The organism is Desemzia sp. FAM 23990 (assembly GCF_045528485.1).
In the GTDB taxonomy this organism is placed as follows: Bacteria; Bacillota; Bacilli; order Lactobacillales; family Carnobacteriaceae; genus Desemzia.
This window is the reverse complement of record NZ_JBGQQW010000009.1, coordinates 1-57,671: the sequence shown is the minus strand read 5'-3', so window position 1 is coordinate 57,671 and position 57,671 is coordinate 1. Positions and strand designations below refer to the sequence as shown.

Here is a 57,671-nt window from a genome sequence, read left to right as displayed (position 1 = left end):
ATTAAAGCTTCTTCAATAGCTTCCATAGAGGCGATATCCAGATAGTTCGTCGGCTCGTCTAATACCAGCACATTCGCATCACTCACCAACAGCAATGCTAAAGAAACTTTGTTTTTCTCTCCGCCGCTCAAAACGGATACAGGCTTGAATACTTCAGCCCCTTTAAACAACAATCGCGCCAACAGCATACGGACAAAGGATTCTTCTTTGGTGCTTTTTCTCATCACATTTTCTAAAATCGTTTCTGATTCATCCAACAAGTCCAATGCTTGGCTGAAATACCCGAAGTGGATGTTTTTGGCTAAATGAATTCCTTTGCCTGCTTGAAAAATCATGTTGATCAATGTGGTTTTACCAGAACCATTTGCACCGATCAAAGCCGTTTGGGAATGGTTCAGCAATTGAAAGTCGGTGTTGTCGAATAAGACTCGTGAGTCGAACCTTTTGTGCACTTTCGACCCTGAGATCAAAATCGGATTGTGGATTTCTCTGCCTTTATCCAATTGGATTTTGACTGGCGGAAGATCTACAGGCTTTTCCTTAACAGTCAGATGTTCGATGCGCTTTTCGTAATTTTTCACTGCTTTATCCAACGTTTTGCGTGCCCCTTGACCGCCCATTTTGTGCAAACGAGCTTCAGAAGGCCCCATACGTTTAGGCGCTCTGCGTACATTCTCTGATTTCTGATGAGTACTGGTCATGACCTTTTTCAACCGTTTCTTTTCTTTGACATAAGCTTCATACTCTTGTTGAGCCAAATCTTTTTCCTGATCTTTTTGCTTTCGATAGTCTTGATAATTTCCCGTGTAAAATCGTACTTCACCTTCTTCGATCTCAACGATCCGATTGCAGATACGATTTAAAAAAGCTCGATCATGCGAGATCACTAAGACAGCCCCCATGAACTGTTGCAATTGTTTTTCCAAATATTGACGAGCATTTGAGTCTAAGTGACTAGTAGGTTCATCTGCAAATAAAATCCCAGACTGGATAGACAATGCTCTGTTGATTTGCTCTTTCGTGTGTTCGCCACCGCTTAATGTATCCAACGGCTCCCGGTCTGGCAATTGTTCAATAAATCCTATAGTTCCATTGGTCTGGATACTTCCGGTGTCCGGTGTTTCTTTTTGAGCCAAGACGTTCAGCAAAGTTGTTTTACCAGACCCGTTTCTTCCTACAATACCGATCCGATCGCCTTCATAAACATGCCATTCAGGAATCGTAAATAAATTCTTTTCGCCAATGGACTTTTCAAGTTGTTTTACTTCTATAAGCATAAAAAAACCTCCTTCAATTCTGAAGAAGATTGCCTGCACATAATTAAATAAACCTATTTACAGTATAGGTATAAGCCATTATGTTCCATTCAATCTACGTTCAGTCCTGTCATTTTGTCCATATCAAATAAACTGAAATTTCTTCGTTTTTTCTATGAACAACACACTATTGATCTGAATTAAGATTGAATAATACGCATCGGCCTGCACCTGTACCTTTCTTAGTTTTTCTACGCCTTTATTTTAGCAAGTTCCTTAGAGAGATACAAGTATTTATAGTCAAGTGCTCAATCACCGCATCAACACTGATTGAAAATGTGTTTCCATTCATTTTAAAAGCCTTTCATCCTCATCTGTTTCTTGCAGTGGTGGTTTTTCTTGCATTAAACTGATACAATAATCACTAAAATGATGAATTATTTATCTAACATTAAGGTGGGACATACTTGAATACATTAGCTAGACAAAAAGTTGCTAACAGTAAACGTATTATCATTAAAGTGGGTACGAGCACTTTAATGTATTCGAATGGGAGTGTCAATTTGCAGCGCATTGAACGATTAGCGTTTGTACTGACTGACTTGCAAAACAGAGGAAAAGACATTATTCTGGTTTCATCTGGCGCAATTGGTGTAGGCATGGATCTGCTTAATTTATCTACACGGCCTGCAACGATACCCGAACAACAAGCTGTAGCTGCTATCGGCCAAAGTCAACTCATGAATTTATACAGCAAATTCTTTCTGAGTTACGGTCAAATCATTGGGCAAATTTTAATGACCCGAGATATTGTAGACTTTCCTGAAAGCCGTGTAAATGCCTCAAACACATTTGAACAATTGCTGAAAACTGGTGTCATCCCTATTGTGAACGAGAATGACTCGGTCTCTGTAGAAGAGCTGGATCACTTGACTAAATTTGGCGATAACGACCAATTGTCTGCGATCGTTGCAGAAATAACAAATGCCGATCTATTGATCATGCTGACAGACGTCGCTGGCTTTTACGATAAAAATCCCAATACGCATCAAGATGCTGTCTTATTTTCTGAAATTTATAACATTACAGACGCCCACTACCAACAATCCGGTGGTCAAGGTTCACGATTTGGAACAGGCGGTATGATTACAAAACTAAAAGCTGCAGAACACATGCTCAAGCATCAATCACAAATGGTCTTAACAAACGGAAAAGTACCGGACACGATTTTCGATATTGTGGTCGGTAAAGAAATAGGTACTTTATTCACTCCTAAAGATTAACTAGAAAGGAAGTTTACTATGGAAAGTTTAACTCAGTTAGGCAAACAGGCTAAAAAAGCTTCGCGCAAATTAGCCCAAACTTCTGCTCAAGAGAAAAACCAAGCTCTTAAGATCATGAGTGAAATGATCGTGGAGCATCAACAAGATATTCTGTCAGCGAATCAACAAGATTTAGCGGCTGCCGAAAGCAACGGTATTAAGGGAACGATGCTGGACCGCCTGACATTGAATGAAGAACGCGTCATCGCAATGGCAGAAGGCATCAAACAGGTAGCAATCCTTCCAGATCCAATAGGAACCGTTCACTCTATGCGTACACTGGACAACGGTTTGACTATCGGCCGTCAGAGTGTACCTCTGGGCGTCATTGGAATCATCTATGAATCCCGTCCAAATGTTACAACAGATGCTGGGGTATTGTGTTTTAAATCTGGTAACGCCGTTATTTTGCGCGGTGGTAAAGAAGCTATCCACACCAATAAAGCAATTATCACTGTTTTACAAAAAGCGCTTAGCCAGACGAACTTCCCGCAACAATCGATCCAATTGGTTGAAGATACATCTCGAGCTTCTTCTACAGGATTGATGACACTGACAGATTATTTAGATGTTTTGATTCCTCGAGGCGGAGCCGGTTTGATCAAAGCGGTTGTAGAAAATGCTACCGTACCCGTAATTGAAACAGGTGTCGGCAATTGCCACGTGTACATTGATAAAGATGCGCAACTTGAAATGGCCAAAGACATTATCGTCAATGCTAAATGCTCGCGCCCATCCGTATGCAACGCGGCTGAAACACTTTTGATCCATGAAGATGTGGCTGCTGCTTTCTTACCGGAAATTGAAACAGCTTTGTCTGAGTACAATGTGGAACTGCGTGTTGATGAAAAAGCTGGCGCTATTTTGTCCAAATCGGTTCCTGCAACTGAAGAAGATTGGGAAACAGAATTCTTGGATTACATTTTAGCGGTCAAAGTGGTTTCAAATCTGGAAGAAGCGATTGAACACATCGATCGTTACAGTACGGGACATTCCGAAGCCATCGTGACAGATGATTATGCATCTAGTCAGCAATTCCTTCGTGAAGTCGATTCAGCTGCGGTTTACGTCAATGCTTCTACTCGCTTTACAGATGGATTTGAATTCGGATTCGGAGCAGAAATTGGCATCAGTACTCAAAAAATCCACGCTCGTGGACCAATGGGACTGCCGGAATTAACTTCTTACAAAACCATTGTCTATGGGAATGGTCAAATACGATGAGTGAAAAAGTGAAGATTGCTGTTGTAGGCGGGGGGGTCGTGGGCTCCACAACAGCTTTTTACCTCAGCCAACAATCGCAATATGACGTAACCCTTTATGATAGCGGGACAGGTCAAGCTACATCAGCTGCAGCGGGGATTATTTGCCCGTGGTTGTCACAACGTCGGAATAAACAGTGGTACCAGTTAGCCGCTAGTGGTGCGGCCTTTTACCCTCAATTGATGCAGGATTTAGGCGAAGACCCCGCTCGTTCGGATATTTACCGTCAAGTCGGGACATTGGTGTTCAAAAAAACGCCTAAACTTTTAGCTAAACTAGAAAAGATTGCGGTAAAACGACGCGAAGATGCACCTGCTATTGGAGAGTTAGCCATCTTGTCTCCTGAAGAAATCACAGAAAAGATGCCGCTTCTTGATGTTGAAGAGCATGCTCTGTTTGCATCAGGCGGTGCTAAAGTGGATGGTGCTTTGTTGACCAGTAAATTAAAAGAACAAGCTCAGAAAAACGGTGCTGTCGTTATCAATGATGCTATAGAACTTTCTGTAGCAGATACTGCAGAACAACGGTACTCCCTAAAATCCGAAACTAATGAGCAGACATTTGATAAAGTCGTTTTGACGGTCGGTGCTTGGCTGCCGAAATTGCTTGAACCACTTGGATACTCGGTGGATATACGTCCTCAAAAAGGCCAATTGGTCGAATTGCATTTGGATGCAAAAACAGACGATTGGCCGGTGGTTATGCCGGATGGGGAAAAAGACATCATTCCATTTGCCAACGGAAAAGTGATTGTCGGTGCGACTCATGAAAATGATCAAGGTTATGATTTAGAGCCGACTAAACAACAATTGCGTGTGATGCTGGACGAAGCCATTGAAATGGCTCCTCAGCTAGCTGTTGCAGATATCAAAGGGATTCGTGTGGGTACGCGTGCTTATACTTCCGACTTTGCGCCATTTTTCGGAGAAGTTTTTGATGCTCCTGGATTGTATGCTGCTAGCGGGTTAGGTTCGTCAGGACTGACCAGTGGCCCAATGATTGCGAAAATTTTGGTACAGCTCATTAATGGAGAGGTTACAGATTTGCCTGTGGGAGACTATCCGATTGAAAACTACATTAAAAAATAACAAAATTGGTTATTACCTAAACACCCTAATTAGCGTTCCTCGATGTATCATGAGCGCTAGATAGGGTGTTTTTGTTTTTTATGATTTTCGCTTCGCTTATAAAAAGAAAGTTCCTTTAGAGAGTCTTTTACTTAACATTCTACGTTGTTTTTTTAGTCAAAATATGAGCTAAAGGGGTTCTAGCTCATATTCTACTCAGATTTTTGCTGTCAATCGTTAAGCAGACTGGTTCTAGTTTATAATCTAATCGGTTTTTTGAGGTCTATTGTTAAGTAGACTGGCTATAGCTCACATTTACTCGGATTTTTAAAACCAATTGCGAACTAGACGGCCTCCAGCTCACATTTGCTGTAACTTTTCAGAATGGTTTGTTAGCTAGACAGCCGAGTACACGAGCTACCAAGAGAAAATTTGTAATAAGCTTTTTTTAAAACCCCTTAAATAACTAGATATGAAAAAAGTGCCTATCAAAATTCACAGACACTCTTTTTTCTTCTATTACTATCCTTCACCATTCATGACTTTAAAATTATCATTCACCGTTGCATCAATCACAGGATTCTTTTTGATGTACTCGCCAATCAGTTCGCTCATGTCCGTGGTTACTTCACGCACGATTTTCGAAGCATCAAACATCATGTAATCTCCCCCGCCAACTGCGCGGTATTGATTGGTGACCACTTCTAACGGCTCATCCTCAGAAATGGGTTTGCCATCTTGGGCCAACTCTACAATACGCGAGCCGATGGGTTTACTGACATCAATCGTGTACTCAACCCCTTCATACATATCATAATTGTAATGTTGCGGCTTCGGATCCATGAAATCGGGATTTACTCCGATTGAACCATCGCTTTCCAAAGCAAAATATCCTGCAGATTGCTCCAATGCCGCTTTCAAATCAGCACCAGTAATGGCTAAAACAGCTAGTGTATTGGGGTAAATGTAATTGGTCACAATATCTCGGGTGGTAATCGTGTTGCCAAATCCAGTCCCCAGATTGTTAAACAAAGCTGTCCCCGAAATACTCGTTCCCGTAGCGTGCATTTGTACTTTTTGAATCAGTTCAATATACGGGTGTTCTTTGACGCGGACTTGATGAGGGTCAGTGATGTGCATGTCGCCCTTTACCACTCCGACTGTCTGGTCTAGCCAGTCTTCCACTTCGTTGTGCAGTGGCTCAAAATGTTGTTTCAATTCGGAATCACACTCAACTTCTGCTACTGAAATCAAACTCGGCACCATCGACACAACCACATATCCATCAGCCTTTTGCTCTAATTGCACAACAACCTTTCCCACATAACTGCCTTTATCACTCGGTTGGATAACCGCAACTCCGTTCACGTTTTCTGCAATTACCCGGTGTTGATGCCCGGTCAATAAGACATCAATCCCGTCCACTTCACTGAGCAATTGGTACCCTTCATTCTCACCCGTCAATACTTCTGTCGGCTCGCCCGTTTTTAAATCCCGTTCAAATCCTCCATGATAACTGACTACCACAATATCAGCTTCTTCTCGCAATAAAGGGACGATTTCTTTAGCACACTCTACAGCAGATTGGAAATGCAGTCCTGCGTAGTGATTCGGATGCTCCCATTGCGAAATGTATTGCGTCGTCAATCCTAGAAAGCCGATTTTCACGCCTTCTTTTTCAAATACGCCATATCCTTTGCCAAAAGCTGGTTCATTTTGTACATTCAAAATATTGGCTGACATCACCGGAAAATCAGCTGCTGCGATGCCTTTTTTCAAATACTCCAGCCCATAGTTAAAACTGTGATTGCCCAAGACTCCTACATCATATTTCATCGCGTTCAATGCTTGCATCAATTCTGCAGGAGTTTTTCGCTGTTTAGCCAAGTAGTAACTTAAAGAAGAACCTTGGATGTAATCTCCATTTTCCACTGTAAATACAGGCCCCTTGGCTTTTTTACGTTCTTCTTTAAAGACCGTTGCGGCTTTTAAAATACCAAACGGTTCGTCCATGTTTCTTTTTTGATAAGTAGTCGGAAATAAATAACCGTGCAAGTCACTCGTTTCTAGAATCGTCAATTCCATTTGCGTCATCTCCATCTCTTAATATGATTGATTTTAACACAGAAAACCATTTAGCTGTTATCGCCAAATGGTTTCCTGATGCATTATGGTTAGTCCTGTTCAATTTCACTCGCAGAATAAACTACTCCTTTTTCTGCTAATAAAGAAGGCACTCCTTCTGCAATAAATCTTCGGTGCATTTTTTCTGGTTCAAATGTATGCCAAGGTATTGTGTGTTTGGCGTGCACTTTTTGGGCAATACCGATCAAGTCTCCTTGAGCCGCATGTCCACTGGTGCTAAATGGCAGAAACTCAAACTGATTGGCAGCTAATTTGTCCAATAAAACGGCATAGTTGTTGTCGTAATCACCAAGGGGTTCGCCATTGCTGTGAGCATAAATACCTTTATCAAATGCCGATACTGCCTCTATATTTTTAAAGCTGTTTTGCAACACATACTGTTCCGGATGTTGCTGCACTTCGGCTAAAGAAATCCACTTTGTACCAGACTGTTCTTGAAGATCCGTTGCTGATTCCGTCAAGACTGTCCATGTTTCATTTGGATAGAAAGTGTTCATTAACTGAGCATAAGATTCCTCAAACACAAAGGTGCGACCGCATTCTTCTGTTGCTAGAGAAACATTTCGTAATCGATCCACATTCCGAATATACGGATTGTAAAAGATGATTTGATCGATTGTGGATTGGAGCAATTGCTTCCAGTTTTCTACTAACCCTTTTTCTGAATCGAAACCAGATTCTTTTGAACTTTCAAAACTAAACGTGGTCCCTTCCAGCAACAATACATCAGGATGCCACTCTGCAGCCTCTTGCACCCATTTTTCAACGCGTTCCGGATAATACCCTGTCAAACGCACGTCGCCTGAATGAATTAATTTCAATCCTGGCGCTTCAATAAAAAAGGCGCAAGCTCCTATCGTATCGTGATCGGTCAATTTAGGTTGGACTTGAATATCACCAATCTGAATTTTTTCGTCATCGCTAAAAGTAATGCGTTCCACATGACTCTTATCTTCTTCTCCTACTGCTACTAATGTCTGGTACAATTTGTCTGTTTCTTCTGAAAGATAAACTTTCGTTGTAGCGGGCAAGTATTTCAATAATCCCATGTGATCCAAATGCAAGTGAGAAATAAAAATTGCTGTTTCCAGTGAACTGTCTTCAATTGAAGACAGTTTTATCGTTTGAAATGCTGAAGTATCATATAATTCAGGAATAGCAGGCATAAAACCATGTTTGATCAAATATTCCATTTCACTAAGCCCATCGGTATTTTCAATCCCTTTTCCAATACCCGTTAGTCCAAAATCACAGATAACTCGCGCTGTTTCTGTCTGTATTTCAACAATATTTCCGCCAATTGTATTCAGACCATTCCAAATCTGAAATGTCGTCATTCAATCGCTCCTATTTGTTTTCGTCTAATAGTGCTTGAGTAGATTCTTCTAGTTGAGTCAATGATACTTGAATATCTGTATCATTTACCAATACACCATCTAGCGTTTCCAATAGATTATTGCGGTATTCTCCAGAACCTACAAATGAAGGAGAAGACATCCCATATTCTAATTCTAAGTTAGCTGCTTGTGCACGAGGGTTTTCTTCTAAATATGTTTTGTATTCTTCCACTTCTAATGCTGAACGGCGAATTGGCACATAACCCGTTTCAATTGCCCATGTAGCTGTATTTTCAGGTTCTAATAAGAAAGCCATGAAAGCAATCGCAGCTTGTTGTTCTTCTTCTGTTGCAGATGAGAATACGCCTAAGTCATTTCCTGCAAATAAAGTCAATTGAGTATCGTTGTAAGCAGGAAGTTCAGCTGTGCTCCAGTTGATGCCATTTTCTTCAGCAACAGGAACTACGTGAGCTAAACCAGCACTTGAACCAATGTATAGAGCACTCTCTCCGCGGCCAAATGGACCAGAGAAGAATCCATCTTCACCTGCTGTACGAGCATATCCTTGATCAATCAAGTCCATTAAAAGTGTTAAAGCTTCGACACTTTCTTCGCCGCCGATATCAGTAGTCAACGTTTCGCCATTGATAAATTCTGCATCGTTTTGACGAGCCAATGTTTCGTACTCCATTTCATATGAATTTTCAAGACCAAGAGCTACCGCATCGTCTCCAGCAGCTACCATTTGTTCTCCTAGAGCGGATACTTCTTCCCAAGTTGTTGGGACTTCAACGCCATATTCGTCTAGAATATCTTGATTGAAATACATTACCCGAGTTGATTTGGAGAAAGGCATGGCATATAGTTCTTCATTGTATGTTGAACTGCTTAAGAATCCTTCATAAATATCGTCCATCGCTTCTTGAGTAAAGCCAGTGTCGCTAACAAGTATATCTGTTAAAGGAACCAATAAATTGTTGTCCGCTAAATCTGGAACATCCCCTGGAGTCAATTGAGCCATTGTTGGTAAATCGCCAGAAACGCCAGATGCCATGATTTTTTGTTGCAGTGTATCGTAATCGCCTTGGTTTTGTTCTTCAACCACGTATTGATCTTGTGATTCATTAAACGCATCCGTCAATTTCGTGATGGTTTCTTGGTGAGGTCCATTCATCGCATGCCAAAACGTGATTTCAACAGTTTCGCCTGTTGCATCTGCTGAACTGTTTTCTTCCGTTGTTGCCGTTTCCCCTTCACCAGCTCCACAAGCTCCCAATACAAACGCACTCATTAATGTAACTGCTCCTGCCAACAACTTTTTAGACTTTTTCATTTCTTCTTTCTCTCCCTTATATGTATATTTTTTTGGGCTTTTACCCTTTTAACCCACTCTTAGATATCCCAGCAATAATCTGTTTTTGAAGAAAAACATAAATGATGACCATTGGGATAATAACGATTGTTGAAGCCGCCATTAACAGCTCAAAGCGTGTTCCTGCTTCGGTTGTGAAAGCTTGCAATCCAACAGGTAATGTCCGAAGCTCGGTGTCATTGGTCACAATCAACGGCCACATAAATGAATTCCAGCTGCCGATAATTTTTAAAATCGCAATCGCTACAATTGAAGATTTTCCTAAAGGCACCATGATGGACCATAAAAAACGGAAGTCACTGGAGCCATCCACTTTTGCAGCGTAATACAACTCATTCGGTACGCCTTGAAAAGTCTGACGTAATGCAAACACAGAAAAGATACTTGCCAGCCAAGGAACAATCAGTGCGGCATACGTGTTGATCAAATCAAATCGGGACAAGGTTACAAAGTTCGGAATAATCAACAATTCTCCCGGCACCATCATAGTCGCAATTAAAATCGTAAAGAGGATATTTTTTCCATAAAACTCCATCTTCGCAAAAGCAAAGGCCGCTAAAATCGTCGTGATCAGTTCACCGGCTGTCGAAAGCACCGTCACCAAAACACTGTTTAAGAAATACCGTCCAAAGGGTGCTGCGTTCCAAGCCTCAATATAATTTTCAAATTTAGGCTCATCCGGAATCCATACTGGCGGCATCTGCATCGTTTCGCCGGCAGATTTGATAGACGTTGACAACATCCATACAAAAGGAATCAACATCGTAATGGCACCAAGCGTTAGTAAAATATATAAAATGGATTTTTGTACTTTTTCACTCATTTAGCCAATTCCTTTCTTAATAATGGACAAATTTGCGATTGTAAGCTAACTGCAGAACAGTCACAAGTAAAATAATAACGAATAAGACTACTCCCGCTGCTGCCGCTTCACCGTAATTGTATTCGGTATAAAATTTTTCATATAAATAGTACACCACTGTCAACGCAGAATTCCCTGGACCAGGTCGGCCTTGGAACATCGCATAAACTTCATCAAACACTTTAAAATTATTGATGAACCCCGTAACAGTTACTAAAAACGTTGTCGGACTCAACAATGGAATTGTAATGTTTAAAAATCGTTGCCACGGACTTGCACCGTCAATCTTAGCCGCTGAATAATAACTCTCATCAATATTGTTCAACCCCACTAAAAAGAGGATGATGTTAAAGCCTAATCCTTTCCAAACGGACATAATAATCAATCCCAGTAAAGCATAATCAGGATCCGTCAGCCAATTGACTGGATCAATGCCAAACCAGCCTAAAAAGTAATTCATCAATCCAAAACGCGTATGGTAAATCCAGTTCCAAACCAATGAAATCGCCACTGTACTGGTTACAAAAGGCAAGAAATAGATGGTTCTGAAAAAACTGGACAACAGTTTTATCTTGTTCAGCATCAACGCGATAAATAACGATAATGCGATCGATACAGGAACGACTCCCAATACAAAAATGAAGGTGTTTTTTAGGGCAATATGAAAATTAGGGTCTTGGAAAATCTCCACGAAGTTTCCGATACCATATTCGTTGACGATATCCTGGAAAAAATTGTAATCCGTATAAAAGCTCATCGCCAAAGATTTAAAAATCGGGTAAATATTGAATGTCAGCATAACGATCAACATGGGGGCTAAGTACATATAGGCTTTTAAAGAGCTTTTCCAAGTTGGTTTCTGGATCATTGAGCAACCTCCTCCTCCATCAGCAACGCTTGCCCTGCAGCATCAAAGTAAAGGACATCCTTTGCGTCAATCGTCAGATGAAGGGTCTCACCGATTTGAAATTCCCCTGTTATATTATTGGCAACAATAGCCAGTCCATCTTGGATTAATTTGATCGATGTGTCTTTCCCGATCCGCTCGATATGAGTGACTTCTCCCGTGTAAAAAGCTTTAGTAGGATCTATTGTTTGGACGATGTTTTCAGGGCGAACACCGATTTTCTTCACTTGCTGCTGGATCATTTCAGGAAGTTCCAACGTAGAAAGGTTGATCCGCGAATCATCTGCATCAAATGTATTGATGGCTGGATTCCCTAAAAATTCCGCTACAAATAAATTACTTGGGTGCTCGTAAAGTTTTTGCGGCTCGCTGATTTGTTGAATGTGTCCTTCATTTAATACCATCACATGATCTGAGATGCTCAACGCTTCTTCTTGATCATGAGTCACAAAAATAGTGGTAACATTAGTTTCTTGCTGGATACGGCGAATCTCTTCGCGCATCTCGATTCGCAAACGGGCATCTAAATTGGATAACGGTTCATCCATCAATAAAATATCCGGCTCTTTTGCTAGCGCTCGGGCAATGGCAACTCGCTGCTGCTGTCCACCTGAAAGTTGCTTAGGTTTCTTATGTATGTGGTCTTCGATCTGTACAAGCTTGGCTAATTCCAGTGCACGTTCTTTCCGTTGCTTTTTAGGCATCTTTACCATTTTCAACGGGAACATAATATTTTCTAGAACAGACAAATGAGGGTACAAGGCGTAATTTTGAAAAACCATGCCCACTTTTCTTTTTACAGCATCTTGCTTGGTGACCTCTTTCTCATTGAAAAATATTTTCCCTTTCGTAGGAAAGGTTAATCCTGATATCAACATCAAAGTCGTTGATTTTCCACAGCCGCTTGGTCCTAATATAGAAACCAGCGAATGTTCGGGAATAACAAAATTCAGATCATGCAATACTTCTTTGTCTCCATAATCCATAGCAATTTCTTCAAAATGAACTTGCACACTTTTCACCTCTTATTTTTTCTTTACTGCTTTCCTATCCAAAAACATTGTAACAAACCAGAATGGATTTGGATACATAAATTTAATGTAAAGTTCGTGATTTAACAAGTTCGTTTGTTTTGTTTTTGTAAACATATTGCTTAAAATGTGCATTTGTTGTATATTGTAGTACTGGAGGCTTTATCTATAAAGCAAGTATATAGGTTTAATAACTATAAATCGTTCGTGTTTAACCGAGATGTATTTGGATTACTCACAGAAGATTTCACACAATAGAAAAAGGGCTGCCTCTTTTATGAGACAACCCCTTTTCTATCGTGCCTATTCATTTTATTGAGGATCAACTACCTCGTATTCACCCGTCATCGGGTCCATTTTCTTAACTTGTTCATTAGACATTGTGAACTCGAACATACCGACCATATTGGACAGTTCTACTCCATCTACTTCGTGAGAGTTGCGAATCTCGACTTGATAAGTATCATCATCTAATTTTGAAGTAAAGAATTGATTATTTTCTGGAGAGATTCCAGTTTGTGCAATGACTTGTTCTAAAACAAAAACCTCTTCTTCTTCAGGAGTTAACGCTGTTTCAACACTTTCTGACTCTTCTGTTTCAGTACTCTCACTGCTGCTTTCGGATTGAGTGGCTTCTGGTTGACTTGCTTCTTGTTCTTTACTTGCCAACCAAGTTTTAATTTCTTCATCAGAAGCTTCTAGAATATCATTTCCTGTAGCAGCCGCGTATTCTTGACTGATCAATACAGAATTTCGTTCATCTTTATAAACAGAATTTTCAACTAACTCATAAGTAGGTTCTTCTTTCATCGTTTCAACTTGTGCACTGCTGATTTTATCTCTTAAGTCTTGGGCTTTCGCTTCTAAATCAGCATATTCAGAAAGATCATTTTGCAACAATAAATCAATCGTCCCGCCGGCTTCACTATATTTTCCAGATTCAAACAGAACCACACTGTCATCGTACATATTTTGATAGACTTCTTCTGATTGAGTGACTTCAACACTCGATTGGCTGTCTGCAGAGCTTGCGTTGCTTGCGCTACCTCCCCCATTTCCACATGCTCCAATAACCAGTGTACTTAGAAAAAGAACTGCTGTTGCAACTTTTTTGTTTCTCATGATATAGCCTCCTTGTTTCCATTATTTTAAAGCTAATACATTGGTAAACACAATTCATCAGCTTAGACACTCAGTGTTTATTCCTTTACAGAAGCAAACTCTGAATCCCTTGATTCAATTATATAATAATAAAACTAAATTACTATTAAAATTTGCTATCCCTTTCTATAAACATTCTTCTTGTGAATACAATTCATCTAATACTATAATGAATAAAGCAAGGAGGTGGAACAATATGAAAAATTTTATACAAGAGTTTAAAGAATTTGCTTTTAGAGGGAATGTTCTGGACTTAGCAATTGGGGTCGTTATCGGTTCAGCTTTTACAGGAATCGTGACTTCACTTGTGGACAACATTATCAGCCCCGTGGTTGGTGCTCTTACCGGCGGATCTGATTTATCGAACCTTTCTTTCACGATTGTTGGAGTAGAACTTACTTACGGAGCTTTTATCAGTTCAGTGATCGACTTTTTGATTATTGCATTTGTTATCTTTCTATTTGTGAAAGTCATCAATAATGCCCAAGGCAAATTCATGAAACAGGTTGAGGAAGAAGAGATAGAGGTGGAAGTACCTCCTTCTGAGCAATATTTAAAAGAAATCCGTGACTTGCTGGCCAAGGATAAAGGCACTTCTATCTAATGAACAAAATCAAAAGACACTTCACTCAAAATAGAGAGAAGTGTCTTTTAGCTTAACCTTTATAAGTAGCGTATAAAATTTCTTTCAACTCTGCAATCAATGGTTCTTTTGGATTAGCTGTCGTACATTGATCCTCAAAGGCTAATTCTGCTAATCTGTCTGCCGCTTGATCCAGTTGTTTTTTTGTAACTCCTTGCTCTTTCATACTCATCTGAATATTCAGTTTTTTCCCTAATTCGTAGATTTTTTGAATCAAAGCTTCTACCAATTCAGCTGTCGTTTCTCCTTTTAACCCAAGGTAACGAGCAATTTCAGCATAATCTTCATCTGCTCGGAAATACTCGTACTTCGGAAACAATTGATGTTTTGAAGGAGCTTTAGCATTGTAGCGAATTACATGGGGCATCAAGATTGCATTCGCTCTGCCATGTGGAATCTCAAATTCAGCTCCAATTTTATGTGCTAAAGAATGATTGATCCCTAAGAAGGCATTTGCAAAAGCCATCCCTGCTAAAGTAGAAGCATTGTGCATTTTTTCGCGGGCCTCTTCAGTAGCAAAAGCATAGGATTCTTCCAAATATTCAAAAACCAGTTTGATAGCTTGTAAACTAAGGCCTTTTGTATAATCGCTTGCCATAACAGAAACATAGGATTCTATTGCATGAGTCAATACGTCCATCCCAGTATCTGCCGTAATGGATTTAGGCACTGTCATCACGAATTGAGCATCAATGATGGCCACATCTGGTGTCAACGCATAATCAGCCAGCGGGTACTTCACATTGATCGCGTTATCTGTAATAACGGTAAACGGAGTTACTTCTGAACCAGTTCCTGATGTGGTAGGGATAGCAACAAATTGTGTTTTTTTCAAATCTGGAATCTTGTACGCTCTCTTACGAATGTCTAAGAATTTTTGTTTTGCACCATCAAAATCAGATTCTGGTTGTTCATAGAATAACCACATTCCTTTAGCCGCATCCATAGCCGATCCACCACCTAAGGCAATGATTGTATCCGGTTGGAATTCTCGCATAGCTGCTGTTCCGCGATTGACCGTTTCAATAGACGGATTGGGTTCCACATCTGAGAAGATGCGCACAGCTACTGGATTTGAACGTTTCTTCAATTCATTTTCTACAATATCTGCATATCCAAATTGCACCATACCAGGATCACACACTACAAATACACGATTCACATTCGGCATTTTTTGCAAGTATTGGACCGAATTTTTTTCAAAGAAAATTTTTGGCGGTAATTTGAACCATTGCATGTTGTTTCTTCTTTTTGCTACTGTTTTGACATTCAGCAAATTCACTGCAGAAACGTTTGTTGACACGGAATTTCGCCCATGACTACCGCATCCTAAGGTTAGAGATGGCAGCATGTTGTTGTAAATATCCCCGATGCCCCCTTGCGCAGTAGGTGAATTGACAATCACACGACCGGCCTTCATTTGTTCTCCAAATTCTGCTGCTAGATCCATACGATTGGTATGGATGGCTGCAGAATGCCCAAGTCCGCCAAGTTCCAACATTTGTTGGCTTAATTCAAATCCCTGTGCTGTATCGTTCGCTTTCAGCATAGCTAATACAGGAGATAGTTTTTCTCTTGATAATGGATATTCACTGCCCACTCCATCTAATTCCGCCACCAATATTTTAGTGCCCTTTGGTGCTTTCAGACCAGCAAGTTTTGCGATGGTGTCTGCCGATTGACCAACGATAGCTGGGTTTACCGCTGTTTTGTCTTTATTCATCACGGTATTTTCCAGTAAAGCCAACTCTTTTTTAGGCACAATATATACTTGTAGACGTTCGAATTCTGCTTTTACTTCATCATAGATCTCTTGATCCACGATTACCGCTTGTTCAGAAGCACAAATCATTCCATTATCAAATGTTTTCGACAGAATAATGTCGTTTACAGCCCGCTTGATTTTAGCTGTTTTTTCAATGTAGCTTGGTACGTTTCCAGGACCTACACCAAGTGCCGGTTTTCCTGTAGAATAAGCCGCTTTTACCATTCCTGATCCCCCAGTAGCCAGTACAACCGCAATATCATGGTGATTCATCAGCGTATTCGTGGCTTCTAACGAGGGTGTCTCGATCCATTGAATAATATTCTTTGGTGCCCCTGCTTTTACCGCAGCTTCATACAATACTCTAGCCGCTTCAGCGGATGATTTTTGAGCACTTGGATGAAAAGCAAAAATAATCGGATTCCTTGTTTTTACAGCAATCATGGCTTTAAACATCGTTGTAGAAGTTGGATTAGTTACCGGAGTTACTCCGCACACTACTCCGACCGGACTTGCAATCGTCATTAACCCGGCTTGTTCATCATCCTGAATGACGCCAACTGTTTTATCATTTTTGATATCATGCCAAATGGATTCTGTTGCAAACATATTTTTCACACATTTGTCTTCATAAACGCCACGTTTAGTTTCTTCCACGGCTAATTTAGCCAAGCGCATATGGTCATTCAGTCCAGCCAACGACATTTGATGGACAATGTAATCAATTTTTTCTTGATTAAAGTCTTCCAACTCTGTCAACGCTTTTTTAGCTTTAGTTGTGTACCCTTGAATAACATCCTCAACGGAAACTTCTTTTGTTTTAAATTCTCTTAGCACTTCTTGCATATTCCTATTCCTCCAAACTTTGTTATCTATTTCACATATGATATTACCTCATTTTTTTTAGAAAGTAAATCATTTTATGTGATTAAATTCGCTTATTTTAAACTTCTATTTTCGAACTAAAAAATGTTATAACAGGATCGACGAATAATTAGTACAGTTGTTTTGTTAATAATTGAGCATATATGGTCTGTATTTTTTCTCTAAGTGCTTTTAAAATTAAACAAAAAAATCCATTTAATTAGACAGAAAATTAAATGGATTTTTTGCTCTTCTTTTAATTTATCTCATGATAGTGTGAATAAACTTCCTGCTTTTTCATAGCGCGTATTTTAGCCACTTCTTTAATAGCCTCTTTACTGCGCAGGCGTTGTTCCTCCATGACTTGTGTAACATGCTCTCTGACTGTCCATTTTTGCCAACTCATATCTTCTTCCGGACACAAGGAGCTTTCGCTGTTTCCTTCAACAATCACACAAAATTCTCCACGAATCTCTGTGTTTTGCGCCCATTCCTGAACTTCTTCTATCGTCCCTCGAATAAATTCTTCGTACCGCTTCGTCAACTCACGACATAAAACGATCTTTCTAGTTTCGCCTAATACCGTGCTCATATTCTTCAGCACTTCTTTCAACCGGTGCGGGGATTCATACAAGATGAACGTTTCCGGCCGCAAATTCAATTCTTCTAGCGCTTCTACTTGATCTTTCTTTTTACGCGGCAAAAAACCGTAAAAATAAAATGGTTGTGGACTCAAACCTGAAGCGATCAATGCTGTCAGAGCTGCATTTGCTCCAGGAAGTGGCACGACCGAAATACCTGCTTCAATACAAGCTACTACTAAATCATGTCCAGGGTCGCTAATAGAAGGCATGCCCGCATCACTTACTTGAGCGATATCCTGTCCGTCTTCCAACCGATCGATCAATTGGCCGATCCGTTCTTGGGAATTGTGTTCATGAAAACTGATTTGACTCGTATGGACATCAAAATGATTCAATAATTTTTGCGTATTTCGCGTATCTTCTGATGCAATCAAATCGACTTCTTTTAAAAGACGGATCGCCCGAAACGTCATATCTTCTAAATTCCCTATCGGAGTAGGAACGAGATACAATGTCCCAGTGGATTGCGGCTCAAAACTCTTTTGCTGAAACATCTGCTGTTTCCTCCTTAGTGTTTAACATTTCCATATTCACCACACATGCTGAATCTGCGGAAAGAGGAAATTCAACTCCTTGTTGCATCAAGTACTGTATTTTTCGTTTGCGCGTTTGCTGTTTAAACGCATATTCTGCCTTAGTGGCTTCGCTTCTTGTAGCAAATGCTTCCGCATAGACCATATGCACCGGACGCCTTTTAACAGGTTTGGTGTATTTGGCCCCAGTGCCAGAATTATGTTCCTCTTCACGCCGTTTTAATTCTGTGGTATAGCCGCCATAAAAGGTGCCGTCATTGCAATACAAGACATAGAAATAACTAATGGTGTTCTTTTCCAAATAACATAGCACTCACTTCCGGTAAATAATGGTTCTCTTCATCATAAACAATCAATGGAGGCAGCACGCGGAATCCCGTATCTTTTCCATCTTTGATACCTTCGATCAAAATTGTATTGGCTTCTTTCCCAATTTTTGGATAAACAAACCGCAATTTTTTAGGCGCCAAGCGATGAGCTTTCATTGTTTCTAAAATCTCCAACAATCGGTCTGGGCGATGGACAAAATAAGCTTTTCCATTCATTTTCAATAATCCGCTAGTCACTTTCATCACTTCGTCTAAATTCGTATGTAATTCATGACGCGCAATAGCCAAATGCTGGTTCGGATTACGAGTGCTTTTTTCGGTAGCTGCAAAATAAGGCGGATTACAAGTCACTACGTCTACAGAATCATGTTTGATCCAATTTGCAGCATCTCCTATTGCCCCATTAATAATGGACACCTTTGTTTCCAACTGATTCATCTGAATACTTCTTTCAGCCATGTTTGCTAAACGTTTTTGCAATTCGATTCCAATGATCGGGCTTTTCGTCTTTTGACTTAAGATCAGTCCAATAACTCCATTCCCCGCACATAAATCGACAACTTTTCCTTTATGATGCTTTGGAACTTGAGCAAAATCAGCTAATAAAATAGCATCCAGTGAAAAAGAAAATACAGAAGGACTTTGGATAATATCCAAGTCTTGACTGATAATTCGATCTACTCGTTCGTCACTTTGTAGCAACTGGTCCATGCACGTCACACATCCTTCATTCAGTATACTTTTTTTATTATAGCATAATGCAGCTCTCCGTTTTAAGGAAGTTTAGTCTCTGCTGTCCACTTTTTCCAAAGACAAAATAATTTTCCCTGTGTTTTTATTGTCTTCCATATAGCGATGCGCATCCGCGGCTTCTTCAAATGGAAATACACGATCAACAATCGGATGGATTTTGTCAGCTGTAAACAGCGGCAATGCCTTCTCTGCAAATTCATGCGTTAATTCAGCTTTGTATTCATCTGATCTTGGGGTCAATAATGTCCCTATCAGGGAAACCCGTTTACCTAATAACGCACCTAGATTGACGTTTTCAACCGTTGCGCCACCTAAAACACCAATTAAAATCCAACGGCCGTCTACTTTGATGGACTTCAGATTTTTCTCCCAGTAAGAAGCTCCGATAAAATCTAAAATCAAATCGACCCCTTTACCGTCTGTCATTTCAAGAACACGTTCAGAAAAATCTTCTGTTTTGTAATTGATTGTTTCGTCTGCTCCCAACCTTTTACAAAAATCTAATTTTTCTGCTGAACCAGCTGTTGTGATTACTTTTGCGCCAGTCAGTTGTTTCGCCAATTGGACAGCAGCCGTTCCAACACCACTTCCGCCTGCATGAATCAATACAGTTTCTTCTTGTTTTAATTCACCTAACCAATACAACGTTTGGTAAGCTGTTAAAAATACTTCTGGTATGGCTGTCCCTTCTTCAAAAGTAGTTTCATCCGGCAGTACAATCGCTCGTTCAGCTGGAACCGTTACGTATTCTGCATAACTTCCCTCGTTCACTAAACTAGCTACTCGAGTTCCAGGTGTAAACTCCTTATTCGAGCTGTTATTTTCTTCCACCACTCCCGCCATTTCAACACCTAAAATAGGATATGGCGGTTTCAATTGTTGATTTTCACGCTTCATAATATCTGTTCGATTGATAGCCGTTGCTTTTACTTTTACCAGTAATTCACCTTTTTGAGGCGTTGGTTTAGCGCGCTCTTCCATAATCAATTCTGCTGCACTTCCTGGTTTTTTCATGCTGACTGCTTTCATAGATATCCCTCACTTTTCATCTTATCAAATACATCCACTATAACACGCTAACTTTCTTTTTTCTATTTAGAACTGATTACGCTTATACTTCAGAAAAACAAAAAAATACTCAGCTTTTACTGGGCTCGTTCGACCAGCTTGGACTAAGTACTTTTATCGGATTCTTTTTAACGGCGTTCGCCATAAATCACATTTAAACAAAACGCACAAGATTCATCATCGACTCTTCTTGAGCCATAGAATACGTTGCAGACATGAAAGCCGTCTTCATAGATTTTTTCAAGATTCAAACGAGATTTTGACATTTCCGTCTCGGCTGGTTCTTTACTAGCATCTGGTTTTTCCAAATCTGTCAATCGATCTCTCAGATGTTGATTTTCAATCCGTAATGAAGCATTTTCTTCAACCAATGCACCAATTTCATTTTTTAATTCTGAAATTCGATTCAACGCTTGGCCCGCATCATTCTCTAAACGATTGAAACTATCAAACAAAGTTTTTTTGTCCATCTTTTCACCCACGCTTATCATTGATCCTCCTTCAAAACAGAACGTTTCTTGTTCTATTCATTACTTTTTTACCGCGATTTTGCTGGCAAACGTGATGCGTCATTCATTAAACGAATCGCTAATTGCTCAAATATACCTTGAGCGTTGACGTTGCTTTCTAATTTTTTCTGGCTGGCTAAGATTTCTTCTATTGATGAAATAATGATCTTAGATGATTTATTATCCACGAATTGAGTCAATTCTTCTTGGTAGCGAGGAAAAGCAAGTCGAGAGGCCTCTGCATCGTAAGCTAGTCTTAATGCATCTCGGTAAATGAGCAGTAACAGTTCTAAAGCTAATTGGTACTGACTGCGTTCTTTAAAATGATTCATGATTGTCGTTTGAACAAAGACAAAACTCTGCTTATCTTTTTTAGCAATTTTCAAGAACCATTTCCATATGACTGGATGTGCATCCATGAACCATTCATCTTGACTCATTTCGTGAGCTTTCGCAATGTCATTGGTCAAATGTACCAGCAATGCTGCCTGGTTTTTGGATACCCCTTTATCTTCTAACTCTTGTTGCAAGATGTCTTTTGGAAGCGGAGAAAAGTGAATCAACTGACAACGGGATAAAATGGTCGGCAGGATCCGCTGCTTGGCAGTAGTCAATAAAAAGGCTGTCACATTTCCGCTAGGCTCTTCTAAAAACTTCAATAAGCTGTTCGCTGCACCCACTGTCATTTTTTCCACATCGCTGACAATAAAAACTTTCTGATTTCCTTCTACACCGCTTTTCCCAAATTCAGACTTCAAATAACGAATTTGTTCTACCTTGATCGATAGACCTTCTGGCTCAACTTCCACCACATCCGGGTGGTGCTGCTCAAATACTCTCGTACAATTTTGACACGTCGTACAAGGTATTCCATTTTGTTTATTTGGGCAAAAAAGCCCCGCAGCAATCCATAAGGCCAGCTCTTTCTTTCCCGTACCTTTTGCTCCTTCAAAAAGATAAGCATGAGCCAGCTTGTTGTGCTGCATTTTTTGCTGAAACTGCTGCATGAGTACAGGTTGGAGCCGATTTATTCTATTTTCGATTAGATCACGACCTTACTGTTCACTTTTGCTGTATTTAGGTTTCTTTCCATCCTCATTAGAAACGTTCAAATTGTTCGATCGGCATCACGAACACCGTAGCTCCACCGACTTCTACTTCAACTGGATAAGGAAAACTAGTCTCCATTGAAACATCAAAACTGGTTGGAGGAAGCATGTATTGTTCTCTTGCAGAACAATTTTCGCGAATAATGTCCAATACCTCATCCACTCTTGCTTCTTCTACCCCAACAATAAACGTAGTATTTCCAGCTTTTAAAAAGCCGCCAGTTGTAGACAATTTCGTTGCACGAATCCCTTTATCTACAAATACATTTGATAAACGGTTTCCATCTTTATCTTGAACGATCGCTAAAATAAGTTTCATCAGTAACCCTCTCCTACTCTATCTTAAAATGGTTAGTTATTTTTTCTATAATGGTATTATAGCAAACCTCAACAACTTGGTTTAGTTCTTGATCAGCATCGATCATTGTGATTCTCTCGGGATTTAAGTCGGCAAGCTTCAGATAAGCTTCACGAACTTTTTCGTGAAATTCTAATTTTTCTTGGTCCAAACGGTCAAATTGACGTTCTTCTTTTCCTTTATGGATCCGCTCTAAACCAACCTCAGCTTCAATATCTAAATAAAGGGTAAAGTCAGGCTCAATATCATTTGTCGCAAATCGATTGATTGAAGCAACTTCTTCCATTCCGATTCCACGAGCATAACCTTGATAAGCAAGAGAGCTGTCTACGAAACGATCACACAAAACAATTTCATTTCGTTCCAAGGCTGGAAGAATCTTTTCCGTTAAATGTTGTCTTCTGCCCGCAGCGTATAACAATGCTTCCGTTCGAATATCCATTTCTGTGTGTTCAGGGTCTAAAATAAGCTCTCGAATTTTTTCAGCGATCCGACTGCCGCCTGGTTCTCTTGTAGACAATATGTGCTGCTCCAAAGTTTGTTCTAATCTTGGAAGCAATTCCTTAATGACACTCGTTTTGCCAGCCCCATCCGGACCTTCTATGGTAATAAAGATTCCCTTCAACTTTAAAAACCCCTCAATCTTTTATCTTATTATCATTATACTGTATCTAAGCGTTTCAGTCTAACTGAATTCTTTGACAGAATAAATAGATAGACAATTATTTTTGTCTAGTCCCACAACGCGGTGTTTTTTATCTAAACTCATCTGCAAACTGACAATATCCGCTGACAGAATCCTTTGTCCTTTCAATACTAACGGAATCCCTGGAGGATACGGCGTAATATTTTGAGCAGCAATTTCGCCTTCACTTTCTGCTAAAGGTACTTTTTTTACAGCAGCTTTTTTCTGCTTCGCATACCCCATCTCTAAACTAGTTAACACGGGATAGTCAAAGTTCTGCTCCATTTTTTGCGCCTTTTCGTTAGGCACTCCTCGCGGCAAATGGAGTTCTTGAGTTGTTTTCAAAGAAACTTCGTCAGCTTTCAATAGTGGAAAAGTCAATAAAACAGCTTCAGGATCATTTTTTTCTGGATAAAGCCCTTGTTCTTCCAACAGCTGCGCCAACTGATCCCCGTTATGGTCAGGCCAGTGTACTCTTCCTTTTAGAGGATCATCGCTTTGCCAAAACTCCAATCCGCTTTCTTTGAACAACTCAATCCACCGATTGCGAGAAGCAAATGTCTCTTGCAAATCTTCTGCTGTAAATTGCGACAAGAAATAGCGAGCGTATTCCAGGCTTTGCATCAATAAATAAGAGGGGCTGCTCGACTGCAGCATATGCAAATAATGCTTTATATTTTGGTGTATTTGCTTAGGAAGCTGTTTTCCAATGTGCAAATATCCTGTTTGCGTTAGGGCAGGCAGCATCTTATGAGCAGACTGCACTACCACGTCTGCCTCTTGGTCTAATGCAGAAAGCGGGAATGGTGCACCTAGCGTGAAGTGAGCACCATGCGCTTCATCTACCAATACGATCGCTCCTTGCTGATGAGCGTAATCCATTACCTCTTTCAATTCAGCAGTTTGGCCATTATAAGAAGGATACGTCAAAATAAGTGCTTTTATGGAATCCGCTTTTTCAAATCCTGAGCGAATGTGAAGAAAGTCCCAACCTACAGCTTCCTTTTTCTCCGCTTGATAAGTAGGGGTAATAAAAATAGGTTCAGCCTCTGCCAACTCTAAAGCATGAATAACCGACTGGTGGCAGGAGCGATCGACCAATACCGCATCCCCTCTCGATATTGTTCCTAAAACCATCGCCAAATTTCCTACAGTAGAGCCGTTGATCAAATAGTAGCTTTGCTCGCTGTTATAGAAATCTGTCAGCAAATCCTGACTTTCTTTCAATACGCCCTCTGCTTCGTGCAAATAGTCCAAGCCGGATACTTCGGTTTGATCCATTGCCAATACCTGCTTCATGCAAGATTCCGCAGGCCAATTTACCCCATTCTTGTGTCCAGGAACATGAAAAGAAACTTTTTCCTGTTGGAGATGACTTTGCAATGCACAAAAAAGAGGACGGCGTTGTTGTTGAATACGTTTCTCTTGCTTCACAACTTTCACCCTCCTTATTTTTTCTTATTCTATTTAGTATTTCCCTGTCAAATCGCCTTTGATTTTACGTTCTCTGGCTTCTTTGAACAGGTAAAAATATTTCGCTTCCGCCAATTTAGTTTGCGCGAATAATTGCCCATCTTTCTCAATAGAAGAACGTTCGATTCTTTTAGACATCTCCCAATCTTCTCTCAACTTTTTCATTAGGAGCAATAAAGAATCATCGTATTCTTTGCGTAATCGATATTTTTTCTTCCATCCCATTTTATTTCCAACTTTCTGAACAAATCAAGGGTTGACTCTGCTTTTTAGACGCGTTGCGCAAGGCAGACTCTCTATGATTTCATTTTCTCTTTTTGTTGGGAAAAACCACCCAACTAAAAGAGAAAAGTAAACTCTATGAGAGTCTAAACGCCCAACTCCACGCTCTGCTCTTTAGACGAGCTACGCAGAGCAGGATTCCTATGATTTCGATTTTTTCTTTTTATTGGGAAAAACACCCAATGAAAAGAAAAAAGTCGAACTCTACGGAACCCTAAGCGCTCTGCTCCGCTCTCTTATATTTCGCGGCGTCCTTCTACGGCTTTCATTAACGTGATTTCATCGGCGTATTCGATATCGCTGCCGACAGATAATCCATGAGCCAATCGGGTAACTTTGATACCGGCCGGTTTGATCAAACGCGACAAGTAAGTGGCTGTCGCTTCTCCTTCAGCGGTGGCGTTGGTAGCCAAAATCACTTCCTGTACTTCATCAGACTGCAGTCTCTTCAATAAAGAAGGGATATTGATATCTTCAGGGCCTGTCCCTTCGATAGGAGATAAAATACCATGCAATACATGGTACAAACCATTGTAGTCTCTTACCTTTTCAATTGAGATCACATCTTTTGCATCTTCCACAACTAAAATCATGCTGCGATCACGAGCTTTATCCTGGCAAATCTCACAAGGATCTCCTTGAGTGATATGCCCACAAATAGAACAATAGTGCAAATCACGTTTAGCGCTGATCAAAGCTTTTGCAAAATCAGTGACGTCATCTTCATTCATTGAAAGAGTGTAAAAAGCTAATCGAGCAGCTGTTTTCGCACCAATTCCGGGTAATTTCATAAAACTATCCATTAATTTTGATATCGGTTCAGGATATTGCATGTCCATTTCCTTCCTCATTTACAAACTTTTGTTTCCTTTAAAAAAGGGATCCCGCAACGGCATCCCATTTCCTGCTTCATTTTAATCTTGCTGTTAGAATCCTGGCATACCTTTAGTGTACTTGCCCATAGAAGCTTCTGTTTGAGCTTCGATCTTAGCCAAAGCATCGTTTGTAGCTAATAAGATTAAATCTCCCAAAATTTCGCTGTCTTCAGGATCAATCACTTCTGGGTCAATTGAAATACCCGTCATTTTTTTGTCTCCCGTAAAGGTTACTTTTACTAAGTCCCCATTTGCAGAACCCACAAACTCTGTAGCGTTCAATTCCTCTTGAGCTTGTTGCATTTCTTTTTGCATCTTTTGCATTTTTTTCATCATACCTTGCATATTTCCCATTCCACCGCGCATATTAAAACTTCCTCTCTTATTTTAATCGTTTCGAACTTCGACGATGTCAGCACCGAACATTTGCATCGCTTGGCTGACGATTGGATCCTCTTTTTTTTCTGTTGTTTCTTCCATTTCTTCCTCATCCGTTGGAATCAATTGGTCTAAACTTTCCCAGTCACCATGGTTTCCACTATGAACAGGCGAATTTCCACTCGCTTTTTCTGTGTTTGGACTTGGTTGAGCAGGAGCTGCTTTTTTTGCTTTCATTTTATCTTTGTTCTGTTTGATATAGGTACTTCTTATCGTAGGCCATTGTTCAGCCGGCACGCAGATCATTTGCGGCGAGTGGCCAATCAATCGACGTAAATACTCACTGACAGCTTCAATTAATTCGCTGTCGTCAGTAGCCTTTTGACACAAAATATCATATTCAAATGAAACAATCAAACCATTTGGACTAGCTGCAACTGGTGTAGAAGCTTTCATTACCGCACGTTGCGTTACTGACAACATATTTAACAAATCTGGCCAGACGTCTTTTAGTTGGACCAGATCGCCCTTGGTTGCTACTTCCAGTACTTTATAGATGGCTGTCGAATTGGGTTTGAAAGCTCCTTTGATAGGGGCTTTCGGTTTTTTCTTCGCTTTTTCGACTGGTTGTCCAGAGCCGTTTGCCAGAATGTCCTGCATTTTCTTTTTCATTTGTGCTAATTCGGCTTCTAATTCTGACATTCGCGGACTATCAGCAGCTGTTTCCATATTAGCTGCTGGTGCTTGTCCCAGATTAGGATTTGCGGTTGGCATTGCACGAAGCTGCGTTAATTTGACCGTTGCTACTTCAATGTAGACATCTGCATGACTCGTTAAGCGCATTTCACGTTGTGTTTCATTTAGCGTTGAGATCACTTCATAAAGCACATGCGAATCGATTGTTTTGCTTAACTCCATAAAATGCTCGTCTACATGAGCACTTTCCAAGATATCGGCTTTTTGCGGAGCTTGCTGGTAGACCAGCAAATCTCGACTGAACAGGATAATGTCCTCTACAAAGCGAGCCACATCTTTTCCTTCAGCAAGGATCTCTTGTACTAAGGACAACCCTTTTTCCGTATTGTGCTGAGTAATCGCATTGAAGAATTCAACCAACCGCTCTTGTGTCAAGCTGCCGGTAACAGCCATTGCATTTTCCATAGTGACAACATCGTCGCCAAATGAAATGGCCTGATCAAGAATACTCAATGCGTCACGCATTCCGCCCTCTGCTGCTCGGGCAATGACTTTCAGGGAATCTTCTTCAAAACCGATATTTTCCTGACCCAGAATATATTCCATTCGGTCACAAATATCTCTGACGGAGATTCGTTTAAAGTCAAACCGCTGTGTCCGTGAAATAATCGTTAATGGAATCTTATGCGGTTCGGTTGTTGCTAAAATAAACACTACATTTTTAGGCGGTTCCTCCAAAGTTTTCAGCAAAGCATTGAAGGCACCCGTTGAGAGCATATGCACCTCATCGATAATGTAAACTTTGTATTCTGCTTGTGTCGGTGCGTATTTGGCCTTGTCTCGGATGTCGCGGATTTCTTCGACACCGTTGTTGCTGGCTGCATCGATTTCAATAACATCATTTAATTGCCCCGTCGTGATCGCTTTACAGGTATCACATTCGTTACACGGTTCTCCATCTGATAAATTAGGACAGTTGATCGCTTTTGCAAAAATCTTTGCTGCACTCGTTTTTCCTGTACCACGAGGGCCAGTAAAAAGATAAGCATGACTCGTCTTTTCTTGAATCAAAGCATTTCTAAGTGTTTGAGTGATAGCCTTTTGTCCTGCAATATCTTGAAACCGCTGTGGACGCCACACTCGATAAAGTGCTTGATAACTCATCTTGCTTCTCCCTTCCTTTAACCACTGTACTAGATATTATTATACGGTAAATCGGAGCAAATTTAAACCATTCATGAGACTGTTTTTAAAAGGTTTACGATTTCCCGATACAAACCTATACTCTATAATCATTCAACCTTTTTAACCGTAGCCAAATACACTTCACGTTCCAAATACAGAGGGCAAGTATCACCTTCTTTAGAAATAGTAATCGGTTCTTTTGTTTAGCTTGCATAGTTAACAATCCACTATAAAAATTCGATTTTTTTATGAGATAGGGAACTGATAGTTAACATTACAACTTCGTAATTCTCTCTAATTGCGAGATAGAGGACCGTTAACTCATATTTCAATTCACTTATCCGCTCCAATTGTGAAGTAGAGGCTCATTAGCTCACATTTCAACTCGTTTATCCACTCCAATTGTGAAGTAGAGGCTCGATAACTATAAAACTTTACCACTCGAGGGTATTTTGATAAAGGCAACTATATTGGAACGAAAAAAACCAGCCGCATGAACGACTGGTGTTATGTTATAATATCCAATTTTTTTGAAAATTATTCTATGTACATACAGCACATGGTGAAGCAAACTTAGTGCTGCTTCCTTCCAGACCTGACACGATTCGTAAGTCCACCATTGCTATACGGCCTTTCGGCAATTCCAATTATACTAAATTTCTCCAAAGATATCCAGTCTTTTTCGAAAACAATTCTTTTTTTGTGTCCTTTATGACTCAAAAGCCCGTTAGGATATACTTAGTCCATTTTACGGTGCATCATTTTTTGGAACAGTTGATAGTTTTTATTTCCCCCAGATAAATTATATACCGATTCAAACCCCATATTCAGCAAAATATTTTGAGCAGCATTTCCCGTAACTCCTTTATTGCAATACGTTACTGTGGGAATCGCTTTATCCAGCTCGCCGATTCTGTCACGGAGTTCTGCTAAAGGAATATGCACGGCACCTTTCACCCGCGAAACCTCGTAATCCTTTTTGGAGCGTGTATCGATAATCTGCAAATTATCGCCTTTGTTTTGACACGCTACTAAAAATTCCGGCGTCATCAACGGATTGCGATTCAATGCATTATCCAGTCCCATCCCCGTATACAGCACAGGATCTTTTGTCGTTGCAAACGGAGGCGCATACGCTAAGTCCAAATGGAACAAATCTTCTGCTTTAGCTTTAAACGTGATCGCTGTAGCTAAGACATCGATCCGTTTATCCACGCCGTTCTTCCCTACAATTTGAGCGCCTAGAACTCTTTTTGAAGCTTTATCCGCTAATGCTTTGATCGTCAATTCTGTGCCGCCCAGGTAGTCGGCATGATCTGGTTTGATACTGTAAAGGACCTCTACGTCATATCCTTGTCGAGCTGCTTCTTTATCTGTCAAACCCGTTTGGCCAATGTGCAGATCAAATACGCGATAAATGCCGGTACCGAGTATGCCGCGGTGTTCTAATTGACCGCCTGTTATCGCATCTCCGGCAATACGCCCCATTTTATTCGCTGTCGAACCCAGCGGACGGTAAAGAGGCTGTCCTGTAATAACTGAAAAACTTTCCGCTACATCTCCTACTGCATAGATATCAGGAATAGACGTCTGCATTTTAGGATTCACTTTGATTGCCTTGGACTCGCCTAAATCGATTCCGATTTCTTCTGCCAACTCCGTATTGGGACGCACGCCAGCCGCTAAGATAACCAGGTCTGTTTTTAAAGTCTGTCCTTTTGTGGTCACAAGCTGCTCCACTTTCTCTTCTCCCATAATCTCAGCAACCGTGTCCCCAAGATAAAGTTCTGCTCCATGTTCTGCTAAGTGTTCTTCCACTCGAAAAGCCATATCCGCATCCAAAGAGGGCATCACTTGATCAGAAAACTCCACTACACTGACCTTTATCCCTAGATTGGTCAACTGTTCAGTCATCTCCATACCAATAAATCCGGCTCCGATAATGACTGCTTTTTTGACAGAATGGTTCTCCATATAGTCTTTGATATGGCGCGTATTTTCTATTGTGCGAACTTGAAATGCATTGGAATATGTCCTTTTGTCAAATGGCGACGGAGTATAGGGTCTTGCTCCTGTTGCTAATACGAGTGTGTCGTAATGGTCCAGAAAAGCTTCGCCCGTTCTCAGATTGCGGACTTGGACCGTTTTATGATCTTTATCAATGCGAACCACATTATGTTCTGTTAATACGTCCACATTATAGCGTGTCTTGAACCATTGGGTATCACGCGGAGTCAATTTATCCATACTGCCCACTTCTCCTCCAATAGCATAGGGGATTCCGCAAACGGAATATGAGATATCTTTTCCTTGTTCATAGACAACGATTTCTGCTTCTTCTGTATTTCTTCTGGCTTTAGCCGCTACCGATGTTCCTGCAGCTACCGAGCCGATCACAATGATTCTCATCGCATTTTCCTCCTTAGTTAAGTGACACTGATTTCTTTTAGTGTAACTTACAATTCATAAAATTTGAAGAAACAAATGTACAAAAAAAAGCAACGTGACTAGTAGCTAGTTTTACGTTGCTGTTTTTTTACTTAATGCGTTTCTACATAAACTGACGTGCGTTTTTCCAAGTACTCCTGCAAGAAGCCAAATAAACTGCAGACGACCCAATACACAACGGCTACTAAGATGTACATCGTCATGTAATCAAATTCTCGTCCACCAACGATCTTGGCATTTTGAAACATCTCCGGCACTGTGATCATCGCTGCTAAGGATGTACCTTTGATAATGTCCAGCATCACGTTGCTCAATGGCGGAATCGCAATCCGAGCTGCTTGAGGAATGATGATCTTGCGCATAATAAAGGATTTTTTCAATCCAAGAGCATAAGCTGCTTCCCATTGCCCATGATCTACGGAAGACAGCGCTGAACGAATCGTCTCAGCAATATAGGCAGCAGAATTGATACTGAACCCAATCACAGCCGCTGTCACAGCATCAAATTGAATCCCTATAAAAGGCAATCCGAAGTACAATAAAAAAAGCAGTACCAGAGCCGGCGTTCCTCTCATAAAAGAAATGTAAAAGCGGGCGATCCATTCCAATGGTTTGATCTTCGATATCCGCATAATAGCCACAAAAAAACCAATGATCGTTCCAAAAATGGTGCTGACTAGAGCAATTCCAAGAGTGTAAGGCAATCCTTTCAGTATAAAAGGAATACTTTCTAACGCGAGTTGTGGATCAAAAATGTATTGCCATTGTATTCCAGACATCGTCTTTTTCCAACTCCTTAGTAGGCAGAAACATCAATTTCACGGAAATCATAATCTTTTTCAACGGTTACATCTTCCCCATTGTAAAATTCTTTCGAAATTTCACTTAGCGTGCCATCTTCATGCATCGCTTCTAACTGAGCATTGATTTGATCCGTTAATTCATCGTTTCCTTTTTTGATAGCGTAATTGGTTTCACTTGGATTATAGAAAACATCTTCCAATATTTTTACAGGGATTTCTGGCAACGCTTCTAGTGCCATTGTTTGACCATAGTAGTCATTCAACACTGTGTCTGTACGTCCATTTGCTACATCCCACAAGTATTGATCATTGGTTGCATTATCGTAAACTACTAATTCTGCTCCAAAATGTTCAGCTACTTTCATGTAAGAAGTTGTCGCTGCACCAGCTGCTTTTTTCCCTTTTAAGTCCTCCAGCGTTTCGATTCCAGAGTTGTCTGTTTCTCTAACGACCATAGATCCGAAAGAATATTTATACGGTATAGTATAATTGTATTTATCGGCATTTTCTCCATCACGGTCGATCCCAAGAGCTGCAATATCGATTTGTTCACTGTTTAATGACGTCAACATTCCGTCTACGCCCATTTCAGTAAACTCTACTTCCAATCCTAAACGATTCGCGATTTCGCGTATAATTTCGACTTCAAAACCGGTTAGTTCATTTGTATCCCCATCATGATATGAGTTAGGGAAATAGGTTCCTGATGTAGCGACTTTTAACGTGCCATCTTCTTTAATTTCTTCCCAGCCTCTTGAAACAAGTGCCTCAGCAGCTTCTTCCTCATCATTTTCTTCTCCAGTATCGGCTTGTGACCCACAAGCTGCAACAAAGAACAGTGCACCTGCAAGTAAAGTCGTTAACCACGTGCTTTTTTTCTTCAACTTAAAAACCTCTTTTCTTTTTAATCACCTTACAAATAGTAACAGTGTGATTATCTGTCGTCAAACCATCATGAGAAAAAGCTCGACTTCAAGCACAAAATTGTATTCTTTTTTAGTGAAAGGCTTTAAAATAGCCTACTTTAAAGGAATAATCATAAACAATATTGTTTATATTCCTCCAAAAAACAGCTGATAGAAACTGTATTATTCATCTGTTTAACTTAGTTTAATATCTGCTTTTTGTGCAAAAAACTACAATCTCCTCTGTTTTTCTTAAGCGTTTTCGGTTATTCTTATTAAAAATAGATTGTTATCTGATGCTATTCAAAAAGGAGCAGAACTATGGAACCCATCATCGAAATGAAGCAAGTTAAAAAGGCCTTTGGCGAAAAAGAAGTGTTAACAGGTATCGATTTTAAAGTTTACCCTGGACAAATCATTGGCTACATTGGACCAAACGGAGCTGGGAAAAGCACCACAGTTAAAATCATTATGGGGTTATTGTCTCAAGATAGCGGTGAAATACATATTTTTGGCGAGAAGTTGCAAAACAATCAAGAGGACTATAAAAAGCGCATCGGTTATGTGCCAGAGAATGCAGATCTCTACGAAACGCTAACTGCTGCAGAGTACTTGGTCTTTATGGGGCAGCTGTATGGAGTGGAAGAGAAAGTCGTCCTTCATAAAGCTTATCAAATGATGACGGCTCTAGGCATCGAATCTTCTTTTCATGCACGTCTGGAAACTTTTTCCAAAGGGATGCGTCAGAAAGTATTGATCATCTCCAGCCTGCTGCATGATCCTGATTTACTATTCTGGGATGAGCCGTTAAATGGCTTGGACGCAAACAGTGTTTTAGTCATCAAAGAAATTTTAGTACGTTTGAAAGAACAAGGAAAAACGATTTTTTACTCTTCACACATTATGGATACTGTTGAAAAGTTAAGCGACCGGATCCTCATTTTGAATAACGGGCAAGTTGTGGCAGACGGTAGTTTTAAAGAAATTTCTCAAGAAGCAGATAGTACTCTGGAACATTTATTCAATCAACTGACCGGCTTTAATGAGCAAGGAGAATTAGCCGCCGCCTTTCTGGATGCCATGAAAGGAGAATCGGTCTATGAATGATTTTTTCAATAATCAGGAATCGTTGGAAACAAATCTCTCACCCAAACAGGATTCAGTCATCTTGAAAATAATGGATTTTTTTAAAGTGATTTACCTCAAAAATGATATTGATTACGCAACATTACGTTTGATCATTGAGAACAAATTGATTATGGACGGACGTCAACCTAATTTATTAGGCCAAGATCAACCGGCTAAAAAAGAAGGCAACTCTTTTTTTCGGTCATTGGGAGCTTATCTGCTAATCAGTTGTTTTACAGTGATTTTCTTATTTATAGGAGATTCTTGGATCTGGCAATACACTATTTATTTCAGCTATTTGTTTATCATGTTATTGTCCAACTTGATCGCCAGTTTTTCTGCCATTTTATTGGACACCAGAGACTATGAATTGCTGGGCACGAAACCTATTTCCAAGAAAACATTAAATGCCGTCAAAACTACGCATGTGTTCATTTATTTGCTTTCCTTTACACTGGTTTTAGGTGGTCCGGTGGTGATCGTTACTTACTTCGTGAATGGAATCGTCCCTGGACTTTTAGTGACTATTCTGACGATCGTTTTTTGTTTTTGGACACTATTGTTCACTCTAGGGATTTATTCTTTTGTCTTAAAGAAATTTGATGGGGAAAAATTAAAAAATATCATCTCTTATACTCAAATCGGTTTGTCTATTTTTATGGTGGTCGGCTACCAATTATTAGGCAGAGTATTTGATTTTGTAGATGTTTTTATTGTCTATATACCTCATTTATGGCATGTCTTTTTGTTCCCCATCTGGTTTGCGGCTCCTTTAGGAATGCTGCAAGAAGGTGTCACGATTTATTACGCCCTTTATGTAATTTTGATGATAGTATTGTCTATTGTACTGGCCGTTTTTTACCAAAAAAATGCTGAAAAAATGGAAGAGAGCTTAATGCAGCTGGCTGCCTCTAATAAACAAAGTCCAGAAAAAACCAGTCGCTGGCTGACCATATCGAAGAAGTTGATTTGCCAGCATACAGAAGAGATGCCTTACTATCACTTTACATGGAAAACGATTCAAAATGAAAGAGAGTTCAAAACAAGAATATATCCTTCTTTGTTGACTTCCTTCCTTTTGCCAGTCATTTTGATTTTCACTTCGTTTTCTGATGGCTTTAATTTGGCTGAATTGAGAGAAACGAATCTAGCTTACTACCTTTATTTCACACTTTTATTGGTGCCGGAGATAGTCGCTTCTATGAAATATTCGACTTATTACAAAGGAGCTTGGGCCTTTCAACTAAGTCCCAAATCGCATAAACCCTATTTTGTGATCGCAGCTGGCAAAGCCGTTTGGATCCGTATTTTATGCCCGCTCTTTTTAGCAGCTGGGACTATTCTATTATTTCTATTTGGTTGGGACGCTCTGTCCGTCACTTTGAATGCTTTTCTGGCATTGACATGCAGTTTCTTCGTTTATTTGATAGCAACTATGAAATACTACCCATTCTCACAAGAAAGAAACGCGGCGAACAGTTCTGAAGGCTGTATGACCAGTATCTTATTTGTCATCATGGCCGGAGTCATTGGGCTTATCAATTACGCTTTGGACAGCTACATTCCTTACGGCGGCTGGATATTGACCATCATCTTACTGCTTCTTACTATGAAATTATTATTCTTTTCATTTAAACACGATTAGTTTCTCGAATGATTAAAGGCGCCAGCGATATACTCGCTAACGCCTTTTTCTTTTGCAATGCAAACGAGGCTAATACAGTTTATTAGCCTCGTTTGATACTCTTCTCTACACCCAAATGGATTTTAAACGTCTTCTCTTCGATATTCTCCCTGTTTCCATTCCAGGTGGACTCGACAGCCATTTCCAAGTATTTATCTCACTCCTAACCAAATTTGCCGCTAAAACAACTTAGTTTGAAAAATACTCTTCTTTCAAGATACTGTACATTTTGTCTGTAACAGATTCCTCTTTTACAAACCGATTGTTTCGGAGTGTTCCTTCACAAATCATTCCTAATTTTTCCATCACTCTGCCTGAAGCTGGATTGCGTTCATCATGAACGGCTAAGATTCGCTGCAATTCTAATTCTTGGAATCCCAGCTGCAGCATTAATTTGGCAGCTTCCGTAGTATACTCTTTTCCCCAGTACCCTTTATTCAAGGTATAACCCATTTCTGCTTTTTTGTCCTTTTCATCTACACGCAAATCGATGGTCCCAATCATCTTATGAGTGTCTTTCAGCTCAATAGCAAATTTGCCCAAAGGACTGGCTAAGAAATATTTCGCAATATTTTCTTTCGTGTCTTCCAAACTTTTATGGGTTTCAAAGACGTATTTTGTCGTTTCTGCATCAGATGCATACTCATACATATCTTCCGCATCGCTTAGTCGAATGGGTCTCAACCGAATCCGTTCTCCATCAATCTGATTATGTACAGCAAAAATGTATTCTTTATTCATCACACCAGCCACCTTTTAAAATAGTTTACATCACTTGATTGCGTAAGATATTCGTTGCAGTATCGTAATAATAAAAGTGTTCTTGTTTTGCTGAATCTTTGAAAACCTCTAGTGTAACAGCAAATCCTGGAGAGCAATTTTCTTCTGTTAATTCATTCAAGTCCATCCATTTTAATTTGCCTTCGTCGGTTTCTTCCAGTAGTTCTCCTTGATAATCAGCTGTTTGGTATAAAAAGACGACATAGCGAAAATCTTCTTCCTCTTCATACCAATCTTTTATACCGCACAGTTTCAAATTGGATACCTCAAGTCCTGTTTCTTCTTTCACTTCTCTGATGACAGAATCCAGAATAGACTCTTTCGGCTCTAATTTGCCGCCTGGGAAGGTTAGACCTTGCCAATTTTTTATCCGTTGCTGCACTAAAACCTGGTTGCTCTCGCTATTGGTAATCATACACATATTGGTTAACATCACTTTACTCACTTTTTCCTGCCACCTTTAAAAAGACCAAGTTTTACTGAAATGCTCTTCAGCAGTATCCACAAAGTCATCATTTTCGACATCAATCAATTCATCCGTATCTTCTTGGTTCACTACAATCCGATCATACATAATGTAAGGCGGATTTCGAAAGCCAATCTCAAAAAACGACTCATTCATCAAGTGAAATGTGGTTCCAATCATTACGGTTTCTTCAGCGCTCGTATCAAAAATGACATTGGCGCGCTGCTTAAACAACTCATCATCTTGTTCAAAATAGTAAAAGTTCGCATCTTTTCCCACATAAATGATGGGTTCAGTGACCGTTTCTTCTTGGTACATTTCTAAAGCACGAACACTCTCCGGGTCATGTAATTTGCCAAAATATTGCATCTCATCTTCAGAACGATAGATGTAATCACCGAATGTCTTTTGTCTGTCGCGCACTAGAGGTGTTACGTGATCATTCACTTCTAAAAATTCATTGTATCTCAAATGTCCTGCAACGAGCCAGATACTCAGTCCTAAAATGAGGACCCCACCTCCTGCTGCAATCTTTTTCTTGTGCCGACTTTTTGAATAACCTAAAATCATGCCGGTCAACATCAGCAACACTAGAATAACAACTGCCACTGCAACCATTGTAGTATTGTAAAAAGTTTCTGCTGCTAACCAAAATTCAACTGACACTATTTCTCACTCCCTTATATCTATTTCCTTCCATTTTACCACATAATAAGCACCTTCCCAGTCAAGTTATTGGTATATATGTCTTTCAGATGCAATTTTCCCCGTGAGAAAAATTGCAAGAACCAACTACTCTTGTTTACCAACTTGATTCAGTCGTTTAGTTACGTCGTTATTCTCATTTGGATATAAGTGAAATATATTCCGAATGTCATTTCAATACTTCCAAGACCTAGTCAGTAAAGTCACTCTTTCTCCGAATCGTAAACCTGAATAAAAAAGAAAATGAATCTTAAAAAATATGTACAAAAAAGCCGAATACCTTTTACTAGTATAACGGCTTTTCATACTCATATTACCATACTGACTCAACCTAGATAAATTTATCATAATTATCCAATATATCTTTAGCACCTTTGTAACTATAATATTTATCATTTTGCTCAGTTATATCTTCTTCTGTTACTCCCAATTCTACAATCAAATCTAACTGTAACCTTGTAGAATTACTTGTAAAATATTCATAATTATCTTTTTCAAATGTAATAACTAATAAAACTAGATCCCCATCTAATGTCTTTAAAGGAAAACAATGCCCCCAAGATTCCGAAAAATATTTCTCGCTTTTTTCATTGTATTTAATTCCATAGACCGATAGGCTATTCTCTATTTCTTCTATCGAATACTTACCTTCTGTATATTCATTGATATTGTCTAGCTCTAGACTAAAATATGAACCAAATAGTCGACTGATATCTACACTCTCTAAATCAAACCATTTTTTTAACATGTTTTCTATTTTTTGCATTATGTCACCCACTTAATTCATATACACTAAACTATTAAAGATTGCTGACAAAAAACAATTTTGGCTTTGTTTAAAAAGATTATTTTTCTTCATCTACATCCGGTGCTTTTAAATCATCAAACTTCAGGCTGTTCAAGTAGTCCATATCTTCATCAGAGATTTTAAAATCAAAGACATCCGCATTTTCTACTACCCGTTCAGGATGAGACGACTTGGTCAGCGGAACAAAGTTGTGCTGCAGACTGAAACGCAGTAACAGCTGAGCAACGGATTTTCCGTATTTTTTGGTCATGGCTTGCACTTTATCATCCTCAGACATTTGCTTGATTGGGGACAACGGAGACCAAGCTTCCACAACGATTTGCTCTTTTTTACAAAAAACGACTGTTTCTTCTTGCAGCACACCAGGATGCAATCTGATTTGATTAACCATCGGCTTGATGCGGCAGTTGGCAATCAAATTTTCTAAGTGTTTTACCATAAAATTACTAACACCAATCGCTTTAACTTTCCCCGCTTCATAAGCATCTTCTAAAGCACGCCAGGTTTCAATATTGTCTTCCTTCCAGTTCTCTCCTCGGTCTTCAACGACGGGCCAATGGATTAAGTATAAATCGATATAGTCGAGTCCCAGCTTTTCCAGTGATTCATCAATGGCTTTGCTGGCTGCCTCATACCCGTGATTAGGATTATCCACCTTGCTGGTAATGAACAAGTTCTTGTCAGAAAGATCGACTTGATGAATGGCCTTTCCTACCTGCTCTTCATTCCCATACATTTGTGCGGTGTCAATCAAACGGTAACCTACCTCAACCGCTGCTTTTATCGTATCATTGCAGACTGTCTGATCTTTATTTCCAGAAGTTCCTAGTCCAAAAGCTGGCATTCTCACACCATTATTCAATTCAACAGTATCAAAAATATTCTCCATATTTCTCATCCTTCCCTTCCACTAGCTATTCATCAATTGCCTTGCCTCATTCATCTTCTATTGTATCTTTTTAAGATCTGCCATTCCAAATGAAAGACTCGACGGTAAATAAAATCACTTGAAAAGTCCTGATCATAGTGGGAAAAGATACTTCTAGCGTTCTTTTTCTATAATAGATTAGGATATCATTAGTTGGTAGAAAAGTTAAGATGGTGGCTATCTTTGAAAGGAGTTGGTGCTTGTGTATGTAAGTACTGAAGACTTAGAAAGGAAAAGCCTTTTGCCCGTATCGGAAGTATTGCAACTCATGCGAATGTTTGGAAGTCTATTGATTTCCTTAATCACATTAGTGGTTGCAATCGCTAAAAACGACAAAAAAAAATAACCGTCTTGCTTTAGCCAGCAACGGTTATTTTTTAACTTGTTCAAAGCTACCGTCTTAAACGGTTCTACAAGATGGGGATATGTTCACGCATATCTCCTCTTCAATAAGATTATAATACAAACGTAAAAAACTATCCATTATTTTGAACAAATTCAGCTATTCTACTCGCGACCTTTTCCGCTTCTAGATGCGTATTGTCTATTTTGAGGTAGTTTACCTGTTTAATTTTTTCTGTAACCTCATTTGGCAAAGAATTTAACCGATGCTTTTCGTGCGTCGTTAGTAAATCGTTTCTAGAAAATTCAATATTTCGTTTTGAAGGTTTAGCTTCTAAGCGGCTTTCTCCAATGTTTCTCTGCAGGCGAGTCTCTAAATCTGCTTCCAGTTCAATAAGAAAGACTCTGCCTTGTCCTTCCAGAAATATTTCACTGATTTCAGTTAGAAAATCGATATCTTCTATCAAATCAAACGCTACTACAACTGTAAAAATAATGCTTTCGGTAACGTTTTGCTCATTGCTGACGAAAGCTTTGAAGAGTTCTTTACGCGTTTGGTCCGATAGACGAAAAGTTTCTTTCCCATAACCGAGAAACTTGGCAAATAAATCGATCGTTTCATGATTGTGAAGCAACTTTGCCTCTATTTTTTTCTCTAACTCTCTTCCCACCGTCATTTTACCGACAGCTTGAGGCCCCATAATGACTATTAAGTCCACTACTAATCAACTCCCTGATGATGAATCTGGTTTAATCACTAACCTATACGCTTCCCAATGTGGATGCCCAACCACTTGTTTCCCCCGCAAATGAACTTTTCCATATTCATCGATCAACCCGTGAAACTTCTGCCACTCTTTCAGCGTGAACGTGCCGGTACTTTCTACATAGTTCTTCAATGTCAGGTAATCCGTACTGTGTTCACTGCCTAAATGGCGGAATAATTTGAGCGCATAAGTATCTGCTACAAAGACCGGTTCTTCAAATGCGTACAGCAACAACACGTCAGCTGTTTCATTCCCGATTCCCTTGAATTCCAACAGCCGTTCGCGCAAATTGTCAGGGTACTTGCGCTTGATTTTCTCTAAATCAAACGCATACTTCTTCAGCCAACTAAAATATTCCAGAATCAGCTGCGTTTTTCGCTTGTGAAAGCCGCTTGAATAAATGAGTGTTTTGAGTTCTTCAGTCGATAAGTCAGCGATCACTTCAGGATCAAACCCCGTCGCTTCTTTAAGCCGATTCAACGATAATGCTGTGTTATGCCAAGTCGTGTTTTGGACGAGAACAGCTCCTAACATCATCTCAAAAACCGTCTCAGCCGGCCACTTCGTCCCTGCCTCGACATACTGATCCAATAATTCATAAAGCTGCTTTAACTCCAGTTCTTTCTTCATAATACAACGTTCTCCTTATTGTTCTAAACCGGCAATACCAAACGCACCAGGACCGCCATGTGTCGAAATGACCGATCCAGCTTCAATCCACGTTACTTTTTCAAATCCGTTCTCTTTAGCAACTTCTTCCATTTGAGTTTTTATACTGTCGTCTAACCCAATTGAAAACACAAAGTAAAGCTGTTTTCTATCGATAGGGTATTTTTTCAAATAATCCTGCATCAATTCGACAGACACTCGACTCATTTTTCCACGATACTTTTTAGTGGAAACCAATTTGCCATCAACCAATTCAATCACGGGTTTAATTTTCAACAAAGAGGCACTGATATAGGCCGCATTAGATACGCGTCCACCTGCTTTTAAGAACTCCAGACTGCCCGGAACAAAGACCATTCTTGATTTAGGAACACTGGCTTCAATTTTCGCCAATAATTCTTCTAAAGCAATCTCCGGGTTCTCTTCCAACAACTCAGCCGCATGCAATACGACTACCGATAATCCTGCCGAAACATTTAACGCATCGATCAAATGGATATCGGTAAAATTTTCTGCCGCAATTTCTGCATTATGGAATGAAGAAGAAGCTTTTGACGTGTATCCGATGTGCACAATCGTATGCTCTGGATAATCGCGTTTAATCTTCGCAAAAAACTCTTCGTATTCGTTAGGATTCGTAGATGTTGTAGATGGAGTCATTTTAGTGCGGTTGTAGTAATCATAAATTTCAGATACCGGAAGCGAACCATCATCTTTGTAATCGACCCCATCCATCACGACATGCATCGGTACAATTTTGATAGTGTATTTTTCAGCTAAGTCCTTTGGTAAATCTGCGCCACTTTCTGTTGTAAAAATAATCTTTCGCATCATTTCTCCTCCTGGGTTCCCAATTAAAGCTATACCCCTTACATTTTCTTCTCCAGTATAGCATTTCATATGTTTAGAAGGAATTTTAAAAAAAAAATCAAAAGATTATTAACCAAAATACTTTTAATATTACTTTCTATCCTTATTCTTGTTCATTTATAAGAGATGGTCCTTGATAATCATACCTTTCCCTACTATTCTTACTACTGTGTGTATCCCTTTCACTCACGTTTGTTACTATTTTCCATAACTTTTGTGAGACAACCACCATACTATTCGAAAAAACTTATTTATACAAAAAAAGCCCGCTACTATTATTGTGTAGCGGACTTCTCCTCAAAAACTATTCCTTAATTCTTCAATCGTAAAAACATTGCATTAATCGCTACAATTACGGTAGACAATGACATCAAGATCGCTCCAACAGCCGGACTTAACGCGAAGCCTATTGGCGCAAGAATTCCAGCAGCTAGCGGAATAGCGATAAAATTATACCCCGCTCCCCAAAGAAGGTTTTGTTTCATTTTGCTCGTTGTTTTTTGAGCTAGTTCAATAAAAGATTCAATATCTCCTGGATCCGATTGTGTCAGAATGACATCTGCAGAATCCAAAGCCACTTGCGTTCCAGCTCCAATGGCCACGCCGACATCCGCTAACGCAAGAGAAGGTGCATCGTTTACCCCGTCTCCAACCATGATGACCGTCTTGCCTTGATTTTTCAGCGACTCCACTAGATTGTATTTGTCTTGCGGAGATTGATTAGCTTTGTAGTCGATCCCTAGTTCTTCTGCCACACCTTGAGCCGCTGTTTCATTGTCACCAGTGGCCATTAGTGGTTGAATACCGTTTTCTTTCAACACCTTGATGAGTTCTGAACTTGTCTTTTTCAGTTCATCTCCCAAAGCTACAGTCCCGATGGCTGTATCATTTTCTACCAAAATACTAAGCGTTGCACCTACAGGAATCTCTATATCTATGTCTTGACCGTAAGCTTTTTGACTGATCAATTGATAATTCTTCCCATTGGCAACACCTTCTACACCAGCGCCTGATACAACATCAATAGAATCGAATGGAATCGGTTGAATGTTTTCTTCGTTAGCAAATCCCGCAATCGATTGTGCGATGGGATGACTCGAGCCGCCTTCAATACCTGCCATTAACGCAGTGAGTTCATTTTTTGAATACTCTTCGCTTAATGCCTCTACCTTCAAAACTTTGAAATCTCCAGTTGTTAAAGTACCTGTTTTATCTAGTACCATTACATCAGCCTTTGTTGCTAATTCCAAAGCTTCACGATCTTTAACCAATAAACCACGACTCGCGCCTAAGCTGGTACTGCGAGCTACTACTAGAGGAATAGCTAAGCCTAATGCATGAGGACAGGCAATGACTAATGTCGTTACCGTAAAGAGAATAGCATTTTCTAAGTCCGCCACAAATAACCACACAATAAAAGCAATCACTGCGGCTGCTACAGCAATGTAAAACAACCATCCTGCTACTTTTTGAGCCAAATTTTCTGCTCTTGAAGGTTGGTCTTGCGCTTGTCCGATAAGCGTTTGAACTTGAGAGATAAAGGATTTATCTCCTGTTTCCTTTACTTCTACATACAAAACACTGTCGCCATTTGTGGAACCACCGATCACGGTATCTCCTTCCCCTTTTTCGACGGGTTTAGATTCCCCAGTCAGCAATGCTTCATTGACTCTGGTTGTACCGCTTTTGATGACTCCATCTGCAGGAATATTTTCAGCAGCTTGTACTCGTACAATGTCTCCTATTTTCAACTCAGACACCGAGCGCGTTTCTATTGAATCATTCTCCAGCACTACATGAGCATCTTTAGGCAACAACTCAGCCAGCGATTTCTGCGCATCTCCTGCTTCTCCTACTGCTTTCATTTCGATCCAATGACCCAACAACATAATTAAAATCAATGAAGCAAATTCAAAGAAGAAGTCCATCACATGTGTTCCGGTTACATAACGTGCCGCCACAGCATAAATACTGTACACGTAAGAGACACTTATTCCTAACGTTACTAGCGCCATCATTCCCGGAGCTCGTTGTTTAAATTCATCTACAGCCCCTTGATAAAAGGGTTTCCCTCCGTAAACGAACAAAACTGTCGCCAACACGGCTACCAAGATATCCGAGTAAGGAAATGTAAATTGCACCGGAAGCGTAATTCCCATCAGTGGAGATAAAATCATAACGACAAGTCCTATAGGTAGAGACTTCAAAAAGATTTCTTTGAAGTTTCCATGATGGTGATGGTGTCCGCCATGACCACCATGATCCATGTGGTCATGATGATCGTGTCCGCTGTGACTGTCGTGATCCATATTTTCATGATCATGATGTCCATGTTTCGTAGCAGGATTGTGGTCATCGTGTATTCCTTCTTCTAGTTGCTCTTCATGGTAAGCATGACCGACGTGCTCTTTATGTTCATTATGATGGTGTCCGCTGTGATTCATGTGTTCATGATTTTCGTGATGATGGTCGTGGTGTTGATGTTCATCGTGTTTATTTTTATCCATTCCAATCACTCCTTAATGTAATTCAAATAAGTGTTTTTGTTGGTTCTACAACATTTTGCATTGTTAAGTAAAACCTACATTTCTTTTTAATCCAAAACCTTTTAGAAACTCATTCCTAGAAATTTCTGGAGGCCTATGGGGTTGCTTATAGCCATGAAAAAGGATGCAATGTGAATTAATCCCGAGTTAAAGCTTCAGCTTTTACTCGGGGTTTGACGTTTGCAAGTCTTGAGACACGGTCTTCGGCTCAAGACGGTCCCATGGCTTCCTATAAGCAAACCCCATAGGCCGGAAGAAATTTCTTTACCAACACTAGCAATAAAGATTCCATTAAACAAAAAACGCCTATCTAGTGCTAAGCAACAGGTAAGCGTTCTATTTTCAATTAAGCGTCTAATTCTTTGATCCCTACAACTGAATAGTTTGTGTCAGCTAAAGATTCGCGTAGTTCGTCTTCATTTACTGCACCATCACTTTGAATCAGAGCACTTTTAGCTTCCAAGTTGATTACTACCTCATTTACTCCCTCAACGTCTAAAAAGTTTTGTTTGACTGCATTTGCGCAACCTTCACATTTCATGCCTTCAATCGTAATTTCTTTTCTCATCATTCATTCCCCTTTTCAAATTGTATTTGATACTAGTGTAATCTTTCTTACCACAAACTGCTATTGATTTGCAGAGGGCTTGAAGCGTTTCAAGCGCAATGCGTTCAACAATACCGATACAGAACTAAAACTCATTGCAGCTCCGGCGATCATTGGATTCAACAATGGTCCGCCGAATAAATACAAGACACCCATTGCAACTGGAATGCCCAGCGTATTGTAAGCAAATGCCCAGAAAAGATTTTCTTTGATATTCTTGATGGTGGCTTTACTTAATTCAATCGCTGTCGGCACATCCATCAAATCGCTGCGCATTAAGACAATGTCCGCTGATTCCATAGCCACGTCTGTTCCTGAACCAATCGCGATTCCAACATCCGCTTGGGCCAAAGCTGGAGCATCGTTGATACCGTCTCCTACCATCGCTACTTTTTTGCCTTCTTCTTGCAATAACTTTACTTGAGCCGCTTTGTCTTCCGGCAATACTTCACTCAACACACGGTCCACGCCGACTTGTTTGGCAATGGCTTCAGCTGTCCGTTTGTTGTCGCCCGTCATCATGACCACTTCGATGCCCATGCGGCGTAATTTGGCAATCGCTTGGGAACTGGTGCCTTTCACCGTGTCCGCAACAGCAATGATTCCCATCAAGTCATCGTTTTTCGCCACATACATTGGTGTTTTTCCTTCACTGGCTAATGCGTCTGATTGACCAGCCAATTCTGCCAACGAAATCTGCTGGTTGTCCATCATTTTTTTATTCCCCAGAGAATACACGTCACCATCGATCTGCACCACGATTCCGTGTCCAGGTATAGCGTTGAACGAGGTCGTTTTGTGCAAATGAACCCCTTTTTCTTCAGCTGCTCGAACAATAGCTGCACCTAGAGGATGTTCCGAGCCTTTTTCAGCCGATGCAGAAACGCTCAACAACTCTTCTGTTGAGATGCCATCTACGGCTAAAATATCCGTGACTTTAGGCTTTCCTTCTGTAATCGTTCCGGTTTTATCCAATACGACCGTTTGCACTTTATGAGTCGTTTCCAAAGCTCCACCACTCTTGATCAACACGCCATGTTCCGCGCCTTTACCCGTACCGACCATGATCGCAGTTGGTGTAGCTAATCCTAAAGCACATGGACAAGCAATAACCAATACCGAAATCGCAATACTCAAAGCAAAGACTCCTGACTCTCCAGCTAAGAACCAAGCGAATCCAGCTGCTACAGCCAATACCATTACAATCGGTACAAAATAACCCGATATAATATCCGCCAGTTTAGCGATCGGTGCTTTGGAACCTTGAGCGTCTTCCACTAATTTAATCACTTGAGCCAACGCGGTATCTTTTCCAACTTTAGTCGCTTTATATTGGATTGCACCATTTTTATTGATACTGGCTCCAATTACTTGATCTCCTATAACTTTTTCCACAGGCATACTTTCCCCAGTCAGCATCGCTTCATCCACAGAAGTCACGCCTTCTATAATCATGCCATCCACAGGAATTTTTTCTCCAGGTCGAACTACAATGATGTCATTGACTTGAACTTCATCAATCGACAATTCCATTTCTTTGTCGTTGCGGATTACTTTGGCCGTCTTTGGCGCTAAGCCCATCAATTTCTTAATCGCTTCAGACGTTTTTCCCTTCGAGCGGGCTTCAAAGTATTTGCCCAATGTAATCAACGTTAAAATAACCGCAGCTGATTCATAATACAAATCCATCGCCAATGCTGCATTCCCTTGCCAAATGGAAACCGTCGCTGCCAAACTGTACACAAACGCAGCACTGGTTCCTAAAGCAACAAGCGAGTCCATATTGGGGTGTCGGTTGAACAACGCTTTAAACCCAACCGTAAAAAATTTCTTCCCTAACACCATCACCGGAAGCGTCAACAGCAATTGCACCAGCGCAAAGATTCCCGGGTTGTGCATCGGATTCAACCATTCTGGTAAAGGAGCGCCCATCATATGCCCCATCGAAACGTACAACAACGGCACAGTGAACACCGCTGACAACCAAAAACGACGCCACATTTCTTTCATGTGTGCTTCTTTTTTCTCGCGGTCTTCATCTACAGCGTCCGCAGAATTGACTTCTTCATGAGCGCTATAACCCGATTTCGCAACAGCAGCCGTGATATCATTCACTGAAAGGACACTCGGGTCAAATTGAACCGTCATTTTTTCAGTAGCCAAATTAACATTTGAAAAAACTACGCCAGTTAATTTGCTGGTCGCTTTCTCCACAGTCTGTGCACAAGTGGCACAACTCATGCCTTCGATGACAAAATTCTTTCGCACACCGTCTTCAACCGCTTTGTAACCTGATTTCTCAACAGCTGATTGGATATCTGCGATAGTTGTTTTAGATTCATCAAATTGAATATTCATTTTTTCGGTCACTAAGTTGACGTTGGCTTCTTGCACCCCAGATAACTTAGAGGCCGCTTTTTCAACGGTTTGCACACAACTTGCGCAACTCATACCTTCTATTTTGAATGTTTTTTGAGCCATGTTGCTCCTCCTTTATCCATGAAAGTGTTGACACGTGCATTGCCCTGGAACACAGTCACACGCTACAACATCCACCGCTTCCGATTTTTTTTTCTTCAACAATTCTTCCAACATCGCCATATCATCGTGACTTAAAGCAGCTTCTTCCAACAGATGTGCAATCGCTTCTCCCGCTTTCCGATTGCAAATATGCGCTAAAATATCGCTAGTAGCTTCTTTGATTTCCACTTCTTCACTAATCGCCGCAGAATAAATAAATCGATTTCCCATGGCTTCCGTGGTTAAGGCGCCTTTTTTAACCAATCGGCCGATCAATGTTTTCGTGGTCGCCGGCTTCCAAGCCATCTTGTCTTGTAGGACCGCATTGATTTCTTTACTAGTCGCTTGTTTTAACGTCCACACAACACGCATGATTTCCCACTCTGCATCACTGATAGTTATTTTTTCCATTGCTTGCATGGCTCTCTTCCTTTCAACATTTTTTATTTTCGTTTACACTTGTAATCCGTCTACAATTCATAGTTTACATTTGTAATCGATATAAGTCAACCTCTTTTGCTCAATATTTTAAAAAAAGGTCTGCTGTGGTAAAATACAAACAGGTTTACAGATGCAATTTGAGAGGAGGTTTCACATGAAAGTAGGCTTTATCGGTGCTGGCAACATGACCAGTGCTATCGTAAAAGGAATGATCAAAGCACAACACCTTCCTAAAGAAAATATTTATATCTCCAATAGAAGTCCAGAAAAATTAGAGCAATTGACCAAGGAAACAGGAACTGTTGCGTGTTCCTCTAATGAAGAATTGGTGTCCAAAGTAGATGTGGTCATCTTGGCTATCAAGCCCAACTTGTTTTCAACCGTGCTACCTGAATTAAGTACCCATTTGCTTAAATACAATCCGGTAGTGGTATCCATCGCAGCTGGCGTTAGTTTAGCTCAAATGCGAGACTGGATCGGAAGCGACTCAGCCATGCGCCTCATTCGCGTGATGCCTAACTTGAATTCACAAATCGGCGAAGGAATGGCAGCTGTTTGCGGAAATGAACAGTCTACACAAGATGATGTTGAATTTGTCATCAGTATTTTCCAATCCATTGGGGAAGCGATCGTTATGAAGGAAGCTGACTTTGGTGTCTTTTCAGCCATCGCCGGCTGCTCACCAGCGTTTACGTTCTTATTTATAGATTCGCTGGCACGCGCTGCTGTCAAATACGGCATTCCAAAAGAAATGGCGACCAAAATCGCCGCTCAAGCTGTTTTAGGAAGTGGGAAAATGGTCCTAGAAAGTGGCGAAACGCCGTGGAATTTGATCGATCAAGTTTCTTCTCCAGGCGGAACGACCATTGAAGGCGTACTGGCTTTAGAAGAAAATGGCTTTATGACATCGGTTGTGAAAGCTGTGGATGCAGTTGTGGAAAAAGACACCAACATGAACTAACACATAAAGAAGTTGTCCCAATACTCGAGTATCGGGACAACTTCTTTTTATATTTTTTAACGAGCAAATAAGCAACCTAAATATAGAGTGCTTCCGGGTTGAGCTTGAATTTGGACCCCTCAGAATAATATTAGTGCTATTCGAGAATTTTCTCTGGCTCAAATGGACGCTATTCGCCTTGTTAGCGACTTTTGGCTACTTTTTCTCACCCAAATGGACGCTATTCGCCTTGTTAGCAACATTTGACTACTTTTTCTCACCCAAATGGACGCTATTTGCCATGTTAGCGCCATTTGACTACTTTTTCTCACCCAAATGGACGCTATTCGCCTTGTTAGCGACATTTGGCTACTTTTTCTCACCCTAATGGACGCTATTCGCTTTGTTAGCGTCATTTGACTACTTTTTCTCACCCAAATAGACGCTATTCGCCTTGTTAGCGACATTTGGCTACTTTTTCTCACCCAAATGGACGCTATTCGCTTTGTTAGCGCCATTTGACTACTTTTTCTCACCCAAATGGACGCTATTTGCCATGTTAGCGCCATTTGGCTACTTTTTCTCACCCAAATGGACGCTATTCGCCTTGTTAGCAACATTTGACTACTTTTTCTCACCCAAATGGACGCTATTCGCTTTGTTAGCGCCATTTGACTACTTTTTCTCACCCAAATGGACGCTATTCGCCTTGTTAGCGACATTTGGCTACTTTTTCTCACCCAAATGGACGCTATTCGCCTTGTTAGCAACATTTGACTACTTTTTCTCACCCAAATAGATGCTATTCGCCTTGTTAGCGTCATTTGACTACTTTTTCTCACCCAAATAGACGCTATTCGCCTTGTTAGCGTCATTTGACTACTTTTTCTCATCCAAATGGACGCTATTCGCCTTGTTAGCGTCATTTGACTACTTTTTCTCATCCAAATGGACGCTATTCGCTTTGTTAGCGTCATTTGACTACTTTTTCTCACCCAAAGGGTCGCTATTCGCTTTGTTAGCGTCATTTGACTACTTTTTCTCATCCAAATAGACGCTATTCGCTTTGTTAGCGACCTTTGGCTTCTTTTTCTAACTCAAATGGACGCTATTCGTCTTCTTAGCGCCCTTTGGCTACTTTTTTTAACCCAAATGAACGAATAAAAAAAATGTCCACATCGTTTACCCACTATTGTGAGGAAGTCGATGACTGAGCTCTCTTTCGATGTGATTTGTCTACATTATTGAATCTGTGAACAATTATTTCTGACTTCTCTTTAAGTTGTCCACATTTTCTTTAGAAATGTGGACAACTTAAAGACATTCTCTATTTGTTCGTTCTTTTAATACACCCTGAACACGCAAAAAAGATTCAGAAGTTTGTCTGAATCCTTTACTTTTTATTCATTTCTAAGCTGTGCTGCTTTTTCTATCAAATAAAGCAAATCGGTTTCGAATTGCACACCATATTTAGGATCTGATTTGCTGGCAACAGTTCGTTGAATCACTTTTTCTACATAAGCGACGGCTGTTTCAGTTGCTGCCTCCAAGGTTGCTTTTTGAAACAATAATCCTGCAACCACGCTGCTGAACAGGTCTCCCGTGCCATCAAAATGTCCAGGGTAAATCCGAGAAAAAGCCGTCTTTACTTGCTCATCGTGTACACTACCTGATGCTGCACCGATTTCCTGTTCACTTGGCATCACACCTGTCAGAACGACTTGCTGCCGATTCCATTCCAGCATCTTTTGTATCACTAATTCGATCTCTTGTTTCGTATGAGGCCCCTTATGATATGGCGTCTGCGTTAAATAAGCCGCTTCGGTCATATTGGGGATAACTACTGTGGATAACTGACACAATTCCCGCATTTGCTGAACATATTCTTCATCAAAACCAGGATACAATTTTCCATGATCGCCCATTACCGGATCCAGCACGATAATTGCATTATCCGTTGCAAATTCACGAATCACTCGTTTCACAATGTTCATTTGAGCATGCGATCCTAGATAACCGATCAATACCCCATCAAATGACACCCCCAGCTGTCTCCAGTGATCAAGGATGCGCTCCATTTCGCTGGTCAAATCTAAAAAAGTATAGTCTTCAAATCCCGAGCCCGTGTGAGTCGATAACAGAGCTGTCGGAAGGATACTCGTACTGTTATTCAGAATGCTTAAAATCGGTAAAGCTACATTCATCGAAATTTGACAGCTTGCAGAAATATCTTGTATCACTAACACTTTTGGCTGATTCATTTATTTCACCACTATTCCCTTGCATTCTCTCCTTATTATAACAGTTTTGTTCCTGATTTCAGCTCTCTCTTTCAAATTTTCTGAAAACTGCATTTCGTCTGCTCATCAAAAAAGGTATAATGGATTTACATTAAGGGGGAACGGAAATTGAAACATAAAACACTCACTACACAAAATGTAGTTCTTTATGCTTTATTTATTGCCATGACAGTTGTCATGACGTTGATTATTCGGATACCAATTCCTTTTGCACAAGGCTATGTCAATATTGGGGATTCTATTTTGCTACTGTCTGGGATGCTGTTTGGACCAGCCGGCGGATTTTGGATCGGTGGAATAGGAAGTGCATTGGCAGACTTATTTACGGGTTATTCATTTTATGCGCCGATTACATTCCTTGTCAAAGGAATCGAAGGCTTGTTGTGCGGTTGGATTTTCCTGAAAATGAATGCTTCAAAACCGATTGTGTCGGCGCTTATCGCCGGTATCTGGATGGCGGTCGGTTATGTCATCGGGGATTGGATCTTATTTGGACTGGCTGCTGGGATAGCCGCTTTTCCTATGAATCTGATGCAAGGAATTGTAGGCGCCATACTTGCCGTTCTATTGCACAAATTTATTGGACCGATTTTTATCAAACGAATCAATTAAAAAAATACCAGCGAGCAGTCTCGAAAACTACTCGCTGGTATTTTTTATGTGGATCTCTAAATATTCATTTTCTGCTGCTGCGTCCCTAAAGACTCTCAACAAATTTTCTCCGTATTTTCCTAGATACTTCTCAATCGCTTCTGCATCAATGATCTCAATCGTTTGTGGAGTAAAATCAGTGGTCAGACAATCTTTCAGAGCATCCAGATTCTGCCCATAATAATCCGGTAAGTTCAACTGCATCGTTAAATATTGATGCAATCTTTTTTTACTGGTCATTTCTTGGCCATCCAGAATAATTCGCTTATCCATCATCAACCTCCTAGTAAAGCTGTTCAAACGTTTCGTAGTGATCGCCCGTGTAGAAAATCAAGCCATCATTGGAAAAGACGATCCGCTCAGCTCCACGGAAACCCCCGTCATAATTGATATCCGCTTCATAATACACGCGGCCTTTTGCTTCAGGCAGCAACTCTTCATAATTGCCGAAGCGATCACCGCCGATCGACATCTGATCAGTGACTTCCCATAAATTACCTTCTGAGTTATCCCAGCCTAAAGCTTCTGCTTCTTTTTTCGTCAAATAATTGGGTGGAAGCTCTCCAAATTCATTCAGGTATGCGGCCACATCTTTTTTCGTCGAATAGGCTTGTCCTTCAACCACCGAACTATCCACTGTTTGTGATTCCATTTGCGACTCTTGAGAATCTGAATCAAACAGCGCATCAAATACGTCCATCTGCTGACCTCCAAGCAAAAGTACCAGCACACCGACAATCGTTACGATCCAATTTTTCTTTTGTTTCATCTTCTACTCCTCATTTTCTTGTTCCATTTCTTTGCGAGCTAGTTTAGCAGCTTTTTTACGCACACGCAAGCTTCTAAAAAAATCCGTCAATAATGCGGCACACTCGTCTTCTAAAAGTCCTTTTTCAATCGTTACTTGATGGTTGAACCGCTCATCTCCAAGCAAATTCATTAAAGTACCGGCTGTCCCGCCTTTAGGATCCGGAGCTCCATAGTAAAGCTCGTTGACACGCGACAAGATCATTGCTCCACTGCACATCGGACAAGGTTCCAACGTTACAAACAACTGCGTATCCTCCAAGCGCCAATTCCCCAAGCACTGATTGGCTTCCCGAATGGCAATCATTTCTGCATGAGTCGTCGCATCATGGGTCATTTCCCGCAAATTGTGACCGCGCCCAATAATCTCCCCGTTCAATACCACTACAGCCCCGATCGGCACTTCTAATTTAGCTCCAGCTTTTTTAGCCTCTTCAATAGCTTCGCGCATAAAGTATTCTTTTTCCCTACTGGTCAATTCCATATTGTGCTCCTTTTGCTCATCATTTCCTTCCCCTATGATAGCATATTCTCTCTCAAACCCTACAAAAAAATCCAAAGAGTGCTAAAATAGAGAAGAATGCTCAACTTGTTCAGCTTGACGATTTCAATGCAGAAATGAGGAACTGAAGTGAACTTTAAAGAACTAAAAAACTTGTATCCAGAAGCTGTTTTAACCGAATACAACACCTCTGGGAAGCAGTACATAGCTTTTCCTTATCAAGATCAATGGATTCAATTTGAACGTTACCAAAAAAGCGATACTGAATTGGCCTTGATTCAATATGCGCTCAACCAAAAGCCTATTCCCTTTAAAACGAAAAAAATGTCCAAATGGCATACTTTTTTAGTTAATGGGTCCTTTGCTTTGCCTAAAGAAGAAGGCTTCTATCGCATTATCCAATTTGAGATCATTAAGAAGGATGCTGCTTTTGAACGCGGACTTTGGCTAAAAGCCTTCAAAAGTTTATTTTCAGGCATAGAGGATACTTTTTTCCTAACAGAAAATAAAGGTATTCTCATCCAAGGAAAACAGCCTGATTTATTGAGCAGCGAAGAAATGGCCGGCATTATTCGCACCTTAGACGATGATTTTTCAATTAAGACTGTGTATTATATGGGGCAATTTTGGCCAATAACTGCTGCTTTGCCCAATATATTTAAAGAAGAACAGCATATTTTTGAAGCTCAAAAAAATCAAAAGACCCAAGTTTTTGATTTGCCCTCAGTTGCTTTACATTATTATACGGCGGAAGCTATTTCACAAAGCCCATTGATGCAGCAAATGAAAACTCAGTATGTAATGGATAACGAACTGAAGGAATTGATCTTAGCAATGTGGAAAAGCCAAGGCAACATATCTGTAGCCGCAAAATCCCTTTATATCCACCGCAACACACTGCAATACCGAATCGATCGTTTTCATGAAACAAGCGGTCTATCGTTGCGTGATATGGATGACTTGCTGTTGTGTTATTTATTGACGCTGGACTAAAAAAACCTTCTTGTAAAAGGCAATCTTTTACGAGAAGGTTTTTATGCGTTTTATTTTTTTACTTTATCTACAAAGGTATCTTTTTTATCCGATAACAGATCGGTAAATTCTGTTGTCGCTTCTTTCAATTGATGTGTATAATCGCTGACACTTCCGCGTAAATGACTAACTTTATCCACAACGTTGAGTAAGTTGATCACTTCCTCATCAGATAAGTTTTCCACAACTTTCATAGCTTTTTCATTGCCATGCAGTTTATCTTTCACAAAGTATTTCGCTCTTTTGCGGTTAATCATGCTTTCAGCTTTTTCCATTGCTTTGTCTGAAGTCACCATGTATGCTGCTCCAATAGCTACAGCAGCTCCAACACCTAATAAAATATTTCTTGTTGTGTTTTTCATAGAAATTCACTTCCCTCTTCGTATTTTTCTCTATTTCATCATATCAGAAATAAATTTCAATCACGAATAAAAACGCCTACCAGAATTTAAAATTCTGATAGACGTTTCTTGTTGGTTAGCTTAATTGACAGAAGCTGTTTCCTTTTCCGCCTTAGCATCTTTTTCTAACTTTTTAGGTTCCCGAACCGTAAAACGGATTGTTCCTTTTTGAGCACCAATGGTGATGTTATCCCCAATTTTCACTCTTCCGCTCAACAACTCTTCACTTAAAAGATCTTCAATTTTCTTTTGAATAGCTCTGCGTAATGGACGTGCACCATATTCAGGATCGAATCCCTCTTTAGAAATCACATCGATGGCAGCTGGTGTGATTTTTGCATGGATGTCCATATCAGCTAATCGTTTGACGATTGTTTGCGACATCAATTTAACGATCTCATTCAATTCAGTTTTCTCTAATGAATGGAAGACGATTGTTTCATCTAAACGGTTGATGAACTCAGGACGAAAAGCATTTTTCAACTCTTCTTTAATGCGTTTTTCCATCATGTTGTGATCATGTTTCGTATCTTTTACAGTAAAACCAACTGATTTTTCATCTCGTAAAGCCGTTGCTCCTAGATTGGAAGTCATGATCATGATTGTGTTTTTGAAGTCTACTTTACGACCTTTTCCATCTGTCAAATGACCATCGTCCAATACTTGCAATAGAATATTAAAGACATCCGGATGAGCTTTCTCTACTTCATCCAGCAAGATAACAGAATAAGGTTTTTGACGGACTTTTTCTGTCAATTGCCCACCTTCATCATATCCTACATAACCTGGAGGAGAACCGACTAATCGACTGGTACTGAATTTTTCCATGTATTCAGACATATCCACACGAATCAACGCTTCTTCATTTCCAAACATCGCTTCACTCAAAGCTTTAGCCAATTCCGTTTTCCCAACTCCAGTAGGTCCTAAGAACATGAATGAACCGATTGGACGATTCGGATCTTTCAAACCACTTCTTGCACGGCGAATCGCTTTTGAGACCGCTACAACGGCTTCATTTTGACCAATGACTCGTTTATGCAGCACATCTTCCATCTTCAATAAACGATCCGATTCTTTTTGTTCCATTTGTTGCACAGGAATACTTGTCCACAATGCCACAACTTCAGCAATATCGTGTTCAGTAACTTCTAGTTCATTTGGCGTTTCTTTCTTCTCTTGTTTTCTCAATAATGTTTCAATTTTTTTACGCTGTTTCATTTCCTGCGTTCGAATAAGACCCGCTTTTTCGAAATCTTGATTTTGAATCGCTGCTTCTTTGTCTTCAATCAATGTTTCCAACTCTTCCATCGCTGCTGCAACTGGCGTTGGTTTTCCAGTAACATCGATACGTACTTTAGAAGCTGCTTCATCTATCAGGTCAATCGCTTTATCCGGCAATTGTCTAGATGTGATATAACGATTAGATAATTTGACCGCTGCATGAATTGCTTCATCCGTAATTTTTACTCCATGATGATCTTCATAACGTGAACGCAGACCATATAAGATTTCTTCTGTTTCATCTTCATTTGGCGGATCAATGTGGATTGGTGCAAAACGTCTCTCCAAAGCCGCATCTTTTTCGATGTGTTTTTGGTATTCGTCTAATGTTGTTGCCCCGATCGTTTGCAATTCTCCACGCGCAAGTGCTGGTTTCAGAATATTCGAAGCGTCAATAGCCCCTTCTGCTCCGCCTGCTCCAATTAACGTATGCAATTCATCAATAAAGAGAATCACTTCTCCATCTTGATAGATTTCTTCAATAATTTTCTTCATGCGCTCTTCAAATTCACCACGGTATTTCGTTCCCGCAACCAATGATCCCATATCCAGCATCATCAAGCGTTTATTTGTAAGAGTAGAAGGTACTTCTCCATCTATGATCCGCTGTGCCAAGCCTTCAGCAATGGCTGTTTTACCTACCCCGGGTTCTCCAACCAATACCGGATTATTTTTAGTTCGACGGCTTAAGATCTGTACGATTCGTTGAACTTCTTTTTGACGGCCTACAACAGGATCCATTTTGCCTTCTTTAGCTTGAGCGGTTAAATCTCTAGCTAATGAATCCAGTGTGGGCGTTCCCGCAGTGGGCTGCTTTGTTGCAGGTCTTTGACGTTTGCTGTTCTTCACTTGGCCTTGTCCGACTTTTTTCAAGACTACTTGACGCGCCTTATTCAAGCTCACATCTAAATTAGCTAAAATTTTAGAAGATAAAATATCTTCTTCACGCAATAAGCCAAGCAGCAAATGCTCTGTCCCGACTAATTTTGCCCCCATGCGTCTAGATTCATCAGTCGCATACGTAATAGCTTGTTTTGCTCGAGGAGAATGAGGTAAAACAGCTTGTTTTGAAATGTATTTCATTGTTCCATATCCCGTAAAATGTTCAATTTCCTCACGAATATCTTGCTCGGTGATTGAAAACTGACGGAGTGTTTTACCTGCAATACCTTCTTGCTCTTTGACAATCCCCAGTAAGATATGCTCAGTACCTACAGAATGATGGCGAAATGCTTTTGCCTCTTCTTGAGCGATCTCTAACACGGCTTGTGCTTTTTCAGTAAATAATTCGTTCATTTTCTCGCCTCCACATTATCATTATTCGTATCTCAAATTGTTCAGGCAAGAATTTAATATACGTGCCCTTACTTCTTTAGCCACTTTAGTTTCCAGTCCCAATACTGTTTTTTCCATTGCAGCCATCAAAATGACGGCTTCTCTTTTACTCAAGAAATCATCGTCATATAACTTTTGTACAATTGCATAAGCATCATTTTGCGAAATACTATTGCCCACTATTTCTATTATTGTATCTAACATCTCAGATTCGTCCAACAATTTAACTTTGATAATCCGAATGTAACCACCACCGCCGCGCTTACTTTCCACTAAATAACCTTTTTGCACAGTGAAACGCGTGTTGATCACATAATTGATTTGAGAAGGAACACAATTAAATAAATCAGCCATTTCGCTACGTCTGATTTCAACTTGATCTGAGTGTCCTAACACCTTTTTCAAATAAGCTTCAATAATATCTGACATATTTTTATTTTCCATGTGCTGTTTGTTATTAAAAACCATTGATGATTGGTGTCTAAGTATCATACACTTTTTCGCTACTCATGCCAACATCAACTTTTTAATAACCCTCCTTTTCTTTCAGCCTTCATATAAGGCCACTTTCCTAACAAAGGGTCTATACTCCTTTGACTAATCCTGACTATTATTATACTGGAAAAAACTCCATTTGAACAGTCCCTCTTCTTAATAGAACCAACGTTTGTCTAACTTCTCTATAAACAGTCCTAAAAGCAACTACTAGAGTTCCATAAATAAAGATCATGAGAAGTAGAATACTTGAATCATTCTGATGCTAGTACCAATCCGGAAGGTATACCGCACAGAATCCAGCAACTTATCTTCCCGTTCTATTATATAGAAGAAACATGCACTGATTATATCATCCAAGCCATCCATAATACAAAAAAAGCGAGACAGCTAGTTGCTGATCTCACTTTTGGATACTCTATTTTTTATCGGGAATACAGGATTCGAACCTGCGACCCCTTGGTCCCAAACCAAGTGCTCTACCAAGCTGAGCTAATTCCCGTATACATTAGTAAAAACTCTTTAAAAGAGATGCACCCAGCAAGAGTCGAACTTGCAACCGCTTGATTCGTAGTCAAGTACTCTATCCAATTGAGCTATGGGTGCTAATAATGGTGCCGAGGGCCGGAATCGAA

At 40.2% G+C, this 57,671-nt stretch carries 55 protein-coding genes, 2 tRNA genes and 1 other RNA gene (1 of these 58 running past the window's edge); 11 read left to right on the top strand and 47 right to left on the bottom strand.

Translation table 11 applies throughout. The features are described from left to right. Positions 1 to 1,277 carry the 5' portion of a ribosomal protection-like ABC-F family protein gene (gene abc-f / locus ACEN4I_RS05335; protein ID WP_407096699.1) on the bottom strand. The gene continues 301 nt to the left of window position 1, outside the view, so 1,277 of the gene's 1,578 nt are visible here — the first part of the coding sequence; the start codon lies at positions 1,275 to 1,277; its stop codon lies off the left edge, out of view. 446 nt (positions 1,278 to 1,723) lie between these two features. Between abc-f and proB the strand changes: the two genes are divergently transcribed. The 3 genes from proB to ACEN4I_RS05320 are packed head-to-tail and all read left to right on the top strand — an operon-like array spanning position 1,724 to position 4,929. Beyond that, positions 1,724 to 2,539 (top strand): glutamate 5-kinase, encoded by an 816-nt coding sequence (gene proB, locus ACEN4I_RS05330; protein ID WP_407102274.1) that lies wholly within the window; start codon positions 1,724 to 1,726, stop codon positions 2,537 to 2,539. A gap of 18 nt (positions 2,540 to 2,557) precedes the next feature. Beyond that, positions 2,558 to 3,802, top strand: a complete 1,245-nt coding sequence (locus tag ACEN4I_RS05325) for a glutamate-5-semialdehyde dehydrogenase (RefSeq protein ID WP_407102276.1) — start codon at positions 2,558 to 2,560, stop codon at positions 3,800 to 3,802. After that, a complete protein-coding gene (locus ACEN4I_RS05320) occupies positions 3,799 to 4,929 on the top strand; it encodes an NAD(P)/FAD-dependent oxidoreductase (RefSeq protein WP_407102277.1) in 1,131 nt (376 codons plus the stop codon). Before ACEN4I_RS05325 ends, ACEN4I_RS05320 begins: the two co-directional genes overlap by 4 nt. A 501-nt stretch (positions 4,930 to 5,430) precedes the next feature. Here the strand turns inward: ACEN4I_RS05320 and ACEN4I_RS05315 are convergent. From ACEN4I_RS05315 to ACEN4I_RS05285, 7 genes are all read right to left on the bottom strand, one after another. Next, the gene (locus ACEN4I_RS05315) at positions 5,431 to 6,993 is read right to left on the bottom strand and encodes a bifunctional metallophosphatase/5'-nucleotidase (protein ID WP_407102307.1); all 1,563 of its coding nucleotides are present in this window, start codon (positions 6,991 to 6,993) and stop codon (positions 5,431 to 5,433) included. An 89-nt stretch (positions 6,994 to 7,082) separates the two neighbouring features. After that, complete coding sequence (locus tag ACEN4I_RS05310; RefSeq protein ID WP_407096695.1) at positions 7,083 to 8,390, bottom strand: MBL fold metallo-hydrolase; 1,308 nt, start codon at positions 8,388 to 8,390, stop codon at positions 7,083 to 7,085. A gap of 10 nt (positions 8,391 to 8,400) precedes the next feature. Then, positions 8,401 to 9,723, bottom strand: a complete 1,323-nt coding sequence (locus ACEN4I_RS05305) for an ABC transporter substrate-binding protein (protein ID WP_407102278.1) — start codon at positions 9,721 to 9,723, stop codon at positions 8,401 to 8,403. A 40-nt stretch (positions 9,724 to 9,763) separates the two neighbouring features. Then, positions 9,764 to 10,585 (bottom strand): carbohydrate ABC transporter permease, encoded by an 822-nt coding sequence (locus ACEN4I_RS05300; protein ID WP_407096693.1) that lies wholly within the window; start codon positions 10,583 to 10,585, stop codon positions 9,764 to 9,766. 16 nt (positions 10,586 to 10,601) lie between these two features. Beyond that, a complete protein-coding gene (locus tag ACEN4I_RS05295; RefSeq protein WP_407096692.1) occupies positions 10,602 to 11,492 on the bottom strand; it encodes a carbohydrate ABC transporter permease in 891 nt (296 codons plus the stop codon). Continuing rightward, on the bottom strand, positions 11,489 to 12,517 hold the full coding sequence (locus tag ACEN4I_RS05290; protein WP_407096743.1) for an ABC transporter ATP-binding protein: 1,029 nt from the start codon (positions 12,515 to 12,517) through the stop codon (positions 11,489 to 11,491). Before ACEN4I_RS05290 ends, ACEN4I_RS05295 begins: the two co-directional genes overlap by 4 nt. Before the next feature lie 357 nt (positions 12,518 to 12,874). Beyond that, complete coding sequence (locus tag ACEN4I_RS05285) at positions 12,875 to 13,684, bottom strand: hypothetical protein (protein ID WP_407096691.1); 810 nt, start codon at positions 13,682 to 13,684, stop codon at positions 12,875 to 12,877. A gap of 235 nt (positions 13,685 to 13,919) precedes the next feature. Between ACEN4I_RS05285 and mscL the strand changes: the two genes are divergently transcribed. After that, positions 13,920 to 14,327: a large conductance mechanosensitive channel protein MscL gene (gene mscL / locus ACEN4I_RS05280; RefSeq protein WP_407096690.1), complete on the top strand. Its 408-nt coding sequence runs from the start codon at positions 13,920 to 13,922 to the stop codon at positions 14,325 to 14,327. A 52-nt stretch (positions 14,328 to 14,379) separates the two neighbouring features. On the opposite strand, the gene adhE is transcribed toward mscL, so the two are convergent. From adhE to ACEN4I_RS05190, 18 genes are all read right to left on the bottom strand, one after another. Continuing rightward, a complete protein-coding gene (gene adhE / locus ACEN4I_RS05275) occupies positions 14,380 to 16,977 on the bottom strand; it encodes a bifunctional acetaldehyde-CoA/alcohol dehydrogenase (RefSeq protein ID WP_407096689.1) in 2,598 nt (865 codons plus the stop codon). Between the two features lie 274 nt (positions 16,978 to 17,251). After that, the gene (gene rsmI, locus ACEN4I_RS05270) at positions 17,252 to 18,133 is read right to left on the bottom strand and encodes a 16S rRNA (cytidine(1402)-2'-O)-methyltransferase (protein WP_407096688.1); all 882 of its coding nucleotides are present in this window, start codon (positions 18,131 to 18,133) and stop codon (positions 17,252 to 17,254) included. Further along, on the bottom strand, positions 18,111 to 18,458 hold the full coding sequence (locus ACEN4I_RS05265; RefSeq protein WP_407096742.1) for a GIY-YIG nuclease family protein: 348 nt from the start codon (positions 18,456 to 18,458) through the stop codon (positions 18,111 to 18,113). The genes rsmI and ACEN4I_RS05265 overlap by 23 nt, the downstream gene beginning before the upstream one ends. Then, positions 18,454 to 19,212 carry a tRNA1(Val) (adenine(37)-N6)-methyltransferase gene (locus tag ACEN4I_RS05260; protein ID WP_407096687.1) on the bottom strand — a complete coding sequence of 253 codons (759 nt, stop codon included), beginning with the start codon at positions 19,210 to 19,212 and terminating at the stop codon, positions 18,454 to 18,456. The genes ACEN4I_RS05265 and ACEN4I_RS05260 overlap by 5 nt, the downstream gene beginning before the upstream one ends. A gap of 72 nt (positions 19,213 to 19,284) precedes the next feature. Further along, on the bottom strand, positions 19,285 to 20,283 hold the full coding sequence (locus tag ACEN4I_RS05255; protein WP_407096686.1) for an NAD(P)H-quinone oxidoreductase: 999 nt from the start codon (positions 20,281 to 20,283) through the stop codon (positions 19,285 to 19,287). A 167-nt stretch (positions 20,284 to 20,450) separates the two neighbouring features. Continuing rightward, the gene (locus ACEN4I_RS05250; protein WP_407096741.1) at positions 20,451 to 20,792 is read right to left on the bottom strand and encodes a DNA replication initiation control protein YabA; all 342 of its coding nucleotides are present in this window, start codon (positions 20,790 to 20,792) and stop codon (positions 20,451 to 20,453) included. A 68-nt stretch (positions 20,793 to 20,860) separates the two neighbouring features. Further along, positions 20,861 to 21,862, bottom strand: a complete 1,002-nt coding sequence (gene holB, locus ACEN4I_RS05245) for a DNA polymerase III subunit delta' (RefSeq protein ID WP_407096740.1) — start codon at positions 21,860 to 21,862, stop codon at positions 20,861 to 20,863. A gap of 67 nt (positions 21,863 to 21,929) precedes the next feature. After that, positions 21,930 to 22,259, bottom strand: a complete 330-nt coding sequence (locus ACEN4I_RS05240; protein ID WP_407096685.1) for a cyclic-di-AMP receptor — start codon at positions 22,257 to 22,259, stop codon at positions 21,930 to 21,932. A gap of 13 nt (positions 22,260 to 22,272) precedes the next feature. Continuing rightward, positions 22,273 to 22,923 (bottom strand): dTMP kinase, encoded by a 651-nt coding sequence (gene tmk / locus ACEN4I_RS05235; RefSeq protein ID WP_407096684.1) that lies wholly within the window; start codon positions 22,921 to 22,923, stop codon positions 22,273 to 22,275. 60 nt (positions 22,924 to 22,983) lie between these two features. After that, complete coding sequence (locus ACEN4I_RS05230; RefSeq protein WP_407102279.1) at positions 22,984 to 24,417, bottom strand: aminotransferase class I/II-fold pyridoxal phosphate-dependent enzyme; 1,434 nt, start codon at positions 24,415 to 24,417, stop codon at positions 22,984 to 22,986. 33 nt (positions 24,418 to 24,450) lie between these two features. Then, the gene (locus ACEN4I_RS05225) at positions 24,451 to 24,681 is read right to left on the bottom strand and encodes a YaaL family protein (protein WP_079650937.1); all 231 of its coding nucleotides are present in this window, start codon (positions 24,679 to 24,681) and stop codon (positions 24,451 to 24,453) included. Positions 24,682 to 24,974: 293 nt separating this feature from the next. Next, a complete protein-coding gene (gene recR / locus ACEN4I_RS05220; protein WP_407096739.1) occupies positions 24,975 to 25,571 on the bottom strand; it encodes a recombination mediator RecR in 597 nt (198 codons plus the stop codon). 93 nt (positions 25,572 to 25,664) lie between these two features. Next, positions 25,665 to 25,979, bottom strand: coding sequence for a YbaB/EbfC family nucleoid-associated protein (locus ACEN4I_RS05215; protein ID WP_407096682.1), 315 nt, complete (start codon positions 25,977 to 25,979; stop codon positions 25,665 to 25,667). 21 nt (positions 25,980 to 26,000) lie between these two features. After that, a complete protein-coding gene (gene dnaX / locus ACEN4I_RS05210; RefSeq protein ID WP_407102281.1) occupies positions 26,001 to 27,851 on the bottom strand; it encodes a DNA polymerase III subunit gamma/tau in 1,851 nt (616 codons plus the stop codon). A gap of 564 nt (positions 27,852 to 28,415) precedes the next feature. Then, positions 28,416 to 28,504, bottom strand: an RNA gene (gene ffs / locus ACEN4I_RS05205) — signal recognition particle sRNA small type. Positions 28,505 to 28,610: 106 nt separating this feature from the next. After that, the gene (locus ACEN4I_RS05200; RefSeq protein WP_407102282.1) at positions 28,611 to 30,281 is read right to left on the bottom strand and encodes an FAD-dependent oxidoreductase; all 1,671 of its coding nucleotides are present in this window, start codon (positions 30,279 to 30,281) and stop codon (positions 28,611 to 28,613) included. 131 nt (positions 30,282 to 30,412) lie between these two features. Beyond that, complete coding sequence (locus tag ACEN4I_RS05195) at positions 30,413 to 31,099, bottom strand: amino acid ABC transporter permease (protein ID WP_407102283.1); 687 nt, start codon at positions 31,097 to 31,099, stop codon at positions 30,413 to 30,415. A 17-nt stretch (positions 31,100 to 31,116) separates the two neighbouring features. Continuing rightward, positions 31,117 to 32,007 (bottom strand): transporter substrate-binding domain-containing protein, encoded by an 891-nt coding sequence (locus ACEN4I_RS05190; protein ID WP_407096678.1) that lies wholly within the window; start codon positions 32,005 to 32,007, stop codon positions 31,117 to 31,119. A 342-nt stretch (positions 32,008 to 32,349) separates the two neighbouring features. Here ACEN4I_RS05190 and ACEN4I_RS05185 point away from each other — a divergent pair, with 342 nt between their 5' ends. Together ACEN4I_RS05185 and ACEN4I_RS05180 are read left to right on the top strand one after the other, a co-directional pair. Continuing rightward, entirely contained in the window at positions 32,350 to 33,135 is a 786-nt protein-coding gene (locus tag ACEN4I_RS05185; protein WP_407102284.1) for an ABC transporter ATP-binding protein, read from the top strand. Next, a complete protein-coding gene (locus ACEN4I_RS05180) occupies positions 33,128 to 34,801 on the top strand; it encodes a hypothetical protein (protein WP_407096676.1) in 1,674 nt (557 codons plus the stop codon). The genes ACEN4I_RS05185 and ACEN4I_RS05180 overlap by 8 nt, the downstream gene beginning before the upstream one ends. Before the next feature lie 228 nt (positions 34,802 to 35,029). On the opposite strand, the gene ACEN4I_RS05175 is transcribed toward ACEN4I_RS05180, so the two are convergent. The 5 genes from ACEN4I_RS05175 to ACEN4I_RS05155 form a co-directional block, all read right to left on the bottom strand. Next, positions 35,030 to 35,581, bottom strand: coding sequence for a GNAT family N-acetyltransferase (locus ACEN4I_RS05175; RefSeq protein WP_407102285.1), 552 nt, complete (start codon positions 35,579 to 35,581; stop codon positions 35,030 to 35,032). 25 nt (positions 35,582 to 35,606) lie between these two features. After that, positions 35,607 to 36,065: an 8-oxo-dGTP diphosphatase gene (locus tag ACEN4I_RS05170; protein ID WP_407102286.1), complete on the bottom strand. Its 459-nt coding sequence runs from the start codon at positions 36,063 to 36,065 to the stop codon at positions 35,607 to 35,609. Positions 36,066 to 36,080: 15 nt separating this feature from the next. Continuing rightward, complete coding sequence (locus ACEN4I_RS05165; protein WP_407102287.1) at positions 36,081 to 36,752, bottom strand: hypothetical protein; 672 nt, start codon at positions 36,750 to 36,752, stop codon at positions 36,081 to 36,083. Between the two features lie 370 nt (positions 36,753 to 37,122). Then, positions 37,123 to 37,557, bottom strand: coding sequence for a hypothetical protein (locus tag ACEN4I_RS05160; RefSeq protein ID WP_407096668.1), 435 nt, complete (start codon positions 37,555 to 37,557; stop codon positions 37,123 to 37,125). A 79-nt stretch (positions 37,558 to 37,636) separates the two neighbouring features. Beyond that, positions 37,637 to 38,488, bottom strand: a complete 852-nt coding sequence (locus ACEN4I_RS05155) for an aldo/keto reductase (protein ID WP_407102289.1) — start codon at positions 38,486 to 38,488, stop codon at positions 37,637 to 37,639. A 241-nt stretch (positions 38,489 to 38,729) separates the two neighbouring features. Here ACEN4I_RS05155 and ACEN4I_RS05150 point away from each other — a divergent pair, with 241 nt between their 5' ends. Further along, positions 38,730 to 38,873 (top strand): putative holin-like toxin, encoded by a 144-nt coding sequence (locus tag ACEN4I_RS05150; RefSeq protein WP_407102290.1) that lies wholly within the window; start codon positions 38,730 to 38,732, stop codon positions 38,871 to 38,873. Between the two features lie 130 nt (positions 38,874 to 39,003). Here ACEN4I_RS05150 and ACEN4I_RS05145 read toward each other — a convergent pair whose 3' ends face one another. From ACEN4I_RS05145 to ACEN4I_RS05115, 7 genes are all read right to left on the bottom strand, one after another. Then, positions 39,004 to 39,588 carry a hypothetical protein gene (locus ACEN4I_RS05145; protein ID WP_407096663.1) on the bottom strand — a complete coding sequence of 195 codons (585 nt, stop codon included), beginning with the start codon at positions 39,586 to 39,588 and terminating at the stop codon, positions 39,004 to 39,006. Between the two features lie 6 nt (positions 39,589 to 39,594). Next, entirely contained in the window at positions 39,595 to 40,266 is a 672-nt protein-coding gene (locus ACEN4I_RS05140; RefSeq protein WP_407102291.1) for an endonuclease III domain-containing protein, read from the bottom strand. Between the two features lie 15 nt (positions 40,267 to 40,281). Next, positions 40,282 to 41,136: a DegV family protein gene (locus ACEN4I_RS05135; RefSeq protein WP_407102292.1), complete on the bottom strand. Its 855-nt coding sequence runs from the start codon at positions 41,134 to 41,136 to the stop codon at positions 40,282 to 40,284. 350 nt (positions 41,137 to 41,486) lie between these two features. Beyond that, the gene (locus tag ACEN4I_RS05130) at positions 41,487 to 43,682 is read right to left on the bottom strand and encodes a heavy metal translocating P-type ATPase (protein WP_407102293.1); all 2,196 of its coding nucleotides are present in this window, start codon (positions 43,680 to 43,682) and stop codon (positions 41,487 to 41,489) included. 385 nt (positions 43,683 to 44,067) lie between these two features. Then, complete coding sequence (locus ACEN4I_RS05125) at positions 44,068 to 44,292, bottom strand: heavy-metal-associated domain-containing protein (protein WP_407127652.1); 225 nt, start codon at positions 44,290 to 44,292, stop codon at positions 44,068 to 44,070. A 57-nt stretch (positions 44,293 to 44,349) separates the two neighbouring features. Further along, a complete protein-coding gene (locus ACEN4I_RS05120) occupies positions 44,350 to 46,809 on the bottom strand; it encodes a heavy metal translocating P-type ATPase (protein WP_407102295.1) in 2,460 nt (819 codons plus the stop codon). 12 nt (positions 46,810 to 46,821) lie between these two features. Continuing rightward, complete coding sequence (locus tag ACEN4I_RS05115) at positions 46,822 to 47,268, bottom strand: CopY/TcrY family copper transport repressor (RefSeq protein ID WP_407102296.1); 447 nt, start codon at positions 47,266 to 47,268, stop codon at positions 46,822 to 46,824. A 151-nt stretch (positions 47,269 to 47,419) separates the two neighbouring features. Here ACEN4I_RS05115 and proC point away from each other — a divergent pair, with 151 nt between their 5' ends. Continuing rightward, positions 47,420 to 48,250, top strand: coding sequence for a pyrroline-5-carboxylate reductase (gene proC, locus ACEN4I_RS05110; protein WP_407096652.1), 831 nt, complete (start codon positions 47,420 to 47,422; stop codon positions 48,248 to 48,250). A 433-nt stretch (positions 48,251 to 48,683) separates the two neighbouring features. Further along, positions 48,684 to 49,028 carry a hypothetical protein gene (locus ACEN4I_RS05105; protein WP_407102299.1) on the top strand — a complete coding sequence of 115 codons (345 nt, stop codon included), beginning with the start codon at positions 48,684 to 48,686 and terminating at the stop codon, positions 49,026 to 49,028. Between the two features lie 601 nt (positions 49,029 to 49,629). Here the strand turns inward: ACEN4I_RS05105 and ACEN4I_RS05100 are convergent. Continuing rightward, the gene (locus tag ACEN4I_RS05100; protein WP_407102300.1) at positions 49,630 to 50,490 is read right to left on the bottom strand and encodes a pyridoxamine kinase; all 861 of its coding nucleotides are present in this window, start codon (positions 50,488 to 50,490) and stop codon (positions 49,630 to 49,632) included. A 147-nt stretch (positions 50,491 to 50,637) separates the two neighbouring features. On the opposite strand from ACEN4I_RS05100, the gene ACEN4I_RS05095 reads away from it, so the two are divergent. Beyond that, on the top strand, positions 50,638 to 51,141 hold the full coding sequence (locus tag ACEN4I_RS05095) for an ECF transporter S component (RefSeq protein WP_407096648.1): 504 nt from the start codon (positions 50,638 to 50,640) through the stop codon (positions 51,139 to 51,141). Between the two features lie 27 nt (positions 51,142 to 51,168). On the opposite strand, the gene ACEN4I_RS05090 is transcribed toward ACEN4I_RS05095, so the two are convergent. From ACEN4I_RS05090 to tadA, 3 genes are read right to left on the bottom strand one after another with little or no spacing between them, the layout of a single operon-like run. Continuing rightward, positions 51,169 to 51,453: a barstar family protein gene (locus tag ACEN4I_RS05090; RefSeq protein ID WP_407102301.1), complete on the bottom strand. Its 285-nt coding sequence runs from the start codon at positions 51,451 to 51,453 to the stop codon at positions 51,169 to 51,171. 10 nt (positions 51,454 to 51,463) lie between these two features. Next, entirely contained in the window at positions 51,464 to 51,949 is a 486-nt protein-coding gene (locus tag ACEN4I_RS05085; RefSeq protein WP_407096645.1) for a ribonuclease domain-containing protein, read from the bottom strand. A 3-nt stretch (positions 51,950 to 51,952) separates the two neighbouring features. After that, on the bottom strand, positions 51,953 to 52,471 hold the full coding sequence (gene tadA, locus ACEN4I_RS05080) for a tRNA adenosine(34) deaminase TadA (protein WP_407096644.1): 519 nt from the start codon (positions 52,469 to 52,471) through the stop codon (positions 51,953 to 51,955). A 147-nt stretch (positions 52,472 to 52,618) separates the two neighbouring features. On the opposite strand from tadA, the gene ACEN4I_RS05075 reads away from it, so the two are divergent. After that, positions 52,619 to 53,482 (top strand): helix-turn-helix domain-containing protein, encoded by an 864-nt coding sequence (locus tag ACEN4I_RS05075; RefSeq protein ID WP_407102302.1) that lies wholly within the window; start codon positions 52,619 to 52,621, stop codon positions 53,480 to 53,482. Between the two features lie 50 nt (positions 53,483 to 53,532). On the opposite strand, the gene ACEN4I_RS05070 is transcribed toward ACEN4I_RS05075, so the two are convergent. The 5 genes from ACEN4I_RS05070 to ACEN4I_RS05050 all read right to left on the bottom strand — a co-directional run bounded on the left by ACEN4I_RS05070 (position 53,533) and on the right by ACEN4I_RS05050 (position 57,642). Beyond that, a complete protein-coding gene (locus ACEN4I_RS05070; RefSeq protein ID WP_407096642.1) occupies positions 53,533 to 53,883 on the bottom strand; it encodes a hypothetical protein in 351 nt (116 codons plus the stop codon). A gap of 120 nt (positions 53,884 to 54,003) precedes the next feature. After that, positions 54,004 to 56,502 carry an ATP-dependent Clp protease ATP-binding subunit gene (locus ACEN4I_RS05065; RefSeq protein WP_407096641.1) on the bottom strand — a complete coding sequence of 833 codons (2,499 nt, stop codon included), beginning with the start codon at positions 56,500 to 56,502 and terminating at the stop codon, positions 54,004 to 54,006. A gap of 21 nt (positions 56,503 to 56,523) precedes the next feature. Continuing rightward, entirely contained in the window at positions 56,524 to 56,985 is a 462-nt protein-coding gene (locus ACEN4I_RS05060) for a CtsR family transcriptional regulator (RefSeq protein ID WP_407096738.1), read from the bottom strand. 479 nt (positions 56,986 to 57,464) lie between these two features. Then, positions 57,465 to 57,538 (bottom strand) — tRNA-Pro (locus tag ACEN4I_RS05055). Between the two features lie 30 nt (positions 57,539 to 57,568). Continuing rightward, a tRNA-Arg gene (locus ACEN4I_RS05050) sits at positions 57,569 to 57,642 on the bottom strand. Between the last annotated feature and the right edge of the window lie 29 nt (positions 57,643 to 57,671).

Bases quoted from the DNA above. Each gene is read 5' to 3' on its own strand.
- ACEN4I_RS05325 (WP_407102276.1), top strand. From the start codon at position 2,558: ATGGAAAGTTTAACTCAGTTAGGCAAACAGGCTAAAAAAGCTTCGCGC.
- ACEN4I_RS05320 (WP_407102277.1), top strand. From the start codon at position 3,799: ATGAGTGAAAAAGTGAAGATTGCTGTTGTAGGCGGGGGGGTCGTGGGC.
- ACEN4I_RS05315 (WP_407102307.1), bottom strand. From the start codon at position 6,993: ATGGAATTGACGATTCTAGAAACGAGTGACTTGCACGGTTATTTATTT.
- ACEN4I_RS05310 (WP_407096695.1), bottom strand. From the start codon at position 8,390: ATGACGACATTTCAGATTTGGAATGGTCTGAATACAATTGGCGGAAAT.
- ACEN4I_RS05305 (WP_407102278.1), bottom strand. From the start codon at position 9,723: ATGAAAAAGTCTAAAAAGTTGTTGGCAGGAGCAGTTACATTAATGAGT.
- ACEN4I_RS05300 (WP_407096693.1), bottom strand. From the start codon at position 10,585: ATGAGTGAAAAAGTACAAAAATCCATTTTATATATTTTACTAACGCTT.
- ACEN4I_RS05295 (WP_407096692.1), bottom strand. From the start codon at position 11,492: ATGATCCAGAAACCAACTTGGAAAAGCTCTTTAAAAGCCTATATGTAC.
- ACEN4I_RS05290 (WP_407096743.1), bottom strand. From the start codon at position 12,517: ATGGATTATGGAGACAAAGAAGTATTGCATGATCTGAATTTTGTTATT.
- ACEN4I_RS05285 (WP_407096691.1), bottom strand. From the start codon at position 13,684: ATGAGAAACAAAAAAGTTGCAACAGCAGTTCTTTTTCTAAGTACACTG.
- mscL (WP_407096690.1), top strand. From the start codon at position 13,920: ATGAAAAATTTTATACAAGAGTTTAAAGAATTTGCTTTTAGAGGGAAT.
- adhE (WP_407096689.1), bottom strand. From the start codon at position 16,977: ATGCAAGAAGTGCTAAGAGAATTTAAAACAAAAGAAGTTTCCGTTGAG.
- rsmI (WP_407096688.1), bottom strand. From the start codon at position 18,133: ATGTTTCAGCAAAAGAGTTTTGAGCCGCAATCCACTGGGACATTGTAT.
- ACEN4I_RS05260 (WP_407096687.1), bottom strand. From the start codon at position 19,212: ATGGACCAGTTGCTACAAAGTGACGAACGAGTAGATCGAATTATCAGT.
- ACEN4I_RS05255 (WP_407096686.1), bottom strand. From the start codon at position 20,283: ATGAAAGCAGTCAGCATGAAAAAACCAGGAAGTGCAGCAGAATTGATT.
- ACEN4I_RS05250 (WP_407096741.1), bottom strand. From the start codon at position 20,792: ATGGACAAAAAAACTTTGTTTGATAGTTTCAATCGTTTAGAGAATGAT.
- ACEN4I_RS05240 (WP_407096685.1), bottom strand. From the start codon at position 22,259: ATGAAACTTATTTTAGCGATCGTTCAAGATAAAGATGGAAACCGTTTA.
- ACEN4I_RS05225 (WP_079650937.1), bottom strand. From the start codon at position 24,681: ATGGGATGGAAGAAAAAATATCGATTACGCAAAGAATACGATGATTCT.
- recR (WP_407096739.1), bottom strand. From the start codon at position 25,571: ATGCAATATCCTGAACCGATATCAAAATTAATGGATAGTTTTATGAAA.
- ACEN4I_RS05215 (WP_407096682.1), bottom strand. From the start codon at position 25,979: ATGCGCGGTGGAATGGGAAATATGCAAGGTATGATGAAAAAAATGCAA.
- dnaX (WP_407102281.1), bottom strand. From the start codon at position 27,851: ATGAGTTATCAAGCACTTTATCGAGTGTGGCGTCCACAGCGGTTTCAA.
- ACEN4I_RS05200 (WP_407102282.1), bottom strand. From the start codon at position 30,281: ATGAGAATCATTGTGATCGGCTCGGTAGCTGCAGGAACATCGGTAGCG.
- ACEN4I_RS05195 (WP_407102283.1), bottom strand. From the start codon at position 31,099: ATGTCTGGAATACAATGGCAATACATTTTTGATCCACAACTCGCGTTA.
- ACEN4I_RS05185 (WP_407102284.1), top strand. From the start codon at position 32,350: ATGGAACCCATCATCGAAATGAAGCAAGTTAAAAAGGCCTTTGGCGAA.
- ACEN4I_RS05180 (WP_407096676.1), top strand. From the start codon at position 33,128: ATGAATGATTTTTTCAATAATCAGGAATCGTTGGAAACAAATCTCTCA.
- ACEN4I_RS05175 (WP_407102285.1), bottom strand. From the start codon at position 35,581: ATGAATAAAGAATACATTTTTGCTGTACATAATCAGATTGATGGAGAA.
- ACEN4I_RS05160 (WP_407096668.1), bottom strand. From the start codon at position 37,557: ATGCAAAAAATAGAAAACATGTTAAAAAAATGGTTTGATTTAGAGAGT.
- ACEN4I_RS05155 (WP_407102289.1), bottom strand. From the start codon at position 38,488: ATGGAGAATATTTTTGATACTGTTGAATTGAATAATGGTGTGAGAATG.
- ACEN4I_RS05140 (WP_407102291.1), bottom strand. From the start codon at position 40,266: ATGAAGAAAGAACTGGAGTTAAAGCAGCTTTATGAATTATTGGATCAG.
- ACEN4I_RS05135 (WP_407102292.1), bottom strand. From the start codon at position 41,136: ATGCGAAAGATTATTTTTACAACAGAAAGTGGCGCAGATTTACCAAAG.
- ACEN4I_RS05130 (WP_407102293.1), bottom strand. From the start codon at position 43,682: ATGGATAAAAATAAACACGATGAACATCAACACCACGACCATCATCAC.
- ACEN4I_RS05125 (WP_407127652.1), bottom strand. From the start codon at position 44,292: ATGATGAGAAAAGAAATTACGATTGAAGGCATGAAATGTGAAGGTTGC.
- ACEN4I_RS05120 (WP_407102295.1), bottom strand. From the start codon at position 46,809: ATGGCTCAAAAAACATTCAAAATAGAAGGTATGAGTTGCGCAAGTTGT.
- ACEN4I_RS05115 (WP_407102296.1), bottom strand. From the start codon at position 47,268: ATGCAAGCAATGGAAAAAATAACTATCAGTGATGCAGAGTGGGAAATC.
- proC (WP_407096652.1), top strand. From the start codon at position 47,420: ATGCAATTTGAGAGGAGGTTTCACATGAAAGTAGGCTTTATCGGTGCT.
- ACEN4I_RS05100 (WP_407102300.1), bottom strand. From the start codon at position 50,490: ATGAATCAGCCAAAAGTGTTAGTGATACAAGATATTTCTGCAAGCTGT.
- ACEN4I_RS05090 (WP_407102301.1), bottom strand. From the start codon at position 51,453: ATGGATAAGCGAATTATTCTGGATGGCCAAGAAATGACCAGTAAAAAA.
- ACEN4I_RS05085 (WP_407096645.1), bottom strand. From the start codon at position 51,949: ATGAAACAAAAGAAAAATTGGATCGTAACGATTGTCGGTGTGCTGGTA.
- tadA (WP_407096644.1), bottom strand. From the start codon at position 52,471: ATGGAATTGACCAGTAGGGAAAAAGAATACTTTATGCGCGAAGCTATT.
- ACEN4I_RS05070 (WP_407096642.1), bottom strand. From the start codon at position 53,883: ATGAAAAACACAACAAGAAATATTTTATTAGGTGTTGGAGCTGCTGTA.
- ACEN4I_RS05065 (WP_407096641.1), bottom strand. From the start codon at position 56,502: ATGAACGAATTATTTACTGAAAAAGCACAAGCCGTGTTAGAGATCGCT.
- ACEN4I_RS05060 (WP_407096738.1), bottom strand. From the start codon at position 56,985: ATGGAAAATAAAAATATGTCAGATATTATTGAAGCTTATTTGAAAAAG.